Origin of the sequence: Arcicella sp. LKC2W, assembly GCF_034931005.1 — a bacterium.
Classification (GTDB): Bacteria; Bacteroidota; Bacteroidia; order Cytophagales; family Spirosomataceae; genus Arcicella.
In genome coordinates, this window is record NZ_JAYGIN010000007.1 from 173014 (window position 1) to 230684 (window position 57671).

Annotated in this window: 47 protein-coding genes and 1 other RNA gene (1 of these 48 running past the window's edge); 23 read left to right on the plus strand and 25 right to left on the minus strand. The window is 33.1% G+C overall.

Annotated features, from left to right (window positions below; translation table 11 throughout):
- The 3 genes from VB796_RS07900 to VB796_RS07910 all read right to left on the minus strand — a co-directional run.
- On the minus strand, nucleotides 1-155 hold the 5' portion of the coding sequence (locus VB796_RS07900) for a VapE domain-containing protein (RefSeq protein ID WP_323345980.1). It extends 1111 nt beyond the left edge of the window; 155 of the gene's 1266 nt are visible here — the first part of the coding sequence; the start codon lies at nucleotides 153-155; the stop codon falls past the left edge of the window.
- Between the two features lie 67 nt (nucleotides 156-222).
- Nucleotides 223-1443 (minus strand): site-specific integrase, encoded by a 1221-nt coding sequence (locus VB796_RS07905; RefSeq protein ID WP_323345981.1) that lies wholly within the window; start codon nucleotides 1441-1443, stop codon nucleotides 223-225.
- A gap of 92 nt (nucleotides 1444-1535) precedes the next feature.
- Nucleotides 1536-1748, minus strand: a complete 213-nt coding sequence (locus VB796_RS07910; protein WP_323345982.1) for a hypothetical protein — start codon at nucleotides 1746-1748, stop codon at nucleotides 1536-1538.
- 162 nt (nucleotides 1749-1910) lie between these two features.
- Between VB796_RS07910 and VB796_RS07915 the strand changes: the two genes are divergently transcribed.
- From VB796_RS07915 to VB796_RS07930, 4 genes are all read left to right on the plus strand, one after another.
- Nucleotides 1911-2405 (plus strand): helix-turn-helix transcriptional regulator, encoded by a 495-nt coding sequence (locus tag VB796_RS07915; protein WP_323345983.1) that lies wholly within the window; start codon nucleotides 1911-1913, stop codon nucleotides 2403-2405.
- A gap of 24 nt (nucleotides 2406-2429) precedes the next feature.
- On the plus strand, nucleotides 2430-3668 hold the full coding sequence (gene dcm / locus VB796_RS07920; protein ID WP_323345984.1) for a DNA (cytosine-5-)-methyltransferase: 1239 nt from the start codon (nucleotides 2430-2432) through the stop codon (nucleotides 3666-3668).
- A complete protein-coding gene (locus VB796_RS07925; protein WP_323345985.1) occupies nucleotides 3631-4938 on the plus strand; it encodes an MvaI/BcnI family restriction endonuclease in 1308 nt (435 codons plus the stop codon). The genes dcm and VB796_RS07925 overlap by 38 nt, the downstream gene beginning before the upstream one ends.
- A 112-nt stretch (nucleotides 4939-5050) precedes the next feature.
- A complete protein-coding gene (locus VB796_RS07930) occupies nucleotides 5051-5278 on the plus strand; it encodes a hypothetical protein (protein ID WP_323345986.1) in 228 nt (75 codons plus the stop codon).
- A gap of 360 nt (nucleotides 5279-5638) precedes the next feature.
- Here VB796_RS07930 and VB796_RS07935 read toward each other — a convergent pair whose 3' ends face one another.
- Nucleotides 5639-6388: a lysophospholipid acyltransferase family protein gene (locus VB796_RS07935; RefSeq protein WP_323345987.1), complete on the minus strand. Its 750-nt coding sequence runs from the start codon at nucleotides 6386-6388 to the stop codon at nucleotides 5639-5641.
- 225 nt (nucleotides 6389-6613) lie between these two features.
- Between VB796_RS07935 and VB796_RS07940 the strand changes: the two genes are divergently transcribed.
- The 12 genes from VB796_RS07940 to VB796_RS07995 all read left to right on the plus strand — a co-directional run bounded on the left by VB796_RS07940 (nucleotide 6614) and on the right by VB796_RS07995 (nucleotide 20854).
- The gene (locus VB796_RS07940) at nucleotides 6614-8284 is read left to right on the plus strand and encodes a capsule assembly Wzi family protein (RefSeq protein WP_323345988.1); all 1671 of its coding nucleotides are present in this window, start codon (nucleotides 6614-6616) and stop codon (nucleotides 8282-8284) included.
- A gap of 121 nt (nucleotides 8285-8405) precedes the next feature.
- Complete coding sequence (locus VB796_RS07945) at nucleotides 8406-9230, plus strand: polysaccharide biosynthesis/export family protein (RefSeq protein WP_323345989.1); 825 nt, start codon at nucleotides 8406-8408, stop codon at nucleotides 9228-9230.
- 106 nt (nucleotides 9231-9336) lie between these two features.
- Nucleotides 9337-11643, plus strand: a complete 2307-nt coding sequence (locus tag VB796_RS07950) for a GumC family protein (protein ID WP_323345990.1) — start codon at nucleotides 9337-9339, stop codon at nucleotides 11641-11643.
- Nucleotides 11644-11693: 50 nt separating this feature from the next.
- Nucleotides 11694-12989, plus strand: coding sequence for an oligosaccharide flippase family protein (locus VB796_RS07955; RefSeq protein WP_323345991.1), 1296 nt, complete (start codon nucleotides 11694-11696; stop codon nucleotides 12987-12989).
- A 38-nt stretch (nucleotides 12990-13027) separates the two neighbouring features.
- Nucleotides 13028-13930 (plus strand): FkbM family methyltransferase, encoded by a 903-nt coding sequence (locus tag VB796_RS07960; protein ID WP_323345992.1) that lies wholly within the window; start codon nucleotides 13028-13030, stop codon nucleotides 13928-13930.
- An 8-nt stretch (nucleotides 13931-13938) separates the two neighbouring features.
- Complete coding sequence (locus tag VB796_RS07965; protein WP_323345993.1) at nucleotides 13939-15111, plus strand: O-antigen ligase family protein; 1173 nt, start codon at nucleotides 13939-13941, stop codon at nucleotides 15109-15111.
- 32 nt (nucleotides 15112-15143) lie between these two features.
- Nucleotides 15144-15848, plus strand: a complete 705-nt coding sequence (locus tag VB796_RS07970; protein WP_323345994.1) for a class I SAM-dependent methyltransferase — start codon at nucleotides 15144-15146, stop codon at nucleotides 15846-15848.
- An 8-nt stretch (nucleotides 15849-15856) separates the two neighbouring features.
- Nucleotides 15857-16807 carry a nucleotide-diphospho-sugar transferase gene (locus VB796_RS07975; RefSeq protein WP_323345995.1) on the plus strand — a complete coding sequence of 317 codons (951 nt, stop codon included), beginning with the start codon at nucleotides 15857-15859 and terminating at the stop codon, nucleotides 16805-16807.
- 122 nt (nucleotides 16808-16929) lie between these two features.
- Complete coding sequence (locus tag VB796_RS07980; protein ID WP_323345996.1) at nucleotides 16930-17952, plus strand: acyltransferase; 1023 nt, start codon at nucleotides 16930-16932, stop codon at nucleotides 17950-17952.
- Nucleotides 17949-19106, plus strand: coding sequence for a glycosyltransferase family 4 protein (locus VB796_RS07985; RefSeq protein WP_323345997.1), 1158 nt, complete (start codon nucleotides 17949-17951; stop codon nucleotides 19104-19106). Before VB796_RS07980 ends, VB796_RS07985 begins: the two co-directional genes overlap by 4 nt.
- The gene (locus VB796_RS07990; protein ID WP_323345998.1) at nucleotides 19088-19831 is read left to right on the plus strand and encodes a WecB/TagA/CpsF family glycosyltransferase; all 744 of its coding nucleotides are present in this window, start codon (nucleotides 19088-19090) and stop codon (nucleotides 19829-19831) included. Before VB796_RS07985 ends, VB796_RS07990 begins: the two co-directional genes overlap by 19 nt.
- Nucleotides 19832-20122: 291 nt before the next feature.
- Nucleotides 20123-20854, plus strand: a complete 732-nt coding sequence (locus tag VB796_RS07995) for a tyrosine-protein phosphatase (RefSeq protein WP_323345999.1) — start codon at nucleotides 20123-20125, stop codon at nucleotides 20852-20854.
- A 114-nt stretch (nucleotides 20855-20968) separates the two neighbouring features.
- Here the strand turns inward: VB796_RS07995 and VB796_RS08000 are convergent, their stop codons facing one another.
- From VB796_RS08000 to VB796_RS08010, 3 genes are all read right to left on the minus strand, one after another.
- Entirely contained in the window at nucleotides 20969-22351 is a 1383-nt protein-coding gene (locus VB796_RS08000; protein WP_323346000.1) for an undecaprenyl-phosphate glucose phosphotransferase, read from the minus strand.
- 399 nt (nucleotides 22352-22750) lie between these two features.
- Complete coding sequence (locus tag VB796_RS08005) at nucleotides 22751-24328, minus strand: hypothetical protein (protein ID WP_323346001.1); 1578 nt, start codon at nucleotides 24326-24328, stop codon at nucleotides 22751-22753.
- Between the two features lie 31 nt (nucleotides 24329-24359).
- Nucleotides 24360-25058 (minus strand): hypothetical protein, encoded by a 699-nt coding sequence (locus VB796_RS08010; RefSeq protein ID WP_323346002.1) that lies wholly within the window; start codon nucleotides 25056-25058, stop codon nucleotides 24360-24362.
- Nucleotides 25059-25600: 542 nt separating this feature from the next.
- On the opposite strand from VB796_RS08010, the gene VB796_RS08015 reads away from it, so the two are divergent.
- Nucleotides 25601-26338, plus strand: coding sequence for a geranylgeranylglyceryl/heptaprenylglyceryl phosphate synthase (locus VB796_RS08015; protein ID WP_323346003.1), 738 nt, complete (start codon nucleotides 25601-25603; stop codon nucleotides 26336-26338).
- A gap of 202 nt (nucleotides 26339-26540) precedes the next feature.
- Here the strand turns inward: VB796_RS08015 and VB796_RS08020 are convergent, their stop codons facing one another.
- The 3 genes from VB796_RS08020 to VB796_RS08030 all read right to left on the minus strand — a co-directional run bounded on the left by VB796_RS08020 (nucleotide 26541) and on the right by VB796_RS08030 (nucleotide 30447).
- Entirely contained in the window at nucleotides 26541-28184 is a 1644-nt protein-coding gene (locus VB796_RS08020; protein ID WP_323346004.1) for a tetratricopeptide repeat protein, read from the minus strand.
- A gap of 282 nt (nucleotides 28185-28466) precedes the next feature.
- The gene (locus VB796_RS08025; RefSeq protein ID WP_323346005.1) at nucleotides 28467-29765 is read right to left on the minus strand and encodes a serine hydrolase domain-containing protein; all 1299 of its coding nucleotides are present in this window, start codon (nucleotides 29763-29765) and stop codon (nucleotides 28467-28469) included.
- 115 nt (nucleotides 29766-29880) lie between these two features.
- The gene (locus VB796_RS08030; RefSeq protein WP_323346006.1) at nucleotides 29881-30447 is read right to left on the minus strand and encodes a DUF4082 domain-containing protein; all 567 of its coding nucleotides are present in this window, start codon (nucleotides 30445-30447) and stop codon (nucleotides 29881-29883) included.
- Between the two features lie 460 nt (nucleotides 30448-30907).
- On the opposite strand from VB796_RS08030, the gene VB796_RS08035 reads away from it, so the two are divergent.
- Nucleotides 30908-31192, plus strand: a complete 285-nt coding sequence (locus VB796_RS08035) for a hypothetical protein (RefSeq protein ID WP_323346007.1) — start codon at nucleotides 30908-30910, stop codon at nucleotides 31190-31192.
- A 154-nt stretch (nucleotides 31193-31346) separates the two neighbouring features.
- Here the strand turns inward: VB796_RS08035 and VB796_RS08040 are convergent, their stop codons facing one another.
- The 5 genes from VB796_RS08040 to VB796_RS08060 form a co-directional block, all read right to left on the minus strand.
- Complete coding sequence (locus VB796_RS08040) at nucleotides 31347-33833, minus strand: outer membrane beta-barrel protein (RefSeq protein ID WP_323346008.1); 2487 nt, start codon at nucleotides 33831-33833, stop codon at nucleotides 31347-31349.
- A 369-nt stretch (nucleotides 33834-34202) separates the two neighbouring features.
- Nucleotides 34203-34964: a type III pantothenate kinase gene (locus tag VB796_RS08045; protein ID WP_323346009.1), complete on the minus strand. Its 762-nt coding sequence runs from the start codon at nucleotides 34962-34964 to the stop codon at nucleotides 34203-34205.
- 71 nt (nucleotides 34965-35035) lie between these two features.
- Nucleotides 35036-35665: an HAD family phosphatase gene (locus tag VB796_RS08050; RefSeq protein WP_323346010.1), complete on the minus strand. Its 630-nt coding sequence runs from the start codon at nucleotides 35663-35665 to the stop codon at nucleotides 35036-35038.
- 259 nt (nucleotides 35666-35924) lie between these two features.
- Nucleotides 35925-37937: an NAD(+) synthase gene (nadE, locus tag VB796_RS08055; RefSeq protein WP_323346011.1), complete on the minus strand. Its 2013-nt coding sequence runs from the start codon at nucleotides 37935-37937 to the stop codon at nucleotides 35925-35927.
- Between the two features lie 138 nt (nucleotides 37938-38075).
- The gene (locus tag VB796_RS08060) at nucleotides 38076-38915 is read right to left on the minus strand and encodes an AraC family transcriptional regulator (RefSeq protein WP_323346012.1); all 840 of its coding nucleotides are present in this window, start codon (nucleotides 38913-38915) and stop codon (nucleotides 38076-38078) included.
- Nucleotides 38916-39106: 191 nt separating this feature from the next.
- Between VB796_RS08060 and VB796_RS08065 the strand changes: the two genes are divergently transcribed.
- On the plus strand, nucleotides 39107-40087 hold the full coding sequence (locus VB796_RS08065) for a phytanoyl-CoA dioxygenase family protein (protein WP_323346013.1): 981 nt from the start codon (nucleotides 39107-39109) through the stop codon (nucleotides 40085-40087).
- Between the two features lie 51 nt (nucleotides 40088-40138).
- Here the strand turns inward: VB796_RS08065 and VB796_RS08070 are convergent, their stop codons facing one another.
- The 4 genes from VB796_RS08070 to VB796_RS08085 form a co-directional block, all read right to left on the minus strand.
- The gene (locus tag VB796_RS08070) at nucleotides 40139-40888 is read right to left on the minus strand and encodes a molybdopterin-dependent oxidoreductase (protein WP_323346014.1); all 750 of its coding nucleotides are present in this window, start codon (nucleotides 40886-40888) and stop codon (nucleotides 40139-40141) included.
- 99 nt (nucleotides 40889-40987) lie between these two features.
- A complete protein-coding gene (locus tag VB796_RS08075) occupies nucleotides 40988-41638 on the minus strand; it encodes a cytochrome b/b6 domain-containing protein (RefSeq protein WP_323346015.1) in 651 nt (216 codons plus the stop codon).
- A 150-nt stretch (nucleotides 41639-41788) separates the two neighbouring features.
- Nucleotides 41789-41947 (minus strand): hypothetical protein, encoded by a 159-nt coding sequence (locus VB796_RS08080; RefSeq protein ID WP_323346016.1) that lies wholly within the window; start codon nucleotides 41945-41947, stop codon nucleotides 41789-41791.
- A gap of 557 nt (nucleotides 41948-42504) precedes the next feature.
- A complete protein-coding gene (locus tag VB796_RS08085; RefSeq protein ID WP_323346017.1) occupies nucleotides 42505-43827 on the minus strand; it encodes a vanadium-dependent haloperoxidase in 1323 nt (440 codons plus the stop codon).
- Nucleotides 43828-43997: 170 nt separating this feature from the next.
- Here VB796_RS08085 and VB796_RS08090 point away from each other — a divergent pair, with 170 nt between their 5' ends.
- From VB796_RS08090 to VB796_RS08100, 3 genes are all read left to right on the plus strand, one after another.
- Nucleotides 43998-45545, plus strand: coding sequence for a S8/S53 family peptidase (locus VB796_RS08090; RefSeq protein WP_323346018.1), 1548 nt, complete (start codon nucleotides 43998-44000; stop codon nucleotides 45543-45545).
- A 758-nt stretch (nucleotides 45546-46303) separates the two neighbouring features.
- Nucleotides 46304-48571, plus strand: a complete 2268-nt coding sequence (locus tag VB796_RS08095; protein ID WP_323346019.1) for a DNA/RNA non-specific endonuclease — start codon at nucleotides 46304-46306, stop codon at nucleotides 48569-48571.
- 240 nt (nucleotides 48572-48811) lie between these two features.
- Nucleotides 48812-49672 (plus strand): alpha/beta hydrolase, encoded by an 861-nt coding sequence (locus VB796_RS08100; RefSeq protein WP_323346020.1) that lies wholly within the window; start codon nucleotides 48812-48814, stop codon nucleotides 49670-49672.
- A gap of 115 nt (nucleotides 49673-49787) precedes the next feature.
- Here the strand turns inward: VB796_RS08100 and VB796_RS08105 are convergent, their stop codons facing one another.
- From VB796_RS08105 to VB796_RS08130, 6 genes are all read right to left on the minus strand, one after another.
- On the minus strand, nucleotides 49788-50873 hold the full coding sequence (locus VB796_RS08105; RefSeq protein ID WP_323346021.1) for a family 10 glycosylhydrolase: 1086 nt from the start codon (nucleotides 50871-50873) through the stop codon (nucleotides 49788-49790).
- A gap of 36 nt (nucleotides 50874-50909) precedes the next feature.
- Entirely contained in the window at nucleotides 50910-51974 is a 1065-nt protein-coding gene (locus tag VB796_RS08110) for a carbohydrate-binding family 9-like protein (RefSeq protein ID WP_323346022.1), read from the minus strand.
- 325 nt (nucleotides 51975-52299) lie between these two features.
- Nucleotides 52300-52698: a transfer-messenger RNA gene (ssrA, locus tag VB796_RS08115) on the minus strand.
- 227 nt (nucleotides 52699-52925) lie between these two features.
- Complete coding sequence (locus VB796_RS08120; RefSeq protein WP_323346023.1) at nucleotides 52926-54962, minus strand: TonB-dependent receptor; 2037 nt, start codon at nucleotides 54960-54962, stop codon at nucleotides 52926-52928.
- A gap of 434 nt (nucleotides 54963-55396) precedes the next feature.
- Nucleotides 55397-55543, minus strand: coding sequence for a hypothetical protein (locus tag VB796_RS08125; RefSeq protein ID WP_323346024.1), 147 nt, complete (start codon nucleotides 55541-55543; stop codon nucleotides 55397-55399).
- Between the two features lie 521 nt (nucleotides 55544-56064).
- Nucleotides 56065-56946: a DNA-3-methyladenine glycosylase family protein gene (locus VB796_RS08130; protein ID WP_323346025.1), complete on the minus strand. Its 882-nt coding sequence runs from the start codon at nucleotides 56944-56946 to the stop codon at nucleotides 56065-56067.
- A gap of 113 nt (nucleotides 56947-57059) precedes the next feature.
- On the opposite strand from VB796_RS08130, the gene VB796_RS08135 reads away from it, so the two are divergent.
- The gene (locus VB796_RS08135; RefSeq protein WP_323346026.1) at nucleotides 57060-57572 is read left to right on the plus strand and encodes a methylated-DNA--[protein]-cysteine S-methyltransferase; all 513 of its coding nucleotides are present in this window, start codon (nucleotides 57060-57062) and stop codon (nucleotides 57570-57572) included.
- Nucleotides 57573-57671 lie beyond the last annotated feature (99 nt).

The following is a 57671-nucleotide window of genomic DNA, read 5'->3' on the forward strand; positions in this document are numbered from 1 at the left end:
TTGAGTCTTAGGTCGTATTTATCAAAAATATACTTTTCAATTTTCATAATTAAAGGAACATTTCCTTTTACTATCTCTTTTTTAACTGCTTGATTATCAGTATTATTTAAAGTAATTGCTTTGTTTTCTTGCTTATTTATTGTATTTTTGTTCATCTTATTACCGATTAAAAATTATTGATTTGTCCCCTTGTTTCTGAGAAAAGCAAGGGGATTTTTATTGTTATTTATTAAAGAATTGAGAAAATGAATCAATGATAGGTTTCTCATTGATTTTGCCGTAATGGTTTAGCGTGGTGCTAATATTTGAGTGTCCTAAAACTCTTTGAACGATTGCAACGGGTACGCCTTCGTCTATTAACCAAGTAGCACAAGTTTTACGTGATATATGGAATGTTGGAAGGATAGATAAATCTGCAATTTCAGCAAGTTCTTTTAAGGTGCGGTTCATACATTGATTTGTAGGAACACAAAAAAGTTTATCTTGATTTTCTACAAAATGATACTTTTCAATGAGTTGTAATGGTTTTTCAAGTAGTGGAATGATAGATAATACCGTAGTTTTGAGTCGTGGAATTTCAAGATATTTTACTCCATTAATATCTGTTTTGATATGTTGGAATGATACATTTTTTAAATCCATATAACTAAGTCCTGTATAACAAGAAAATAGAAATAAGTCTCTTACTCTTTCATAGGTGCTATTTTTGGATAGTTTCAAATTCTCAAATTTGCTAATATCCTCTTTTGTCAGATACTTAATTTCTACCTTTTCATGTTTGGGTTTAAAGTTTAAAAATGGATTTTTTAAAATCCAATCATTACCGATAGCAAAATCATAAAAGCGTTTCATCCATTGTACGTGCATGGTTGCGTGGTTGTGTCCTGCCTGTCTATGATGTTTCATAAACTTGATAATTTCGTTATCGTGGATAGGTTTTATTTCTGTTAAGTCTATTCCCTCACGTTTGAAAAAATCCTTTGCAAATTGCTTTAAATGGTTTCCATAACGTTGATTTTTCACTTTGGTAATTTCAGAAAATTCGTTTCCTGCATCGAGGTAAATTGCTTTGATATATTTATCAATGGCATCAAATAGTTTTGGTGTTTCTTCAAAAATAGAATCTCCAAATATTGTTGATGCAATGCGTTGTAAATCAATAGTTTGTCCCTTTTCACGGAGTTTCATATATGATTTGTATAGGTTATTTTCATAACTTTTCAATAGAGTAATAATCTCATTATTACCTTTAATTTTACCGTTTTTAAATTCTGATGGTGAGCATTTGATTTCGGTAAATTTATCTACTTTTTCTCCCTTGTATGATAGCCTTAGATAAAGAGAAATGGTTGTGTTGTTTGGTCTTCCACGAAGCGATACGCTAAACGAAGAAGCCTTTTGCTTTTCCGTTTGAATAGAAGTTTGTATTTTTGAATTTAGCATTTTAGCGAATGTTTAGAGAATCATTAGAGCCGTATCTACTCCCAATAGATACGGCTATTTTTATGACTCAAGTTTGAAAATATTAAGTGCTACTACATTAATTCTGTAAATGGTACTTTCAGCATTTTAGAGAGGTTATTTGTTTCTTCAGTTAGTGGTTTTTTTGTACCTCTCACTAATTGCCAAAACCGTTTCTTGTTAATGCCTACTGATTCATAAAATCGTCTTGACGGCTTAAATAGTAGCATTGTGTTAAGTTCATAGTCTTGAATATGAATTTCTAAGGGTGTTTTTTGTGTTTCCATGTTGAAATCTAAATTTTAGTTTAAAATGTATAATTATTCATTAATTAGATTATCGAAATTATGTATATTATTTTAAATATCAAAATTTTGATTTATCTAAATTTTAGATTTCATTCTTAAAATGAAATAAATTAAATTTGTATTAAACAAATAATCTAAAAAATGAATACAGTATATTCTAAGATTAAAGCGATAAGAATAGAAAAAAAGCTAAGTCAACAGGAAGTAGGAAAGTTGATTGGTACAAATCAAAGTAACTATAATAGAATTGAGTCGGGATTAACTCAGCTAACCATTGAAAGAATGGAGCAAATAGCGAAGGCATTTGGAATGACTGTAAGTGAGTTAATGAATTATGAAGGTGGTGAGATTGGACATAGTGAGATTGAGGAGTATATAAAAACAATTAAGACATTAGAAAAGAAAAATCAATCTCTTCAAGAACAAATAGATTCAGAATCAGAGGAAGATTCATATCATTGGGCAAAGCAGAGAGATGAAATAGAAAGATTAAAAACAGAAATAAAAACGTTGAAAAATATCATTAAAGAGAAGGACGATAGATTGAAAGAGAAGGACGATAGATTGAAAGATAAAGACTTAGTCATTGATACATTTAAAATGCTTATGAACTCGAAAGGGAATGGCAATAATTAAACAGAATTAACAATATTGCATACTATGAGCAAAAAATATTCAGAGATAAAAGATAAATTAAAAATTGAGGTAACTAATAAGACGATTGAAAACGACTTAGCATATTTAACCCATTTTTTCCAAAATCATAAGAACGGAGTTTCACGATTTTTTAGACCAAAAGCGACAAGCTATCTAACTGACTTACACAATATTTTAAAAATACCTGAACAAGCAGATTTTAAAGATTACTTACCAATCCAATGGGATATTCCATTTCCTCCCCAAATCAAGCCTAAATTTAAGTTTATTGATTTATTTGCAGGTATTGGAGGTATAAGACTTGCATTTCAAAATCTTGGCGGTAAGTGTGTTTTTACAAGTGAATGGGATACATACTCAAAGAAAACTTATGAAGCTAATTTTGGCGAAGTTCCATTTGGAGATATAACCAAAATTTCAGAAAAAGATATTCCTGACCATGATATTTTACTTGGAGGTTTTCCATGTCAGCCGTTTTCTATTGCAGGTGTTTCAAAGAAAAATTCTTTAGGTAGGGTTCATGGATTTTTAGATGAAACACAAGGGACACTTTTCTTTGATGTTGCAAGAATTATTGGACATAAAATGCCGTCAGCTTTTTTGTTAGAAAATGTCAAAAATCTTGTTTCACACGATAAAGGAAAAACCTTTAAAGTGATTAAAGAAACTTTAAAAGAATTAGGTTATACTGTTCATGCTAAGGTGTTAGATGGTAAGCATTTTGTTCCACAACATCGGGAGCGTATAATTATTGTAGGGTTTAAAAAATCAATATTCAAAGAGCAAGAAGCTTTTGTTTTTCCTGATATGAGTGAGACAAAGTTTGCAATTAGGGATATTTTAGAAAGTGAGGTTGACCCTAAATATACACTTTCAGATAAATTATGGAATTACTTACAAGGATATGCAAAAAAGCATAAAGAAAAAGGAAATGGCTTTGGCTTTGGAATGACTGATTTAGATGGTGTTTCGAGAACAATGAGTGCGAGATATTATAAAGATGGTGCTGAAATTCTGATACCACAAGAAGACAAAAACCCAAGACGTTTAACTCCAAGAGAATGTGCAAGGTTACAAGGGTTTCCCGACTCTTTTATTATTCCTGTATCAGATAATCAAGCATATAAGCAATTTGGAAATTCAGTTGTAACACCTCTAATACAAGCAGTTGGCGAAAATATTGTAAAGGAAATCCTAAAAATCAATGAATCTAAAAAATCTAAAATCTCTATTCATAAATAACGGTTGTAATAAAATTTATATCAAGAAACTTGCACCTAATGATAACTCAAAAAATCAAGTTTATTTTGGTGGGAGTTTTGATATTTTGAATATTTTACCAATTTCTGAGATTAAAACAGAAGAAGCAGGTGATTGGAAAAAAGAACGTTTTAAGGCTTCCATGAACTTTTCTTGGATTGGAGAAAATGGTAATTTATACCCTGCACCAAACACACAGTTGATATTATACCCTAAATATCCAGAGGTTAGATTTTCGGGATTTCTTTTAAGGTGTGAAAGACCTCCCTCTGAACTTATGACACAACGTCTTGCAGACAGATTGTTATTCTTTTCAGTCGCAAAAGATGGAACAGTTTTAGGTTATGTAGCACACCCAGATAGTGAACTTGCAGCGGAATTTAGAAATGAAGAATCTGTTTCTGAACATGGTGTTTTTAAAGTTATAGAACTTTCATTCACTACTACAAATAGAATTAAGCTACTTGATGAATTATTACGTATCCATGAGTTAGGGTGGATTAAATCGAAAAGACTTGATAGAGATGGAAATATTTTAGCTTGCGAAGCTCCAAATTGTGGTGGTTATACTTTAGAAGCTGAATTGGGAATAACCCCCAATGGATATTCAGAACCTGACTTTTTAGGCTGGGAGGTTAAACAGTTTGGTGTAACTAACTTTACAAAAATCAATTCAGCAGTAATAACATTAATGACACCCGAACCAACGGATGGAATCTATAAATTAGAGGGTGCAGAAAGTTTTATTAGAAAATATGGTTATGCCGATAAAACAGGACGTGAAGACAGAATGAATTTTGGAGGTATTCATAAAACAGGAATAAGACACCAATCTACAAACTTAGAATTGCAATTAATCGGTTTTGATATAGAAAGCGGAAAGATAAGAAGTACAAATGGGCGTATCGCTTTAGTGGATATTGATGGAAATGAAACGGCATCTTGGAGTTTTGCGTCTATGCTTTTGCATTGGAATAGAAAACATAATCAAGCGTGTTATGTTCCTTCGTTGTCTGAGACGGAATACGAAAGACAGTACAAGTATGGAAATAATATTATTTTGGGTACAGGTACAGATTTTCAATTATTCCTTTCTCAAATGGCAATTGGAAATATTTACTATGACCCTGGTATCAAGATGGAAAATATTTCCACAAAACCACTAATAAAAAAAAGAAGTCAGTTTCGTATAAAATCTCAACATTTACCACTTTTGTATAAGTTGAATGAAATAGTTGATATTACGAAGTAAAAAATGTAAAAATTTACGTATTAGTATTTTTTGTCAATTCATAAAATGTATTTTCAAAGAACTTAAATATTTCAGAAATTGTTATTCTCATAAATTTTAAAATCAAAATAATATGGAAACGAATTCTGTAAATATCAGTTTAAAACATCAAACAGAAAACTTATCTGATAACAATGGTGTCGAGAACCTAATTAATAATTCTCAAGAGGTCAATTTGGATGAGATAGATGAAATAGATAATGGCTCTGAAGCTATATTTGATAATTTTCGACCAGATTTAGCTTATGCACTCATGGTAGAAGAAAGAAGAAAAAAATTACTTTCTCTTAGTATAAAATAAATTAGGAGACTTGTTGGGGTACAAAAAAGATTGTACCCCAACAACTAAAAAATAACTCAAAAAAGGCTCTTAGATATGATTTTAAGGCTACTATTGATATTACAAGTGTTTTTTAAAGATTAAAGATAAGTGAAGGAAAATAAAGTTTTCATTTACTAAAAAGGGGACGTAATAGGGTACAATTTCACGGCTCTATTTTGCAAATCATTGAAAATTAGCATAATTAAGTGGTCAAATAATAGACGATTCAGCCACGATAGAAGGCTCAATTACACTTCAAACATGGCGTTTGAAGTGTTTTTTGTTTTAAGGGCTTTACGAAATTACCAATCGACGGATAAATTATTTATCAAAATTATATTATTGGATAGTGTTTGCTTCTGCAAGTAGTGCATTTTGTATTACATCAAAAGTCATTTTTTTTAGTTTTTCCAAATCATTAATGGTCATGCCTTTTGTTTCAATAGGTGGATGTAGAATTGCTCTAAATGGATAGCGATGTAAACGAAAAGGGTTCTTTTCAGGAAGAATCAGATGATTTGATAAGTTTGAAATTGGTAGTATAGGTACCTGAAAACGAATAGCCAGAATAAATGCACCATCTTGAAAGGGCTGATGAATTTTAGGTGGCTCAAAAGACCGTATTCCTCCTTCAGGAGCGAAACCAATACTTATCCCTTTTTTAAGCAATTTCGCAGCTGAAAACATTCCTTTATTTTTGCTTGCTTGATTCTTTCGGTCAATACAAATGTGCATTTTTCTAAATAAATACCCAAAAAGAGGAAGTTCTCCTATTTTAGCATCTCCGATTATGGCAAGTCTATTCTTTACGCATAAATGAAATGTAAAATTGTCAAGTGTTGAAAAATGATTGGAACAATAAATGTATGGCTGCTTGAAATCTTCTTTAAAACGAATATCTGCTTCGTTTTTAATCCCTACCAAATAAAAAAAGGCTTTACACCAAAGTGTATTAACTCGTAGATAATATACTCGCCACTCCTCCCTTTGTACAAAAAGAAACATCAATGGAAAAAGTAATAAGAAAAGTGTAAAAACACAAAAGGCAGACCAAACCGTGTAGCAAAGTGTAAAAGTATTTTTCATCATCAGTAAACAAGGGAATTTAAACTATATTTTGAAAAAAAACTGTCTTTTAATACAAGCTATAATGTTAATTATAATTTTCTTCAAAACAAAGTTTGAAAATCCATAGACTTAATTCGACTTTAATATTTTTAATTCCTCACCGTTTAATAAAAAAATAAATTTAGCAGAAATAATCTTGTATTTTTTATCTACTTTTATTATGAATAAGACTCAAATGGAGATTTCATGGAAAAAAAAATACTTAAAACTACTTTAATACTCTTCATCTTATTTGCAAATTTCAGAGGGTATTCTCAAGTTGTTTATGAACCTGAGTATCAATCAGTTTATGCCTATTTGTCAAGAGTTGCTCAACGAGGGATTATTGAATATGACGATATTGTCAAACCAATCTCAAGAAATTATATTCTACAAAAATTAGAAGAATTAATAAATGTCAGTTCAATATTAACACCTTTAGAGCGTAATGAATTAGTGTTCTATTTAAAAGAATATAAATTAGAAAGAATGCTCGTTGATGGTAACTGTATAACTTCCGAGAAAACTTATATACTGAAACAATCAGAGAATGATAGGCTTCGCTTTTTGGCATTTCAAAACAAAAACTTCACTATTAATGCCCAGCCTATTGCAGGATACTCGGTTGAAAGTAATGGTCAAGATTTGACTACTCACTATTGGAATGGGGCAAAGCTTTATGGATATGTAGGTAAGAATATTGGTTTTAGTTTTGATTTTCGAGATAATTCTGAAACAGGTAATAGTATTGATAAGATTAAAGGTTTTTCTCCTCAAACTGGAATAATTGCCGTAGGAGTAAATAAAAATAGTATCAATTATAGTGACCACCAAGCCATAATTTCTTATGCTTGGAAATGGGGGAGTTTTTCGGCAGGGAAAAACGCTTTTTCGTGGGGTTATGGAGAAGGTGGAAAAATTGTATTATCTAATAAAGCTCCTTCATTTCCATTAATTCGGATGGATATACAACCAACCAAATGGCTCAAATTAAATTATGCACACTGTTGGCTCAATTCGGGATTAATAGACTCTACAAAAATATTTTATACAGGTATCGGAACACCTCCACAAATTTCTTTCAGACAAAAATTTTTAGTCACCCACTCTCTAATCATTGTCCCAACAAAAGGAATATCGTTAGCATTAGGAGAATCAGTTATTTATAATGACGAAGTTAAATTTGTGTATCTTGTACCTATATTATTCTATCGAGCAATTGACCATTATTTAGGAGGAATTACTGCAACAAATTCTATCAGTAATTCTCAGTTTTTTTTACAATTTAGCTCACGAAATCACCTCATTAAAAATACACATTTTTACTTTTCATGGTTTATTGACGAGTTTAGTTTTAAAGGAACTCTTCTGCCAGGGGATAGAGTTCGTAATCAAACCGCATATACTGCTGGTTTATCGGTGACTAATTTTCCATTTAAAAATGTATCATTTTTGACAGAATACACAAAAGTTAGACCTTTGGCTTATACCAATTATGTACCTGCCCAAACGTATCAAAGTAATGATTACAATTTAGGGCATTGGATTGGTTCTAATGCTGACCAATGGTATAACAAATTGACCTACCGTATCAAAAGAGGGTTGGAGTTTAATGCCCAAGTGCAATTTGTTAGAAAAGGAAGAGAAGGAACAGGCTTGGAACAACAAAATGAAAATGGAACTCCTTTTTTAGATGGTGGCATCTTAAAAAAACTAACTGAACATAGCTATAATGTTAGATATGAAATTATCCATAATTTATTTCTGACTACTGAAATGAAGTTTTCAAACTTGGAGACTGTATCGGCTTTAAATAATCAAGACATGAAAAAGAATATAAATAATTCGTTTTCATGTAAGTTGAATTATGGTTTTTAATTTCTTTAGTAATGGAGGAAATTGTAAAAAAATGCCGTTTAATAACTTTATTATTGTTTTTTGGAAATAATTACTAATTTTAGATAATCTAAAACAGTTCAATCCGATTTATACATTAGCAATGCGAAAAAAAAACCGAAATAATTTTTCAACACTGTTGTTCAATTTTTTGATTTCATCTATAATTGCATCTTCTTTTTTTTTAAGCTCTTGTGTAAGCACCAAACAGATAAGCTATTTTCAAGGTGATACAACAAAAAATGTTCAATTAGCTTACACAACGCCTATTATTAGTAAAATTCAAACTGGCGATATCTTAGCCATTACCGTAAGTAGTCTAAATCAAGAGTCTAATGAAATTTTAAATTTCCCCAATGTCAATTCTCTAACAATGACCAATTTCCCAGGACAAATTAGTGGTCAACGAAATCAACCCTTAGGTGTTTTGGTAGATTCTACTGGTTGTGTTGTATTAGCATTTACTGGAAAAATTAAAATTGTAGATTTGAATCTTGAACAAGCAGCAGAAACTATTCGTATAGAAATGAATAAGTATTTAAAAGAACCTGCTGTCAATGTAAGATTCCTCAATCGAAAATTCTCTATTTTGGGAGAAGTGAATAAGCCCGCTGTTTATAATTTATTAGATGACAAAACGACTATTCTCGAAGCACTAAGTATGGCTGGTGATATAACCATTTATGGTCAAAAACAGAAAGTGATACTTATCAGAGAGAAAAATGGTAAGCGTGAAATGGCACATATAAACTTACTATCACGTGAAGTTTTTAGTTCCCCTTATTACTACATCCAAACAGGGGATTTAATATATGTTGAGCCATCAAATGCCAAAGCGACTTATAACGACAGAACAATTCAATTAATACCAGTTATCACAGGTATTACTACTACATTAATATTATTATTGACTTTCTTTAAAAAATAGTTTTTAGTAACTTAAAATAGCACTATTTTATCCCTTTTGCTTTTTATTCCAAGCGTAATCTAATTGCTTAATTTATTCTATTACCATCAGACCGCTCACTGAAACAATGAATAATATTGACTTTTTCAAAGAATCAGAAGATAACTTCGATTTAAAAATTGTTTTACTTAAGTACCTTAGGTATTGGTATTGGTTTTTCATAGCATTAGCAATTGCTTTTGTTGGGGCATTTCTATATCTGCAATATTCGACACCAATCTTTAGAGTATCTTCAGTATTACTTATAAAAGATGAAAAGAAAGGTGGAATGGGCGGAGCCAGCGAAATGCTTAAAGAATTGGATATCGCAGGGTCAAACAAGATTGTAGAGAATGAAATGGAAGTGCTAAAATCAAGAACTTTGTTTGAAAAAGTAGTTGATGAACTTAATCTAACAGTTTCATATTATACAGAAAGTCGCTTTAAAGATATTGAATTGTTCAACAATTCACCTTTGTCTATTCAATATACTTTTCTTGTTGATGAGGCATATAAGTATCCAATATTTATTACAACTATTGACCAACAGCATTATGAATTGCTTGATAATGAAAAAAAGTCACTTGGTAAATTTCGCTACTCTCAAGCAGTTAATTGTTCTTATGGGAAATTTAGAGTTTATCCTAATTTGAAAAACTTGGTGGTAGTAGGTCAAACAATAAAAGTAAAATTTTCAAGTAAAGATAGCTATATTGAATCGTTTTCGAAGAACTTACAAGTAGAATTGCTCAATTTGAAAAGTACTGTTGTACAACTAAACATGGAAAGTGGTGTTCCAGAAAAGGGGAAAGCTATTTTAGGAAAACTATTAGAGGCATATACATATAATGCTTTAGAAGATAAAAACCTTGAATCCACCAATACCTTACGTTTTATAGAAGATAGACTTCATTTAATTAGTAAAGAATTAGTGGATGTTGAGGGAGATGTAGAAAGCTATAAAAGACAAAAAGGAATTACTGATTTAAGTGAAGAAGCTAATTTAGTTTTGGAAAAAGTTAAAGAGAATGACTCTAAATTAAATGATGTAGATATACAATTAAAGGTATTGGAAGGCGTTGAGCGATACCTCCAAAGTAGTCAAAGGGGAGTTGCACCGTCCAATCTAATGGTCTCTGACCCAATATTGATTGGATTATTGGAAAAATTGAATGAATTAGAATTAGAACAAGAAAAAACAGGCAGAACAACACAGGCACAGAATCCTTTTCTACAAACTATTAATGCTCAAGTTAAGAATGTTAAACAGGCAATTCTTGAAAATGTGGCCAATCAAAAAAAAGGATTAACAATTACTAAATCAAGTTTTCAATCTTTGAATAATCGTTTTGAGACTTCTATACGCTCAATTCCTAAAAAAGAAAGAGAGTTTGTTAGTATAAAACGTCAACAAGGCATAAAAGAGAGTTTGTATCTCTTACTCTTACAAAAGAGAGAAGAAACAGCATTATCCTATGCTTCAACTGTTACTGACAGTAGGGTTGTTGATGCTCCGTATTCATCTCCTAAACCAATTAAACCTAATCCCCCAATTATTTATTTGATAGCTTTATTAATAGGTGTATTAGTACCTGCTGCATCAATCAATATAAAAGAGTTACTAAATGATAAGGTACAATCCCGAAAAGATATAGAAACGGCAACCAATTTGCCAATTTTTGGAGAAATAGGTTTAAAACCTAAAAATATGCCTGCAGCAGTTATTGATTTAAAGAGTAGAAGTTTTTTGGCAGAGCAATTTAGAATACTTCGTACAAATCTCCAATACATTAACGTTGATAATAATCAAGTTAAAGGAAAAGTTTTCATATTTACCTCTTCTACAAGTGGTGAAGGTAAGAGCTTTATCAGTATTAATCTAGCTGCAAGTATTGCCTCTCTTGGGAAAAAAGTGGTTTTATTAGAATTAGATTTACGAAAACCTAAAATATCAACATATTTAGAAATGCCAAGAGAAAAAGGGATCTCTAATTATTTAGTTGGACAATTAACAGTTAAAGAAATCCTCCAATCAACTAAATATGACAATCTATTTCTTTTATCAAGTGGACCAATTCCTCCTAATCCTGCAGAACTATTATCTAATGGTAAAATTGAACAACTAATAGCTAATTTAAGAGAGTCATTTGATTATGTAGTGATAGATTCTCCACCAGTAGGTTTAGTTACTGACTCGTTAATATTAGGAGAATTTGCAGATGCTTGTTTCTACTTAGTAAGGCACGAGGTTACTCCTAAACAAAATTTAGCAATTTTAAGTAATTTGAAAAAATTTGAGAAATTTAAGTCTTTAAATATTATTTTCAATGGGGTGAATTACAAGAATAGCCAAGAATATGGTTATGGTTATGGTTATGACTATGGGTATTATTAATGTATAAAATTTCTGAACTTTATTAAAAAGACAAACCTATAAATTAGATAATGATTAATAAAATACTCAAAAAAAATATTAGTCCAGAAAATCTAAATTCATTTGGTGCAATAATAGAAAAGGGATTTAAGTTCTCAAACCTTTTAGTATTTATTGTACTATCCAAATATATTGGTTTAAATAATTTTGCAAATTTTAGCTTTGTTTTCAATTTGCTTTTTTTCTTTTCATTAATTTTTGAGTCTGGATTGAAACAAGTTTTTATACGGGATTATCTATTATCTTCTAAAAATAGGGACAAAATTATATCTAATACATTAGGAACACTTGTCATTATTTCTATTTTTTTTTTCACAGTAGTAGCATTATATTATTTATTTGAACAAAATCATCTTATAAAAAACCTTCTTCTTATACTTTCACTTGGATATGTGCTCAAGCCTTTCTTAGTTTATAAGTATATTATTGAGGCAGAATTAAATTTATTAAAGTTCAATAGTAGATATTTTATAGTATTTATAGTTGGGTTATTTATTAAACTTATCATAGTATTGGTATATAAAGCAGAGGTTGATACATTAATGTATCTAATTTGTTTTATAATTAGTTTAGAGAATATATTTGAATGTATTCTTTTGAAGATATATTTCTCCAATTCCAATTTTTTTTTAGGTGAAATATCATTTGAAATTATCAAGAATATGTTAAGGGAGTCGTGGCCAATATTGTTTTCTGCTATAATGATTGGGTTGTATGCACGAATTGACCAAATTATCATGCGATTTATTACATCTCCTACTGAATTAGGGATTTATGCTTTTGTTGTACGAATTGTTGAAATTGGATATACCATTATAAGTTCTTTATTAATATCCGAATACCCGTCAGTAATTAAAGCCAAAGATAATTACGATGATTTGGAACAAACAATAGTTCATATAATATTGAAGAACCTGAAAATTACCTTTATTATATCCATAGTATTGTTGATTATTTCAATAGGAATAACTTTTACTATATATGGAAATACAAATATTAGCTTTAAGATTATTGTTTTGACAATCTCTCTTATGGTAACAAATATTTTTGTTGTTACAGGTACAATTTTAAATTATTATCTTTTGGTGAAAGAACTCAATCGGATTAGAGTTTATTCAACATTTATTGGAGTTGCTTTGAATGTTATGACCATTTTTATATTAGTACCTACTTATGGAGCTTATGGTGCGGTATTGGCATCATTAATAAGTTATGCAGTTGCTGGATTAGGGTATATTTATTTTTTTAACCAAACCAAGAAATTAAAAGGAGAAATTATACGTGCATTTATTACAAAATCTTTTTAAACTCTCACAAGTAATTAGGATTATTATAAGATAGATATATGGGAAATTTTAATTTTTTTAAAACAATACAGATTATTATAAAGAGCCCACAAAGTGGAAATATTAAAATAAAAGGGGTTCTGAAACATTTTATTTGGCAACTCAATAAAATGTTCAAAAAATTTCCACTAATTCTTAAATATTCAAGTTCGTATCTAAGAATCAATAATTCAAAAATAGGCTCAGGGGCATTAATAAATGCTTTGGAATTATATGATTATAATAATATGAGTCTGATTAAAGATTTAATAAAAGGCAATGGTGTTTTTTTTGATGTAGGAGCAAACATTGGTGTTTATTCAATATTAGTATCAGAACAAAGGTCAATTATGGTCCATTCATTTGAACCACATCCTATTACCTGTTCTTATCTACATGAAAACATAGAATTGAATTCAAGAGAAAATATTATATGTAATAATTTGGCTTTAACAAATAGCCCAAATACTACCATAAAATTTACTAATTACGATTCTAATTCGATTAACCATATTGTATTAAACAGCTCTGTTTCAACAGATTTAATAGAAGTCAAAGCTTTATCTGGATATGAATATTGCACTCAACATAATGTTACTCCAGATTTTATTAAGATTGATGTCGAGGGATTTGAGTTAGATGTTCTCATGAGTTTTGGAAAAATGATTGAAAAAACTAAAGTTTTATTTATTGAAACGAAAGGAGAGGTTACTCAAAACTTTCTAAATCGGACAAGTTCTATTACTCAATATTTAAGCGATTCGTTTGAATTTGAAGGTCCATTTAGATTAGATTTTAAGGCAAAAACTTTTTTTAAAGTTGAGCCTGACAACGATATTATTGAAGAAGATAGTATTTTTATTTCAAAAGCAATGATTGAACAAAAAGCGAATCCTTTATCAAATTATAAATTTGTTTATTAATTCAAATAATGCCACTTTTTTTTCGATTCATCTCTGATTTTTTTTGGAACTATAAAAGTATTTCTATGGTCGTAAATGTATATGCAATTTACTATCTGGTACTGTCTATAGCAAAGCAGAAAAGTATTACCAACAGTCGAATGCCTAAGTATATTTCCATTGTCATTATACTTTTTTATATATTTTTATTAAATGCTTACCTTATTAAAACGGATGAACAGTCAACTAAAATTTTTGCTAAAATATCTATCTCCTTATTACTATTTTTTATTGGAGTATTAAACACATCAATTATTAAGGATTCTCAGAAAATAGCAAAATTGTGTTCCTATTTTTTGGTGTTAGAACTGGCGTTTGCCCTAACAAATAATGGTTTTCAATTTTGGGGAGACGTAAAAACATTTTCTGGATATTTTTTTTTTAAAACAGATTTAGCTTTAGCTACCGTAATTTCTTTAGTATATATAATTTATTTTAGTCAATTTAAGACATATTTACTTTATTTTTTTATTTCAATCTCGCTGTTTCTAATTTATATAGCAAACTCTCGAATACATTTATTAACTTTTTTTTTAATAGTAGCAATATATTTTTCAAGAAAAACTTTGCTCAATAGATTAAGATTTTACCTTCTATTTTTATTTCCTTTAATTTTAATTCTATTTTATTTATTTAATTTAATCATCAGTAATTTCCAAGATTCGAGTCATAATAATAATTACCTGACGTTAAATTTTAGCAATTTTTACTCTGCTGAAAATTTACAAGGACGTGATCAGATTTGGAATATTTTGATGGAAAAATTTAAAATTGCTGATGTAAAAGATAAATTTTTAGGATTAGGACTTTCTGCCGATATAAAACTAAATGATAGGTTTTCTGAAAATACGGATTCGAATAATGCCCATAATAATTATCTGTTTTTGCTTATTTCAATGGGATATTTAGGCTCATTTTTCTTTTATCTATTTTCAATTATAAGTTTAAAAAAGTTCTTTAAAAATGCTCAGGTATATTCTGATGAAAAGAGAAGAGTTTTATTATTAGTTTTTATTTCACATATTATTTTATTTTTCACGTCAAGTTTCTCAAGCTCAACTCTAATTTTTCAACAAGAAACATGGTTTTATATGTTTTTTTCTGGGATGCTTTATAATAAGTGCTATTTTCCAAAAGTATAATAAATTACAATATAAAAATACATTAATCAATCATGGATAACATCGTTTTTTATAAGGAAAAGGACAGTTTATACTTCCAGAATAACCCTACTTGGCACGTTGAGGACTCTCCATGGAAGGCTACTCAAATATTGAAAATATTAAAACGCAATAACATTGATAGAAAAAAAATTGCAGAAGTTGGTTGTGGTGTAGGTGAAATACTTAATCAACTTCATCTACAATTAAACTCTCAATGCAAATTTTATGGATATGAAATATCTCCTGATGCTTTTTCTATTGCTCAAACAAGAACAAAGGAAAGACTTTCTTTTTATGAAAAAGATATTTTTGAAGAAAAACTTTTTTTCGATATTCTATTGGTAATAGATATTTTTGAACATGTAGAGAACTATATTGATTTTATAAGAAAAACTAAAGATGTAGCCGAATATAAGATTTTTCATATTCCTTTAGACATGAATGTTTCCAACATTTTAAGAGGAACTCCTATTACAATTGTCAGAAATAAAGTAGGGCATTTACACTATTTTAGCAAAGATACAGCTTTAGCTACATTGAATGATTGTGGACATGAAGTAATAGATTTTTTCTATACACCTGGTATGATGGAAACAGAAGGGAAAAGTTTGAAAACGAAACTGTTAAACCCTATAAGAAGGGTATTGTTTTTCATAAACCCTAATTTCGCCGTAAGGTTACTGGGAGGGTATTCATTAATGGTATTAACTAAATAATAAAATCAATGAGTTACAATACGCCAATTCTTTTTGTTGTTTTTAAACGAGTGGATACGACTCTACAGGTTTTTAATGCTATAAGAAAGATTCGACCTAAGAAATTATATATTGCAGCTGATGGTCATAGAGAATCAATAAAAGGAGAAAAACAATGTTGCGATGACGTTAAAAATATTGTTCAAAATGTGGATTGGGATTGTGACGTAAAATATTTATTTCAACCTAATAATTTAGGATCAGCTCTTAATGTTACTCAAGCTATAAGTTGGGTATTTGAACAGGAAGAAAGATGTATAATATTAGAAGATGACACGTTGCCAAACTCGTCATTCTGGAAATTTATGGAGGAGATGCTTGAAAAGTATAAATTTGAAAAAAGGGTTATGCAAGTAAATGGACTTTGCCCATATAGAAATATTAGCAATTACGAATATAGCTATACATTTTCAAGATGCTTATTTCATTGTTGGGGTTGGGGTACATGGAAAGAATCATGGGAGAAATTTGATTTCTCAATGGAAAAATTTAATAAATCATTGGAAATGGGAGAAATGAAAATTATAGTCAATCCTATTTATCGTTTTTTGTATTTGAGAAATATTTTTAAGCATCGAATTTATTTTCCCAAATCATGGGATGGACGTTGGGTAACATCATGTTTAGCAGAATCGGGTTTAGCAATTTTGCCTTCTAAGAATATGGTGGTTAATCTTGGGTTAAATCATCAATTTGCTTCTCATACTATTGAAGGAGAACATTCTTTTGAAAATTTAACACTTGAGGAAATATCATTTCCACTCAAGCATCCTTCAAAAATACACATTGATGAGGCATTGGAGAACAATGGATTGAAGGCTTTCTTTAACATTTCTCTTATAAAAATGTTAAAAATATTTTTCAAGAAACCTGTAAATGAAATAAGTTTCCTCTATAACCATTTTTTAGGTAGAACATAAGTTTTTATGAATATTGGTTAGAAATTAGTTTTTGATTGTTGTAAGTTGTTGATTGATAGAATGGTATCGCCATGTTATCGTAAATAAATATTACCCGTTATCTTAATCTAATCTACTTCAAAATGAATGGTAAAATAGAATTGCTGCAAGTCTATAGAGGTTTCGCTGCATTACTTGTTGTCTTACATCATATAGCTTCCTCTTGTGAGTTTTATTTGAAATTTATGCCATTCAATGATTTTTTTAAGATTGGTTGGAGTGGCGTCGATTTTTTTTTCGTACTCAGTGGTTTTATTATCACTTTTAAACATTATCAAGATATTGGTCATCCAGAAAGCCTTCTTGGTTATTTTAAAAAGAGATTTTATAGAATATACCCTACATACTGGGTAGTGTCTTCGTTTGCATTGTTTTTAATGTTAATAAGCGGAATGAAAATAGTACATGAAGAATTATTAACAATTCCATTTATTCTAAAGTCATATCTATTGATTCCTACCACCTATCCATTCTTGGGAGTTGCTTGGTCTTTATGTTATGAAGTATTTTTTTATGTTATTTTTGGTTTTTTAGTCTATTATGGAAATAAATTAATTCTTCCACTTATTGCTTTTTATGTTATTTTTTTATTTACAGTTTTATTTTTAAACATTAATAATGAAGTCATACTTTTTTTAGGTAGCCCATATCATATTGAGTTTTTATTTGGATGTACTATTGCATATATAAATATAAAGTATAAACCTTCTTATAATAAACTCTTCTTTCTCTTTGGATTATTGCTTTTCTCATTAGGTTATTTCCTTTGTTTCAAAGAGATAATATTAAAGACTTCAATTTTTGCAAGATTTTTTTTTGGAATATCTTCCAGCCTGATTATTGACCAATCTTTAAAAATAAAGACTATTTATAGTTTTAAAAAACTACTTTCTTTAGGTAATGCGTCTTTTAGTTTATACTTAATACACCCAATTATAATACCTATCTTTTTTAAATCAGTTGCTAAACTGGATTTGATTTACTCTAACTTTTATATTTATACTATCATTGTTTTATGCATTACATCATGTTATTTTATTTCTTTAAAATATTATGAATATATAGAAGAGCCATTAGTAAAATCTCTGCAAACAAATAGGATATGAATATTTTACAAATACATAATTTTTATATTTTTAAGGGCGGAGAGGACGAGGTTGTTTTGGCAGAGAAACAAATGCTTGAACAAAAAGGACATAATGTAATTTCTCTTACCATTCATAATGAGGTTATGAATTCTTATTTTTCAAAAAAAAAAGAATTTTATGAGGTTCTAATGAACATCATAGTAAGTCAAAAAATTGACGTTGCACATATTCACAATGTCTATCACATTATCGGTAATAATATCTATAAAACTTTAGCAACATACAATATTCCCATTGTTCAGACTTTACACAACTTTCGATTCTTGTGTCCATCGGGTTTATTTTTAGACAACCAAAATAATGTTTGTGAAAGATGTATTAATGGGAATGTCACATCTTGTGTCCTAAAAAAATGTTATCAAAAAAGTTATATTAAATCACTTGGAATGGCATTGCTTGCTAATAAAGGACGAAAAGTGGTAAACAATTATGTTGATGAATTTATTGCCCTAAATTCGTTTTCAAAAAATAAATTTGTTGAAAGTGGTTTTAAAGAGGAGAATATATCTGTAAAGAGTAATTTCCTGAAAATTGAAAAAAAAGAATTTGTAAATACCTATTCCTATTTTTTATATGTCGGTAGACTTTCCCCTGAAAAAGGCATTGAAACACTTATTAAAGCTTTTGCACAAAGTAATTTACCATTGAAAATTGCAGGTTCGGGTACGGAAATTTATGTTGAGGAATTAAAAAAACTTGCAAAAAATAATAAGAATATAGAATTTATTGGCTTTGTAAGTGGTCAAGCAAAGGAAAAAATATTTCAAAATGCAATTTCATTAATAATTCCATCCAATTGTTATGAAAACTTCCCTATTTCTATCCTTGAGGCTTATGGTTTAAGGAAACCTGTCATTTGTTCTAATATCGGAGGATTACCTTCTATCGTTAAAAATGGTGTTACAGGGCTTCTGTTTGAATCTGGAAGTAGTGACAGTTTACTCCAAGCAGTAAACGCTATCACTGAAAATAATCAATTTGAAGTATTTGGACAAAATGGTTATGACTATTTTTTGAACAATTTTACCGAAGAATATAATTATCAGCAATTGATGGCAATTTATAACTCTGCTATCGAAAATAGAGAAAAAAAATGCAAAAACACTTTCTGATAAGTATCAATATCTCTAAAGGTTTATATCAGGATTTTATAAATGAAATTTTAAATCTTTCAGCTAAACGTCAATCCTCTTATGTATGTGTTGCCAATGTTCATATGTGTATAGAGGCTTATCATAATTCATCTTTTGCTGACGTTGTTAATAACGCTGATATAGTCACCCCTGATGGTAAACCTTTAGTTTTTGGAATAAAATGGCTTGATGGCATTGAACAAGCCCGTGTTGCTGGGCCAGATTTGATGCCATCGCTATTGGCGGAGGCTCAACAAAAAGAACTTAAAGTATTCTTCTATGGAGCAACTCCCGATGTATTAAATTTATTAGTTACCTTTTGCAAGCAAAAATACCCTGATTTATCTATCGCAGGGGCAATATCTCCACCGTTTAGGACACTAACTTGTGAGGAAGAAAACGAACATATTAATAGGATAAATTCATCAGAAGCTAATCTTGTTTTTGTGGCACTGGGTTGTCCCAAACAGGAAATCTGGATGCATAGAATGAAGGGGAAAATTAATGCCGTGATGCTTGGAGTAGGAGGGGCTTTCCCGATGCTGGTAGGAGTTGAAAAGAGGGCTCCGTTATGGATGCAAAAGAATGGTCTTGAATGGTTTTATCGTTTAATGCAAGACCCTAAACGCTTATTTAAAAGATATTTTGTGACCAATTCTTGGTTTGTATATCTTTTATTTAAAGAAAAGATTTTGGGTAAATAAGTCAATATTACTGTCTGTGTTTCAAATTTTGCTTCAAATATTAATGTTTATTGATAAGTATCAGGACTCTTAATTAACCGTAAAATAAGTTATTTTGCTTCATGATGAGATAAGTCTTATCTTGTAGTAAATTACACTTGTTAGTCAATCATCCAATGAAATAGGCACTTATCCCTGTGTTGCGTATACATAACAATTAATTAGATAGAAAAATACTATATTCCTAAGGCTATTAATGCTTATACTTTGTAATCAAGTTATAACCAGTGGTATAAATTAAACCTTAAAGCTATGTTTTCTTTCTTCAAAAAGAGAATAGATAAAAATCTTCCTCTATTTTCTAATATTCATACTGATTTTCACTCCCACTTGATTCCTGGAGTTGATGATGGTTCGCCAGATATCGAGTCCAGCATTTTTTATATTAAGGAGTTAGTGAAATTAGGATTTAAAAAAATTATTACGACTCCTCACGTCATGTCGGATTTTTATCCAAATACGTCAGAAAAACTATTGGAAGGGTATTATCTTTTGAAGAAACACTTGGAAGAACAAAGCGTAGAAGTAGAGTTTGGGTTGGGAGCAGAGTATTTTTTAGATGAAAACTTTGACAATATTCTATCACAAAATCAAATTTTATCCTTTGGTAACAATCATGTTCTAATAGAAATGTCTTTCATAGAACCATATAGGGAACTGCATCAAGTTGTTTTTAATCTTATCTCAAAAGGCTATACCCCAATTCTTGCTCATCCCGAACGTTATCCATACTTTGCTAATAAGCTAAAAAAGCTAAATGAAATAAAAGATATGGGATGCTTATTTCAGGTTAATACTTTATCGCTAACAAATTATTATGGGACTACCGTACAGAAGTTAGCGTTACAATTATTTGCCAATAACATGGTAGAATTTATTAGTACAGATTTGCATCATAAACGCCATCTTGAAGCATTACAAAATTTTCCAGTAGATAAACAAAAACTTATTGAAAAGTCAAATCTTCTTAATAATACCTTATAGATTTCAGTTTTGAAATCTATAAGGTATTTACTTTTGATGTGGTTTATTGAACAGCTCATCGTGTCAATATTGAAAGTGAGCAAACATATTTACGAACTGAAGTGATATTACACTTCAATATGCCATTAAATCGCCTTTTACCATACTGTAAATCGTCATTCCAACAATTTTAGCATCGAGCCACGGTGTCCAGTTTTCGATGTACCAAATATCGAAATCGACCCTTCTTTTCATCAAAGAAATATCTTTGGTTTCACCTCTATATCCATTAGCTTGAGCCCATCCCGTGATGCCAGGTTTTACCCAATGACGAATCAAATAGCCATCAATGAAATCTTTGGTTTCGAGATTATGCTTTACCGCATGAGGTCTTGGACCTACAACAGACATATCACCAAGCAAAACATTGAAAAATTGAGGTAATTCATCAAAATTTGTTTTTCTGAGTAATGCCCCAATTCGTGTAACTCTGGGGTCGTTCTTGGTGGTTTGTTGAAATTTGTCGTCTGCTTGCTCATTCTGTACATACATTGTTCTGAACTTAAAACATTTAAAACTTTTATTCCCTTTGCCCCATCTATCTTGAATAAAAAAGACAGAGCCTTTTGAGTCTAATTTGATTAGTAAAGCGATAAGCGGGAATAACCATGAAAAAACCAATATTACGGCTAATAAACTAAATAGAATATCCATAACTCTTTTTGAAAGAAAAGAGTCGAGTTCTTCTAAGGGTTCGCTTCTTACCGTGATGAGCGGATAGTCCCCAAATATTTCCATTTTAAAACGCTTTGTGTTAAATTGAAAGTAGTTTGGGATGATTCTCGCCCTTACTGCACATTTATCTGTAATGACTATTAATCGTTTTATTTCTTCCGTCGTATAATCATGTGCGGTTACTATAACTTCGTCTATTTTCTGACCATTCAACACCGATAATAAATTATTGATATTACCTAAATAATGCCCGTTTAGTGTTTTGGGATTTAGTTTATCAACAAAGCCAACCACACTATAACCAAACTGAGAATTGTTTTCAATCATATCTCTAAAGTTAAGGGCAATATCTCCAGTTCCTACAATCAGTATTTTCTTTATGTTTCTACCATTTTTTCTCAGATATATAAATAATTTCTTGAATAAATACTTTTTCACTGAGAGAATAAGCAATAATAAAAAAGGGTAAAAAATAGAAAATGTGCGTTGAAAACGGTGTTCATTCAAAGAGAATTGAATCATTACTGTCAGAACATATTGAGAAAATATGTTGGGCAATAATAATAGAAATTCATCTATGAAGCGTAAAGTCCTAAACTCGTCGTATAGATTACTTATTTTACTTGAAAAATACCATACAACTATGAGTATAAACACTAAGTAAAAATCATACTTATTGATACCTCTGCGACTCCATTGTGCTGCCACGAAAAAGCAGGTAATAATCACAATTAAATCAGAGATAGTACGAAAAATTATCGCTTTTTGACTCGAATATTTCATAAAAGGGTAGTCGTGTTTATTTGATAACCATTTTGTCAAACAGTTATCGGTGGCGGAGGTAATGTTGTTTCTAAGCAGTTTAATAATGTGTTATACATTTTAATTTTAAAATGTATGTCTTGCATCCTTTTATCTGTCATCAACTAAAAAGTGATGGACAGCGTTGACTATTTACGCTAATGGGAAGTTGTACGATAAATAAATTGATAGTTGTAATTAAAATTTATTGGCGGATAAAAAATGTACAACTCATTTGTGTATGACAAGCAACCGAACTGAATTTTTCAGTGACCTAAAAAATGTGAAACTGGCTATATCTTTACCTTTATACAAGCAAAGGTTAACAAGAAAATTACTTGAATAATTAATTATTTCATAGGCAAGATTTCTTTGGAAAAATTATTTGCAATATTGCTCTCCGTTTAGTTTTATTAAATAATGTGATTGTAGAATGGTAGTATCTTTTTGCAGAAAAGGCCAACCCTGAGCAGGATTTGTGGTTGACCGTAAAATATATCTTTTTCCCAACTGTAATTTGTTGGTAGTAAGTTTTCTATTATTACGAGTCAATTTGAATAAATCCTTCCAACTGTTTAGAGCTGAGTTGCTTAGTCTATATTGTGAGTACATTTCTGCTGGAAAATCTGCTTCATTCAATAGTTTGCCATCAGGACAGTTTACTACTAATTCAAGTGTAATAGGTTGTGGTTGAGGAATCGTAATATTTACATTAATCTGCTGTTCTGTGCATAAATCAAAAGGGGCAGATTGATATATTGGTTTGGCTAAATCTCCCCCATATTCAGAATTATAATCAAATATTTGTAAATAAACATGATTGGGTCTTCTGCCAGCTAATGAGGTCTTAGCACCATTATTGATATTCAAATAAAAGGCACCAACTTCTGTTCGTTTAGTAGCTTCTATCAATTTTGCAAAATAATAAATATCAGCATTTGAGAATTGACTATTAATGACAATCGTTGGGGCTTTCTCACATACTTGGTACATTTCACCAAAAGTATAATAGCCAGATTTGGAAATTTTTACTGATACCTCCAGCTTGCCTCTATTGTTTAGTTTTAAGACATATTCCCCTAATTGCGTCCAGACTCCACCAATGTATCCCCAAAACATTATTTTGTCTCCTACTTTTAACTTTTCCCCAGAGGTATGAATGTTGTTGCCATTAATTTCAACGGTAATATCTATTGGTTCTGAAAACGAATCTACTTTTTGATATTGCTCATTAAAAAGCTCTGTTTGGAAAAAACAAAAGTTATGAAAATCAAATGGTTTTAATGTTTTTCCATTCAAATCAATAGCATTATAAACGGTGTATGCGTTTGGTACGTAGCTCTTGGCATTTCCTTCAAAATACGTGAGAATCGTTGTTATTTTTCCTGTAACGGGTTGATTAAACTCGTCTTTTAAATTTACCCCCTCTTGTATCGCCAATGAAAGGTTTTCACTCTTTCCTTTCAAATTAACTGAGAAAGCCGAAATATTACCATTGCTTGTTGTATTGCTTTGATTTTCAGTGCTTTCTAAGCCATTTGGCAAGTTGTTAGTTTTAAATAAGGGCATATTTATATCATAATTTCTTTGGTCTATAATATAAAAACTTTTGATACTCTCTATGTATCCTTCTGCCTCAACTACAACTGAAAATTTAAGAGGTCTGGTCAAATAATCGGGTGAAATTGCGATGCCCAAAATACCTTCTTTGCTACACGTAATTTTTTTTCCTCCCACCGAATTAACCACTTTGTCTGCATCTGTGCCTACGATTGAAACTTTTAAATCTTTAGGAATCCGTTCAGGGTCTGTAACATTAGCATTATAGTAATGAATTTTTATAGCAGATGTTGCCAAAGCATCTTTTGTTTTAATGACAACACCCTCAAGAGGATTTTGACAAGCATAAGCTATTGTAATAACGAAAACAATGCTTAATAATAAAGATATAGCTTTCATACAATTGAATTTGGTTTAGCGATATTGCTATTCATTTAAAATTATAATATATCTGTATTTTTAAGTAAGGCAAAAAGGAGTAGCCTCTCATATTGTTTTCTATTTGTGGTATTACTTCATCAATGTTTGTTAAATCCAATACTCCTGTATAGTCGAGTAATATCTTTGGACTTCCGATATAATAACTTCCTAATTCAAAATTCCCTGCGATTCGCTTCTTTTCAGAAATTGTTTTTCCCAATCCTAAACCTAAAAAGGGAGCTAATTTATTCCATTTCAATTCAAAATTTATTTTCCCAAAATCTTCAGCAGATAAGACTAAATCTTTCGTGTCAAAGCCTGTGTCTGAGTCAGTTAAGGCTGCAAACTTTGAATCAAAAAAATAGCTAATGCCTCCCGTCACAAAAAACGATTTTCTCTTAAATGGCATATAGTCAACACCTAAATAGCTTTGTCCCATTCTGATATCAGGAGCTATTCTAATAACCGTTTTAGCGTTATAATTATAGTTGTATAGTTTGCCATATCCGACGTACGTAGCCCCAAACTTGAATACAAAATTTGATGCTTTATTTATTTTACCAGCAAAACTTAGACCTCCTCCCAATGTGCCAATATGAATTCCAACAGCTTTATTGAAAGCCAAAGAATCAGATAGTTGTTTCCCAAAAGAATGTCCGCCTAACAAGAGAATTGAAAAACAAAGAATATTGACTTTCAAATAATTCATCTGGTATCAATTAAAAATAGTTTCTAATGATTTTCAAAATCTACTAAACAAAAGTAACGATATGGTATATACGATTAAGGTCAAGCAATATAAAACTGCCTGATAATTAATGGAGTTATTAAAACAGAAATGAATGATGGAGCAAGAATAAATAATTATAAAAACATCTTTAAAAGTATAGACATACCTTTACTTTCAGACAAGGCAAAGGAATGATAAATTCCATTACAAAATCTAAAATAAATTTTACTAACACTTAGGATATTTGACTTCAACAAAATCATCTCATTGAAATGATTATTTAAATTTACTCTATTTAAATAATTATCATACATTTTTTTTATTAAATGGTATGATTTAAGGGTGTTTTGATGAAAATTATCTATTTTTGGATAATTTAGGCTTTAAATGAAGCATTTTGGGTGTTTTTTGAAAAGGTAATTTCGTCAAAATAGTAGTAAAACATTTTTTATATTGTAAATTTATATGATACTATATAACTATTTTCGAAGTAAATTTCACTTTACACTTTACTAAGCTACATGATTTATTCTACCATTTTGCAATTCAAAAAAGAGAGGAAGAAAGGATTTGCAGTTTTGATTGACCCTGATAAAGTAAATTGGGATACGCTATCAATGCTTATTCAAAATAGTATTCATGCCAAAGTCTCTTTCTTTTTTATAGGAGGAAGTTTGGTGTCCAATTATATTTTAGAACAATTGATAGATTATATCAAGAAAACCTGCTCTATTCCAGTAGTGCTTTTTCCTGGTAATAATTTACATATTACCTCTAATGCTGACGCTATTCTTTTTCTGTCGTTAATTTCTGGACGTAATCCAGATTTCTTGATAGGACACCATGTGATTGCTGCTCCAATTTTGAAACAGAGTAAAATAGAAATCATTCCGACTTCTTATTTATTAATTGATGGGGACAAAAAAACGTCGGTTTCGTATATTTCTAATACAACGCCTATTCCTGCCGACCAAATAAATATTGCGAAGTGTACCGCAATGGCAGGTGAAATGTTGGGACATCAATTGATTTTTATGGATGCAGGAAGTGGAGCTAACAATCATGTTCCTGTAAAGATGGTTTTTGAAGTAAAAAAAGAACTTAATAATCCCCTCATTATCGGCGGAGGAATTAATAATGCCAATAAAGCAAAATTGATTTTGGAAGCTGGTGCTGATATGATTGTAGTGGGGAATGGAATTGAAAAAAATATTGGACTCATTCAAGAAATTGGCGAAGTTGTGAATTCATTTAATTAAATTAAAAGTTTAAACAGGTTTAATCCACTATTTAATAAGTTTTCTGAATAATTTTCATCCTAAAATGTTTGATTGGAGAACTTCCCGAAAGTTTTAGAACTTTCGGGAAGTTGAAATAACTTATTAAACAGCGTATTTAATGTAATGAATTGTAAATAAGCACTTTACCAGTTTGCCAATCGCCAATGCTTAACCATAATACTCATTGGTTACTCATCTCTCTTAATGCCGATTTGGCACGAATGTCAATAGCGTTTTTATTTTCATTTTTCTTATAAGAAATAGCTTTCTTGAAAAAAAATCTTGCCTGCTCTATATTTCTTAATTCTTGATAGATATAGCCACATTGTAAGGCAGAACTTGCTCCAAATCCCCACGCTTGATTTTCACTTAAATGAATAGACTGATTATAAAAGTCAATTGCTTGTTCTGTTTTTTTGATTTTATGATAAATTCTACCTTTTCTATAAAAATATTCTGCCAATTCTTTAGTATTCAAATTGTGTAAATCTTTTACATGGTCAAGAAGATGAAGTGATTTATCATAAAATCCACCATCAAAGGCAAAACGAGCCTTAATCAATACCTTATGAGGTAATTCTTTATGCTTTGTAAAGTTTTCGTAAAACCTTTGGGCTGTTTTATCGGCATCAACAAGTGTATTGCCAACCTTCGAAATCCTTTTTAGTTGTACAAGAGATTTTTCTTCTTCATTATTGAGCCAATACGCATAAAATGTTTTGAGTGAAATATCCTTTAAAAAAATATCACTTTTGGTACTTTTTGCAAAAGCGTCATAAAATTTGATAGCTTGAGAATAGTCTTCTTTCTGTAATGAAATATCACCTTGCAAATAGTTGAAAATGGGCATTTGTAGGTATATGGAGCCTGTTGGGCGTTTTTGGATAAGTTGTGAGGCTTGAAAATTGTTATTATTTCTTAGAAAAATGGTTGTTGCCAAGAAATAGAAAGAAAGGTATTCTTGATGAGTATTGACAAATTTCAATAATTGTTCACTCTTGATTTCATCAAAATTTAATAAATATGATTGAACATAATAGTGATAAAATTGAGCTTCTGTCCCGAAGATGGAATCTTTAAGAGCCATACCAATTTCAGTTTGTCCTTTTTTTACATTTCCATGTAATCCAATCAGTTTAGTTACCCAAGTGTAGCTTTCAGGAATGGAGCCAATAATGATATGAATTAAGCCGAGTGATTTTTTTTGAGGAAGAAAATTGGGAAATAACTTAGTGTTTTCTTCCAATAATTTATTTGCTTGAAGGAAATTCCATGCTGCTTTTGTTTCATTTCCAAATCGAAATTTAATCGCTACCCAGTGAAGTTTTATTTCAGCTCTGATAAATTTATGATAGGGAGAGTTTTTGTCTAAATTTTCAATTAAATCTAATCTTTCTGACTCATTTTTCAGTAATCTTTCATAGTCATCTTGACTACCATTATTCAAAAGATAAATCATATCGACATAATCATCAAGTAGAATTTTAATACCATTTTCAGGATTTTCCTTGTCTAAATTTGCCTTTGCTGTGGCAAGTTTAAACTGAAGAATCTCTCTATATATATATTGTAAATTTGGCGTAAACTCAAAATCTTTATTGGAAATTTGGGTAGATGCTATCTTATTATTTGGCTTGATATTTTCAGCGAATATTGTTTGTGTTGAAAATATAAACATAATAAGAGCAAGTTTCAATGCTCCATTATAGTACAATTGGTTAGTCAATTGTGGGAATTTATGGTTGTACTTATCCATAATATATAAATCCGAATTATGAAAATGAACTTGTTTGAACTTCCTGATTTGTGGAGCAATTAGATTCATTGTAAATCTGACATTTCAATATTTGTATCAGTAATTAGTTGCAGTTACCATAAAAAATCGGAATTATCTACTATTTGTCGCAAGACAAAATTAGACCACGGATAAAACAGATAAAACAGATTTACACTGATTTATCTTTAAATTTATCCGTGTAAATCCGTTGAATCAGTACAATCTGTGGTCTAATTTTATTCTGCGACAAATTGTAAATAGTTCCATAAAAAATTCCCTCCAAAATCAATCCGAAGGGAATTTTTAGCTTGAAGCTGTTTAAACAACTTCTTAATCATCAATTGACTGATAAATGATTTGTCGGAAAAGATTGTTTAGATTATCACCTTTTGTTTGCTGAGTTTGTTTCATGATAACACCAATGATTTTTTCTTTGGGGTCACCAAAATAATTGGTATTGAAATACCCACCCCATGTAAATGAACCTTCACTGCCAATTCCGCCTTTGTCTTCGCCACTGGCTTTGAGTACACTGTATGCTAAACCAAAAAAGTTATCCCCATTTTCACCGCTAAAAAGTATCCCCGTTTGGTTTGAAAGTATGGCATCTATCGTTGTTCTACTCAAAAATCTCTTGCCACCTAATTCACCTCCGTTGAGATACATTTGTAAGAAAGTTGCATAGTCTTTTGCCGTACTCGAAAGTCCTGCCCCGCCAGAGAAGAATGTTTTAGCTCCTTTTATTGGGTATTCTGGGTCGTAGAAAGTGGTTGGAAATTTCTCCCAATTTCCGTCTTTATCGGGTCTTTGGATTGATACCAAACGACTTGCTTTTGAATCTGGTAAGTAAAAATAGGTATCGTTCATGCTCAATGGGTCTAAGATTCTTTTTCTCAAAAACTCATCGAATGGCATTCCAGAAATGACTTCCACGAAATAGCCTAATACGTCCAATCCTTCGCAGTAAGTGTATTTTTCACCTGGATTATGGTGCAATGGTAATTTGGCTAATTTCTTGACGCTTTCACCAATTTTTATAGATTCTGTTGTAAATAAATCGGTAACGCCTGCCTTTTTGTACATCGCCTTGAAACGCTCGTCTGAATCAATTGCTCCGTAACCTAAACCCGAAGTATGGCTCAATAAATGACGAATGGTGATTTCCTTTTTGGCTGGTTCAGTGGTAAAACTGGTATCTTTAAAGGTAAAAGATTTTAATAAAGTCGGATTTTTAAATTCTGGAATGTATTTAGAAATGGGGTCATCTAATAGGAACTTTCCTTCTTCCCAAAGCATCATAACTGCGGTAGAGGTGATGGCTTTGCTCATGGAGGCAATTCTGAAAATGTCATCACGTTTTAACGCTCTATTGCTCTGATTATCAGCCATTCCGAAGGCTTTATGATAAACAATTTTACCGTTTTTGACAACAATTGCTGCTACGCCTGGTACTTCTTTATTGTTAACCGCATTTTGGAAAACATTGTCCATACGAGCAATCCGCTCGCTTGATAAACCTACACTTTCAGGTGTTGCCTCTATAATAGGAGGGGAGTTTTTGGCTGATTTGGTTTGTGAAAAACCAGCGATAGAAATGAGCAGAAAGAGGACGGTTAGTCTATTTTTCATGTTTTTGGTTTTGAAATAATATTAAAAAAATGAAATTAAACGTTTCGTGATAGAAAACAAAAATGCCAGCCAATTAAAATTGACTGACATTTTCTAAAATACTTGATTGTTAGGTTCAATCAGGTAAAAAAGTAAAATCTACAAAACCCGCAATATAGGTTTTGTCCTCTGTTGCTGGATACTTTGGCAAAGCTCCACTTGTGCTACTTGAATAAGCATAAGATAGCAAAACTACATTTCCTTTTACAATTGGATATGAAAACGTTGCTCCAGTTTTAGGATTAAAAGTATTCCAATTATTAGAAAGGTAAGAAATGAAATACTGTTTGTTGGCTACTAATGCTAAGGGTGTAATGTCTCCCCAAACTTGAATATTGGAGGTAGTTTGTTCAACCGTTTTTTGACCAATAACAGTTTTGGTATCAACATCCCAAATCACAACACGGTATGTTCCTGGAGTTGGCGTGCGAACCCCTAATTTTGTGATTTTTCCAGCTTTTGAGACTTGGAATCGTTGTCCAAACTCATAAAAAGTGCTGTTTGTGAATTTTGTTCCAGTTTTAACGGTACTATCTGCAAAAAAACTTGCTAACGGCGTTTCTGCTGGTGTGACGGCGTCCTCTTTTTTACAAGCACTTGCTAATAAAATGAGGGCGAAAAAGAAAATTGATAAGTTTTTCATGGTAAGTTAATTGTTAAATGATAATTAATTGAGAGTTCAATTACTCGCTTGTCTTAGAAGCTGTTTAGGTTAATTTATTCGAGTTAAAAAAAGTAATTTTTAGGCTACAAATCATTCATAAAATTGAAACGTAACGCTGTTATGCTTAAATTTTATGAATGATTTTCACTCAAAAACTTATCATTTTCACGTTCAAAAAATTAACCTAAACAGCTTCTTAATAATTTGCCTTAAGATTTCTGTGACAAAATTGTGATATACTATTCAAAAACAGAGCGATTATTGAGTTAGTGGTACGACTTCTGAGTAAGCGGTATTTTTTTGCTGTTTTATCGAAGAAATCTAAGTAGAGAAGGTAAATACTAATATTTTAAAGTAAAAAAACGTTTAGGAAAGTAAGGAGAAATTTACCTCGAAAAATATTTCCATTACCTTTGTTAAAAATAAAAAATCCCAATCAATGAAATTGAAATCGTTTTTATGCTGTGTTTTGCTGATAATTGGAAGCCAAATTTTGACAGGTTGTATTTGGGCAAGACGTTGCCCCGAAAAAACGTGTAGAGTGTCTTCAGAACATAAACATGAAAATGGCGTTTTTCGCCCAAGAGCCACATTTTCATGGGTTACAACGAAAAAACATTGGCCTTGGAGTCGCTTGGGCGGAGGGAAGAAATTTAACGGAAAGAAAGATAAAAAATCAGGAAAGACGAAGTTTAAATATTTACTTCCTGGTGAAAAGTTGTAATTGGTTATTGGTTACTGGTTGATTGGTAATTGGTTGACTGGTTAAGATTGAAAATTTAAAAAGCCCAGTTTGGAACTAACAATTCCAAACTGGGCTTTTTAACACCTAACACCTAACACCTAACACCTAACACCTAACACCTAACACCTAACACCTAATTTCCTCCATTTTTAACACGTCCTTTTTCAGTTTCTAATCCTGTTTGGCGTTGGCGAGCTGCTTGAACTTTGTTATTCCCGAAACGATAAGTGAATGTTAAACGAGCCACACGACTTTCCCATTTGTTAGAAATTTGAACGTCAATGTCATTGAAGGCAAAACTTCCACGGAAATTATTTGTCCAAAACACGTCATTCACATTCAATTTTAAGGTTGCTTTATCTTTCAAGAATTTCTTTTGAACTCCGAAAGAAACTGCTCCCATTGGCTTTCCGATTAATTGAGCCTCAACAAATGGCGATTGATACCAACCACTCAATTCAATTGAAAATTTCTTTGGCAAAGTAAACTGATGCGTCATATTTGCTTGGTACGTCGTTGCTCTGGCATCCAAAGGTTGTAAAATTGTTGTTGCTACGCCGTCTGCTCCAATTGTCGTTTTGGGAATATCTCCCACGTAATGATTATTGTACAAATTGAAATAAGTATTGCTAAACCACCATTTTGTAATCGGAATTGGCACTGAGAATGAAATCCCAAAATTATCTACATAACCAATGTTAAATTTTGTAACATTCGTCAATTTAAGAGCGTTGTTTTGTTCTAAAATCTGCGTCATTACGCCATTGGTGCGACTATAATTGATGGTCGTTGTGATGGCATCCATGAAAGTATGCGACATTTCGATGGCATCTGTGTATTGTGGTTGCAATAATTCGTTCCCTTTTTCAAAAGTATATGGGTCGAGGAAGAATAAAAATGGGTTCAAATCTTCATAACTCGGACGGTCAATTCTACGACTATACGATAAACCTAACTGATGTTTTGCGGATAATTTTTCACGTAAATAAATGCTTGGAAAGACATTTGTATATTGGCGGTTGAGTAATTCTTTGCCTTGCAATGTGCCTTGTCCGTTGGTATTTTCAACTCTCAATCCTAACTGCACGCTCAATTTTTTGAATTGTTGCGAATAATTTACGTAACCTGCATTGATATTTTCTTTGTACAAAAATCCACGAGTACGAGTTGGGTCAACTACACGATTATTGTTATCTCCAATTAAAAACTCAAACTGCATATCATTATTTGAATTTACGTAGCTTGACTTCATTCCAATTTCAAATTTTGAGGTTTTATTGATTGGATATACTAAATCGGCTTTGATAGAATAAATGTCAATTTTTGAAGCTGTCAAACCATCTTCGTTACGTGTTTGGCGGAGGATATTATTAATGTCATATTTAGAAGTACGATATTTCATATTATTGTCAGAATCATAGCGAGCATAATCGGCATCCATTGTCCATTCTTTACCCGTTGAATCAATAACGTGCTTGAAATTGATGTTAGTAGAATAATTACCCCAATTATTGTTAATATCTCCTTTGGTGATGGAAGTCGAATCCATAAGTCCTAAAGCGTTTTTGATAATGGCTTGATTATCAAGCAATTCTTTCCAAATTCCATTCATTCCGTTGAATAAAACTCCAATAGTGTTTTTTGAGTCGATAAAATAATCTGCTCCAACTTTGTACGAAAATGAGCTATTTTGACGGTCGGAGTTAGCTATTTGGTCGAAACCCGAAAGTGTTTTGCCATTTTCTACAAACTTGCGTTTAATGTCGTTGATTTGGAAGCTTTTACGATTATTGCCAGAAAAATTACCAAATAAATTTACTTTTCCTTGACGATAATTTAAGTTCAAATTGGCATTTTCTTTTGGTAAAGATTGGTAAAATCCATAGCCTAAACCAACTGTCGCCGAACCATTCAAGCCCATATTCTGGTTCTTTTTCATCTTAATATTTATCACGCCAGCGTTACCTGCGGCATCATATTTGGCAGGTGGGTTGGTCATTAATTCGATTTTATCCACTTGACTCGATTGCATATTTCTGAGCAAATTTGCTAAGTCCGATGCCGACATATACGTTGGCTTTCCGTCCATCATTACCATGACATTTTGCTTGCCCTTCAAGGAAATATTACCATCTTTATCAACCGTTACTCCTGGCGATTTTTCTAAAACTTCCAATGCCGTGCTTCCTGCCGAAACGATAGAGTTTTCAACGTTTACAACCGTTTTATCAATTTGTTGTTCGATGAAAGGTTTTTTTGCAACAACTTGAACCTCAGATAGTTGTTTGGAATCTTCTTGCATGACAAGGTTTGATAATTTTACTGTGTTATTTTCTGAATTTAGCGTAAACTTAGGCGTGTAAAGTTTCTTGTAACCAACCTGCGAAATATTTACGATGTAATCCCCGTAAGTTATTTTTTCAAACTCAAATGAGCCATTTTGGTCTGATAATGCCCCTTTTACCAGTGTTGAGTCCTTCGCTTTTAGCAAAGTAACATTGGCAAATTCCACGATTTTGTTTTTGTCATCAATGATTTGTCCACTGATTTTTCCCTGTGCGTTAGTTTTAAAACTATTTAGGCTTATGAGGGCGATTAGAAAGTAAAATAAAGTTTTCATAAAGAGTTTGTATTAATAAATGAACTGATGATAGATTGAGAGAATATCTTCAATAATGTTGAATCAAAATTATTATTTAACCTACTACCTTGCATAACAAACTACCTGATTGGCTTCCTCAAAGGATGAATGGTTGAGAATTCCCATAAAGTATTTTGTTTAGTTTTGGAAGAGTGGATTTTGTAGATGAGATGCAGTTAGCAATAAAAAGGTTGCAGAAGGGCATAAAAAAACTGTCATTTTTTGAAATGACAGTTTTGAATAAGTAGTGGCGTATAGCATACGCCAACGATATGAAAGGCGTATGCTATACGCCAACGATATGAAAGGCGTATGCTATACGCCACTACTTAATAAATGACTATAATTCTACACCAATCCCGCTATAATTCTCAAACCATTCAAGGTTAATAATTTATCAACTTCGTCAAAATCATCTCGTAGAGGTGTGAGAATAGATGAAAGTCCGCCTGTGGCTAAAACTAAACAATCTTGCCCTACTTCGTTTTTGATTTGTTTTATCATTTCACGAACCATGCCTACATAACCCCACAAAACACCCGCTTGGATAGCATGAACGGTATTTTTGCCAATGGCAGAATCAGGCATGACCAACGGTACTTCGGGTAATTGAGCCGTATTTGAAAATAAAGATTTTACGGCAGTTTTTAAACCTGGAGCAATGGAAACGCCTATGATTTTTCCTTCTCCCGAAATTACGGTAAAGGTCAAAGCCGTTCCAAAATCCACAATCATACAAGTGCGTTTGTGCGTATAAAAGGCATAAGTGGCATTGCAGACCAAATCCGTCCCGATTTCGTAAGGACTCAAAATCTCCATCTTGAGTTTGTCGTACATTTCTACGCCAACCATAATTGGGTCAAGTGCAAACATTTCTTGCACCATTTCCTTTAAAACAATTTTTTGGTCAGGAACAACGCAACTGATGATGGCTTTGTCAATATCGCTGATTTTGAGGTTGTTCTCTAAAAATCTCATTCTCAATTGAGCTTCATAATCGCTTGCTCTATTAGAATAAGCTGACGAAATACGAAATTGATGAATCCAAGATTGAGAATCATGAATCCCAAAAACGATGTCAGTATTGCCGATGTCAATGGCTAAAAGCATTTCTATAAGGTTTTAGGAGATAGGGTTTAGGTTTTAGTAATATGTGTCTTTTGTTTTCTGACACCTAAAAACTAAAACCTAACACCTGAATTCGTTAACTCTTCCGCCAATTGTTCAGGCGTTTGAAAATGGATTGCTTTTAGTCCAACGGCTTCTGAGCCAACCACATTTTTATAATTATCATCAATGAAAATCGCTTTACTTCTGTCAATGTCGTAGCGACTCAAAATGGCTTCGTAAATTTCGGGTTGAGGTTTCAATAAAAACTCTTCTCCTGATACCAAAATACCTTCAAACCAATGCAAAAATTGAAAACGTTCTATTGACTTTGCTATTGGAAATGTCTCTGCTGACCAATTGGTAAGAGCATATACTCTATAATCAGGCGAATCAATCAGGCTTTTTAGAATTTTAACAGTGCCATGATTCGCATCTCCCAGCATTTCTACCCAACGCCCATAATACGCTCGAATTTCTTTTTCCCATGCTGGAAATACAGCAACTTTATCTTCGGTAGCTTGTGCTAAAGACGTTCCTGCATCTTGTTGTTCGTTCCAGTGCATAGTACAAATATGCTCAAAAAAGTATTGACGTTGTTCTTCATCGGGAATTAAATCGTTGAAAACATAAAGTGGATTCCAGTCAATTAATACGCCGCCTAAGTCAAAAATTATAGTATTGATTTGGATTTGGTTAGTCATTTATTTGAAAGTTTATTTAGTAATGGAACAGAATGAAACACTATTTTGAAATCCCGCAAATCATTGATAATCAAGCTTATAATAATCTAAATACACTGTTTGATAAGTTATTTTCAACTTCCCGAAAGTTCTAAAACTTTCGGGAAGTTCTCCAATCGAACATTTTAGGATGAAAATTATTCAGAAAACTTATTAAACAGTGTACTAAATTCGTTATTATAATTATTGGTATGGATTCGTAATTATAATTGGGAGGGTACTAAAAACCAATTTTCCCTTTCCTTTTTCCCTTTCCAGAACTCTCTGCATATTCTTTCATTTCGGTTAATTCCTTCTCGAATCCACCCGAAAGAATTGGGAATCTTAACCAACTTCTTGGGTCGAGATTGCGGTCATCAACGTGGAAACTTGGAGCATAACGTTCTCTTTTCCATTGATTTCTGGCAAATAATTTGAAGAATCTTTCGATTGATAAAACGAGTTTTTCACGCTGATAAATCCCTTCAAATTCCATTTCCATTAATTCTAAACAATCTTTTGGTGATTTTTTATCACGAATTGCGGCAGTTTCAATGGCGTTTAGTAAATCGTATGGCATTAAATCTTCTTCGTCAATTTGCTTGGCTTCCAACGGACGGAGTTCGGCGGTTGGTTGTAAATTATTCATGGCGTTTAACCCTGCAATTTTCACCTCTTTACCCACGCCAACGTTTTCTAACCAACGTAACCAATGACGTAACCAATGTTTATCAATACCCGCAATTGGTGAAATTGAACCTGAAGTATCGCCGTCCATTGTGGCATAACCAACCGATGATTCTGAGCGATTTGACGTTGAAAGTAAAAGCGAATTACTCAAATTTGCCAATAACCAAGCACTTGGGCTACGCACCCTCGCTTGAATATTTTGGAGGGCAATGTCATCAGTTTCCCAAGATAAATCTCTACCAATTGCTCCTTGAATGAGTCCTTTGTAGGTTTCTACCAAACCGTTGATGTCAATATCGTAAAAAGTCGTGTTCAAGTCTTTTGCCAAAGAAGTAGCCGAATGACGAGTTGCCGTTGAACTATTTTGCGTTCCTTGATAAACATTGATAATCAAAGCCGCTGATAATTCTTTGACATTTTGGCAATCTTGAATTTTCTTGATGTATGGAAATTTCTTTTTGAAACCGTCTAATCCTAATTCAGCAACGCACATATCGATTGCCAAATAACACAAAGCCGTAATTGCCGAAGAATCTGCTCCCCCCGAAAGCGAAATTACCCAACCATTTGAGCGTGATTTGCGGAGGTAATCAAGCAAAGCCAAAGCAATGGCACGAGCAAATTCTTCCTCTTTTTGATGTCCGTTGGCTTCCCAATGTTCTAAAGCATAGATATTTTTAACGAGAGCAATTTCTGGAAAATCGAATAAAACTTGTACTGGATTTGAAGCCTTAAAAGTCAAACGATTTTGCAATTGTTCCAATCTGATTTTGTCAATGTCAATAACTGCCGTAGTCAAATAATGGTCTTTGTATGAAAATCTCGTTCCCGAAACTAACATTTCGCCTGCTTGTGCAATCATCGCATCACCGTCAAAAATGGCTCTACCTGATTCATTTCCCAGTAAATTGGCGTAAATATAAGCTACGCCAAAAGCACGAGAACCGTCTTGAACAAGTCGTTCACGAGTTTGAGTTTTGAAGAAAGAGAAATGTGAAGCCGTCGGATTCATGATGACATCACAACCCAAAGCGTATAAATCTCTGCCTGGTCGATTGGCAATCCAGGCATCTTCACAGATTTCAAAGCCAACTTTTACGCCTCCAACATCAAATATTAAATCTCCGACGGGATACGTAAATTCGCCAATTCTCATTTCTGTACGTTCACCCACAGTCCAAGCTTGAAACCAACGAGTTTCGTAGTGAATGCCATTATTTGCCAAATTTTTCTTCAAAGCAAAACCTCTGATTTGCTTATTGACAATCAGACAAGCAGCATTATAAACGTGGTTCGAAACTCGAATTGGTAAACCCACACAAACGGCAATACTTGAAGTATGGGTTACAATATCATCCAATATTTCGAGGGCGGTATCACAAGTTGATTGGGCAAAATACATATCTTCGCAACCATAACCCGTAATACATAATTCGGGCAAACACAAAAGGCTAATGTCTTGATTTTTAGCTTCTTCTATGCAGTCGATGATGTTCTTTTTATTGGTATTCCAAGCCAACGGCGTTTGATTAACTACTCCTGCGGCAACTTTTATTAGGTTCATTTATTATTGAGTAATTTGTGAATGAGTGATTTTGGACTCATTTTACTTTAATTTCTTTTCGTTTTCTTCCTTAAATAAGGTAACAAAATATGGATTAAATATGTGCAAAATACGCTATTTTTTATCAAACCACGAAAACTATCTGAATCGCTTTTTGAAGCCCAAAGGGTTTTCGCCCGTGAGTTTTTTGAAGGTTCTGTTAAAATAAGAAATGCTTTCAAAACCGCAATCGAAGCAGGTTTCGGTAATGTTTTTATCGAGTAATAATAAGTTTTTTGCTTGATTTATCCGATAATGATTCAAAAATTCTACAAAGGTAAGTTTGGTCATTTTCTTGAAATATCGGCAAAAAGCGGCTTCGCTCAAATTACTTAATTCGGCTACTTCTTGTAAATCTATTTTTCGTTGATAATGTTCGTCAATAAACTGATATAAACGCTTTATTCGCTCTTGGTCTTTTTTATTGTACTGATTCTCAACGGGTTTGTCGTGGAGTAATTCATAATCTTGCGTATTTGCCAAGTGCTGAAAAATACTCATAATTTCTAAAAACTGCTCAAAATTTGATTTCTGACCAACATTTTTCAATTTTTCTCCAATGAATTGCTTTATTTCCGTGCCAAAAGCAATGCCGTATTGTGATAATTGAAACAAACGAAAAATGGCAGAAAGTTCGGGCGTATTCGCAAATGCTTCTTTCAAAAAATCGTGTCGGACTTGTAAAACTACTTTTTTGTAGTCGGTTTTAACCATATAATCGAAATTGAGATGAGGAATATTTGAACCGATGAAAACCAAATCACTGTACTCAAAACGAGAAATATGCTCGCCCACATGACGAGTGCCATCTGTCCCTTCGATATAAACTAACTCAAATTCGGGGTGAAAGTGCCAATAAAAAACCTGACTCAAACGAGGTTCAAAAATTCTAAAAGAACTTTCAGAGTCGATAGTAAATTCTTCTAAAACTGTCTTCATGGTATATTTTATCTTGAAAATCAATATCCTTGTTCAAAATTGTACTTTCTTTGTTAAATATAAATATTTGTTAGTTATTAAAGTCAAAATTGTTCAAAAAATGGCAATTTTTGGATAAATATATTGCATTTTCAAGCTCTAAATTTGTATCATAATTTTGATAATAAATATTGATTTTAAAGCAAACAGCTATGCAAACTCAAACGATGATGCCAACTATGATGGCAAATAAAAATCATACTGATAAACCTGGAAATCCTTCAACGGCTACAAGTAGCCAAGTTAAGCTACGTACAAGTATTACTGAAGGAGAAAAACTCAAAGTATTAAGTGAGGAAGATTGGGCTTTTTGGATTCATAATGGTTATGTAATTATTAAAAATGCCGTGCCAAGAGAGCAGGCTTTGGCAACGGCTCAATTTCTGTGGGAATTTGAAGAAAAAGACCCTAACAATCCAGAAACTTGGTACACGGCTCCACGTGCTGAAATGCAGATGAAAGAATTGGCGGGAACGGGTATGGTGGAAGTTTATAATAATCAACACCTTTGGAATAACCGTCAAATGCAACGTGTACACGAAGCTTTTGCGGATATTTGGGGAACGGAAAAATTATGGGTAACCATCGACCGTGCGAACTTAAATTTCCCTTTGCGTGAGGGTTTTCAATATAAAGCATTTATTCACTGGGATTATGACCCAGAAACGAAACCGCAAAATGTGCAAGGTGTCTTGGCTTTAGCTGACCAAACTGATGAAAATATGGGTGGTTTTCAGTGTATTCCAGAATTATTTAGAACTTATGACACTTGGAAATTGACGCAACCAGAGGACAGAAATCGTTTCCAACCTGACACCACAGGTTTTGAAAAAGATTTTCATAAAGTGAAAATGGAAGCTGGCGATTTATTGATTTTTAACAGCTCACAACCGCATGGAATTCGTGCTAATAACTCAAAAGATAAAGTTAGAATGGCCCAATATATTTCCATGATGCCCGCCGAAGAAGATAACGATGATTTGAAAGATTGGCGTGTGAATTCTTGGGAAAATCGTATTGCTCCCGAAGGTTATGCTTTTCCAGGTGACCCACGAAATTGGGAGCAAACTAAATACGAAGCTGCCGAATTAAATGAGTTGGGTAAAAAACTTTTAGGTTTAGAAAAATGGTAAGTAACACGAAAATCCTTCCCGTGAATAAATGACACAGGAAAGATTCCTGTATTACAAGCCTGCAAAATAATCGTAGCCTAATGAAGCCCAATAGTCTTTCGGTCGTTCATCTGAAAACTTGATTACGCCAATTCGTTTTAAACTTTTGTAGCCGTATTTTACAGGAATTATTAATCTTAATGGAGAGCCATGTTTTTTCAATAATGGCTTTCCATTCATTTCATACGCCAAAATCGTTTGTGGATGCACTACACTTGGTGTATCAATGCCTACAAAATATAAACCATCGGGTGTTTCCATGCCAACGTATTTAAACAAATTCTCTGCATCTTTCTGCCCAATTTTATAATGATTCATCATATCAATGAATCGTACGCCTGCCCAATGTTGTATTTGTGACCAGCCTTCAATACACTTAAATTCAAAAATAATATCTTGTTTGGGTAAAGCCTTGAGGTCATTTATCGTTACTTCAAATTTATTCTCGCCTGACTCTACCTTGATTTTATAATCTTCTTCAAGTGGAGATTGCAAACCAACTGCACCATTAAATCTGACTTTGCGTTCTGCTTGAGATTTTTGAAAAATAGGGGCTAAATGACTGTTTGATAATAATTTGGAAGTTAATTTCTCATTAAATTCTAAGGTTTTTCTTAAAGGTGCAGATAAATAATCTAATTTATCACTTGACTTTATCCACTTCCAAAAACTAAAAGGGATAAGACTTGCTACACCAAAACCAATAAAAGCCTTGATAGTTTTTCTTCTAATTTGTTGTTCGGAAGTAAGTTCTTCTTTCATATTTTCGTAGGACAGGACTCTTTCCTGTCACTTTTTTTTAGTTTCGTAGGATAGGAGTGCTTCCTGTCAAGAGAGTAATTGACAGGAAGGATTCCTGTCTTACTTTTTGGTTTCAAAACCTGTAATCATGCTTTGGAAATTCTTCCAACCTGCTTTGATAACTTGAATGATATGGACTAAAAAGAATAAACAGAATCCGATTGTTAACACAAAATGCTCTATTCTTGCGGCTTTATAGCCCCCAAAAATTGTGGTTAGCCATGAAATTTGTATAGGTCTGAAAATTGCCCAACCCGTTAAGATTGAGCCAAAACCCATGATGATGACCAAAGTATAGACAATTTTTTGGGCGGCATTATATTTATCTTGTGGAGGCGTTAATTTACTCAGTCCAAAATCAAATAAAACCACTTGCCAAGCCTCTTTAAATGAGTTTTTAGTCGGTAAAATCAAACGCCATTCTCCCGAAATCATGGTATAAAGTACGTATAAAATACCGTTTATTGTAAACAGCCACATCGTTGCAAAATGCCAAGCCATTCCTTTCGCTAATTGCCCCGATAAACCTAAAAAATCATAAAATCCTTTTGGGAAAAACTTAAAAATGAGTGTTTCGCCGATTTCAATTTTATAAATACCGTTTGCCCAATAAATCAATAATCCTGACCAAATCATCACGAAAAGCAAGGGAAAATTAATCCAATGAAACCAACGGATTGCTAAAGAATGTTTATGAATGATTTTTTGCATGATGAGCTTTTTGTTTCTGATACAAATTGATAAACTAATTGTTTCCAATTTGTCGGGATACTTTCAAATTTACGATAATTACCGATAAAAAGTTTGAGAAACAAAAAAGCCCCATCGTAATGATGAGGCTCGTTTACATGATATAGATTGCTATCTTGTGGCAATGTTGATGTTGTTGGGTGTTAAGAACTCGAAAAAGCGTTCTAACCAACCTTTAGAAGATTCCTGATTTTCAGCAATCTGCATTTCGTCTATGCGGTTTTGTGAACTTTTCACAATTAATTCCGCCAATAAAAAATCGTACTTCATAAGCTTAATATTTCAGTACTGAGTATTTAGCAATTATTGGTAATGAGCAAAACTTTATAATAGTTTCAAATTTATAAAAATGGAATCCAAATACTCAAATACGATGGACTCATTACCAATTTTTTAATCTTGACGCAATTTACGAAAGAAACTTTTAATCTTGTATGAAAATATAATTATTCCAATGTAAGTTCTTTTTATTGTGCAATTTTGTTTGATTATTCCGTGAAAGTTAAACTTTTGAAGTATTCTTAAATAAATAATTCATCTTCAAAATCCAACTGCTGACGGGGTTATAGCACAAACTAAAATTGCCAACTTTCCAAAAGTTGGCAATTCTTACTTAATACACTGTTTAATAAGTTATTTAAACTTCCCGAAAGTTCTAAAACTTTCGGGAAGTTCTCCAATCAAACATTTTAGGGTGAAAATTATTCAGAAAACTTATTAAACACTGTACTTAAAATGATATTTTATTGAAAAATCTGTAAAATATGTGTTGTTTACATCTGCGTCATCTGCGTTTCATCTGATAGCTGAATGACGGTTTCATCTACTTATTTTCTGGTTTTTATTTTACTAACAACCCAAGCACCAACTCTTTCACCTTGTGCAAAGCCATTATCCAAAGCGGGACGGAAGTGAATTCCTCCGTACAAACGGCTGATTGATGCTTCTAAGGCCGCTTGTTTAAATGAGGTGAATTTTCTTACAGGTAAGCCGTAAGGAATTTCTGTTGAATCATTGAAGGCAATATTATCTCCTAATGTTTTATTCAATGCGGTATAAGCTGCTGCCGAAATTACCGAGTGTCCAGACGTATATTCTGGGAACGGTGGCGTTTGCAAAACGGGTTGCCAATCTTTATCAATGTTGGTATTGATGATACTTTCGGGGCGAATTCTTACGGTTTTATATTTTTCTGTCCAACAAGAAATAAAGCCATCAAAAATAGCCATTGAAGTCATCAAATAAGCTTCTGCTGTTTGGGCAACATCGGTTTTTAATTGGCGAGATACTTGTGTTGTAATGCCCATCCAGTGTCCACCTGGAGAAACTTTTTTGGTAGCAAACATCGCATGACCTGTAATATTCATTTTGAAAGGATTGCAATCCCAAAAATTGGCAATATTACGTTGTTCGTCCGTCAGGTTTTTCCCTGTGTTGTAACAATCCATGACTTCTTGGTAATACGGACTACCTTTAGTTAAATCAAATTTAGAAGGTGCAACTGGTGGAAATTGTGCAGATGTATCTAAAGTCAAAGGTCTAATTTTAGTCCAATTTGGTTCTACCGCATCCATATACGCAGGAGGCGTAGGAATCCAAGTGCCAGGTTTATTGGTAACTGTATAACGGAAACCACGAGTTTGTTTGTAGTTATCCTTTTTAGAATAATTCATAATTGAAGCCGCTACTGAATCTCCAAAAGCGATAGAATTTTCAAAAATGTCATCTGGAATCCCCGTTGCTTTGTATTCTTCCCACATTTTTTTCTCAAAATCTACATATACTTCTTGAGCGAATGTTAAGTTTTTACCAACTGTCAAAAATGCCTGTGTTGCGGCTAAACCATTACAGATTTTCTTGTTAGTATCTAATTGGTACACCGTTTGAAAACCTTTTAATTGACCTACCATCGACTGATATTTTGGATTGCCTGCAATGGCTGCTTCATACGCTGCCAATGAGGAATACATATAAATACGACTCGAAACAGGAGGTGCAAAAATGTCATGAATAATTGATTCTGTTACTTGGAGTTGTGTTCGACGTAAAAATTCTGGGCTTTCAGCCGCTTTTTTCCAGTCTCCATTGTCTTTCTTACAACTAAATATCAAAGAGATACTTGTTAAAAGAATAAAAAGATTACGTTTCATTGGTTAGCATTTAAAATGGAGTTTAAAATTACATAAAAGCTATCTAAATACCTGCTAATGGTTTGATTAGATGAAGCATAAGTAGATAGTCGCAGAAAATTATATGTTAAAATTTACTTATTTCAATAATTTGCATAATTTTACCGTAAATATTTAAAACTTAACAACTTATGAAAAAAATTACTTCTTTATTATTTATCGCTATTTCATTTTGTGCTTGTACGGTTGAAAATTCACCAAATGAAGCATTATCGCCCAATCCAAGTTCGCCTGTATCCAAAACAGAACTTGACCAGACTATTTTTAAAAGTTTGCAAGACAATGGCAAATTTGAGTGGTCGAGTGCGTCGGATATGATGGTTTGGAGTGCGTTGAATCAATCTGATAAAGTGCTTTCAGTAGGCTATAAGCCTGAAAGTGAAGGGAATATAGATTCCAAAATTCATTTGATTAATATTAATGAGACTGCTTGGAAAATGGCTCGTGAAGAGGTTTTGGATATTATTTTTGAAGAAGAAAGTAAAACTAATTCATCTTTGAAAAGAAGTGAATTAGAAGTTTTTGAAGAAAATATTCTTCCTGTTATTGATGTAAAAGTAAGTAATTTAAGTACAATAGAAAGATTAAGAGCCTCAAAATTAGTTCGTTATGCCGAGCCGATGGGGTATTCTCCAAATGTTGAGACGGGGAAAAGTGATGCCAAGTCTAAAATTAATTCTGATAGCGGATGTGATTCAAATACACCTGAAACGGGTTTGTCTTCTACTGACTTCACAACGGTTTCTCCTAATGCTAAAGCTTCTTGGAATTATGCTTATCATAGTGTAACCCAAGCTTGGGCAAAAAGTACGGGTGCAGGTGCAAAAATGGTAATTATTGATACAGGTTGTAGTAGCACACAAGAAAATTTAGGGTCAACTTTTAATCAAGGTTCATCTTCTGGCAGAACCATTGAAAAGTTGGTAACTCTCCCAAGAGATAAATTTTTGGGAATAAATATCGGGCCTGTTGAAACGCCCAATGACGCTTGTGGACATGGAACTTCTATGCAAGGTGCGGCAGTTGCTCCACGTGGTACAGACGGAAATACCGCAGGAATTGCTTATAATGCCAATTTAATTAGTATTCGTGCTGCGGCAGATGTATTTTTGAATGAAAGTCGTGAGTCGAAAGGGGTTGCTGATGCTTTTACATTGGCAGGAAATAGAACCGATGTAAAAGTGATTTCTATGTCGATGGGAAATATTATTTCGAGTAGCCAAGTGGCTGATGGCGTGCGTTATGCGTATGGAAAAGGTAAATTGATTTTCTGTGCGGCGGGTACATCTTTTGGTTGGACTGCTGGCTGGGCAGGTGTAATTTTTCCTGCAAGTATGCCTGAAGCTGTGGCAGTTACAGGGATTAAAGACAATTTAACACAACGTTGCGAAGCTTGTCACGAAGGTTCTGATGTCGATTTTGTGGTAGTGATGGAAAAAGCATCTGGCGGAAGAAAACCATTGAGTTTGGCAATGTCTGGAGATGTTCCTTCAACTGTTGGAGGGTCTTCAGTAGCAACGGCTTCAACGGCTGCAATGGCAACTTTAGTTTTTTCAAAATATCCAACATGGACGAGAACGCAAGTTTTTGACCGTCTTAAACAAAATGCCAGCTATTACCCAAGTAGAAATGGCAATTTTGGTTGGGGACGAATCAACATTAATAATGCTTTAAACTAATCACCTGCATAGAATTTGGGTTTGATAGCCATATAAAGATTACAAAATCTGTCTGCAATAAGTCAGTATTTATGGTTTTGACATGGCTTCATTTTCCCGATTCTCCTATGTGGTTACTTAGGATTAAGTGGTTTTATTAAAAAAGCTATCTCAGTTTGAGGTAGCTTTTATTTTTCAAAAACCATTGTGATAAAGTCAAATAGAATTTTGCCCGATTTCAAAAGTTGTGCTTGCCCAAATAGGATGAATGTCATCTTTTACGGTGATATTTTAGGCAGTCTTAGCTTTTTAAATTAATTTATAATTTCTTAATACATTTTCATCAACATAAAACTATTCCAATCGTAGGTTTACATGATTTATTCAACCACCGAATTTGAATCTGTAACACCACCCAACAGCATATTTTATCTACTTCATCAATAATCTACCTTCAAATAAATCATCAGTATCTACCTTCTAAAAATACACCCATCAGGTTTTATCTGTTTTCTACCTTCATTTGCTTGTACCTATAATTCAACATTTTAGGCTCTACTCTTTTTGTCATTCTTAAAAATTGCACAATTTCTTATGCAGTCGAATAGTCATGTCCGTCAGCTTGGAAATTTGGGCTTTTCTACGCCTTTCTGAAAATATCTCAACAAACAAAATTATCCTAAGTTATTATGTATCAAGCTCATACCCTTTTGAGAGTATCATCGAATACTCATGTCAAATTTTTCAAATTTAAAACGTTCCTTTTTTTCCTTTTTCTCATGAATAGTTTAAGCTCTTTTGGGCAAACCTACTATGATATGTCATTGGGGAATTATACCGAAAATTTTACAAGCTGGACTACTCCTTCAACAAATTCTTGGTCATCAGTAGCGGTAAGTGCAGGCACAATTCCTTCGGCAACTGCCACAACGGTTGCTTCTGCCACATTTTCATCGGGAACGTCTGGTGGTGTACAAAATGGAGCTACCAATATTCAATTTTTATCAACGGGAACGACTGACAATTCAAGTGCAGTTGCTTTAGACCTTAACCTGAATTTTACCAATAGAAATGCAGGAACGCTTACTTTTGATGCAGCAACTGTGGCGAACAGTACAGGTAATAGAGCAGGAAGTTTGAGAGTTTATTACGCAACTAATGGCACAAGTTGGACGGAATTATCAGGGACGAATTTGCCATTTACAGCCAATAATAACGTGGCAAAATCAGCCAATATTAGCATAGCGTTACCGTCTGCGTTGAATAATCAGGCTACGGTAAAATTGCGTTTTTACTATCATAATGGTGGTTCTGCTCTTACTTCTCCATCGGGTAGCCGACCAAAGATTTCTATTGATAATCTGACGGTTACGGGTGTTAGCACAGGCCCTAATATTAATGTAAATCCAAATACATTAACGAATCTTAACTATTTTACAGGAAATGGCCCTTCAAATGCAGGTACCTATAATGTAACAGGTTCATCTTTGACGGGAGATGTTTCTTTATCGGTTACAGGAAATTTTGAAATTTCAACATCTTCATCATCAGGCTTTACGACTTCCTTGACATTAACGCCCAATGCTGGCTCATTGAATACACTTATTTATGTACGCTTAATGAGTGGATTATCTCCTGCTCAATATGAAGGAAATGTTACTCATAGCGGAGGCGATGCTCCAACAAGTCCAGTGGTGAATCTTTCGGGAACGGTTGCGGATATTGTTTTGCCTACTACCTTAGCTTTTGCCAGTATTACGCCCACGTCACCAACACCCAATATTGGTTTTTCGGTAAATATTCAGTCGCAAGATGCAGACCAAAATGCTCAAAATGTTACCAGTCCCACGACTGTTACATTGACTTTACAAACAGGTTCTGGAACACTTGGCGGAACATTAACGGGTGTAATTCCCGCAGGTGAAAATAGCGTTAACATTAGTGGAATTACTTATAATAAGGAAGAATTAGGCGTTATCCTAAGGGCAACAGTTACGGCTGGAGATGCTTTAACTGCCACAAATAGCCCTTCTATTAGTATTATTGACAATACGCCTTCCGTAATAATCAGGTCGGTGAAAAGTGGAAGTTGGAATGACCCAACCAGTTGGACTTGTAATTGTATTCCTGCTTTGAATGATACCGTAAGAGTTCGAAACTCACATATTATTACCGTAATGAGTGCAACATCAGACCAAGGTTGTGCCAAATTAATTGTTGATACAGGCGGAACGCTTAATATCCAGACTGCCGATTTTAAAGTTAATTTCCCTGTCATTCCTGTACAATCAAATAATATTAATTTGGCAATGGGAAATCCTTCTAATGCTACCAATTCGGTTATTAATGAAAATAATTATTTATTGGAAAAACCGCAATATGTGATGAGTTATAGTAGAGCAAAGGCAACATCAAATTGGGTAAGTTGGTATTTGAACAGTGCGTCCATTGGTTCAACATCTCGTCAAAATGATTTTAGAAATGATACTTCTTTGCCAAGTGGTTGGTATCAAGTAACCAATACTGATTATTCGGGAAGTGGTTTTGACCGTGGACACATGACTCCATCGGGAGATAGAACGAGTAGTGTTGAAAACAATTCAGCTACTTTTTTCATGACTAATATGATTCCGCAAGCACCCGATAATAATCAAGGCCCTTGGGAGGGTTTGGAAAGTTACTTACGTGGACAATTGGGTAACAATCAGGAAATATACATTATTGCGGGGTCGTATGGTGTAGGAGGGACTGGCTCGGCAGGAAGTGCCAATACAATTGCAGGTGGAAAAATTACTGTACCTGCTCAGACGTATAAAATTGCAGTTATTTTACCAACTGGAGATGATGATGTGAATCGAGTAAGCAATTCTACCCGTGTCATCGCTATTATTATGCCCAATGTTCAAGGTATCAGAACCAACGATTGGCGAACGTATCGTACAACGGTAGATGCCATTGAAGCTGCTACGGGGTATAATTTCTTGTCGAATGTGCCAACTGCTATTCAGAATGTTATTGAAGCTCAAGTAGATACGGTTTCTAATTAAGTGACAGAAGAAGCATTTTGAGTTTCTTCAAAAAAGCCAAGTTTCGATATGAGACTTGGTTTTTTTATGAAATGATGCTTAACTTAAGCCAAGAATAAATTATTTAATAATATTGATTTCGTTCATTTGGTAGTGGCGTATAGCATACGCCAATGTCATGACGATGTTGGCGTATGCTATACGCCACTACTAAACGTCAAATAATTTATTCCAAATGCTTACACTCATAAAACTAATATCATGAAACACTCACTTTCATTAATTCTCTTCTTTTTTTGTCTCATCAAAATTCAAGCACAAGAGGATGTCGAAATCACCAAAAACCTTGTTTATGCAGAAGTAGAAAATAAAAAACTCACACTTGATATTTATAAACCCAAAGGCAAAAAAGACCCCTATTTGATTGTTTGGGTACATGGAGGAGCATGGCATTCGGGCAATAAAGAAAATCCTCCTTTGGGATTATTGCCATTTGGATACGCTTTAGCAAGTGTTGATTTTCAGGCAAGTACCGAAAAACCTTTTCCTGCAAACGTGCATGATATAAAAGCGTCTATTCGTTTTTTGCGAGCGAACGCCCATAAATATGGTTATCAATCGGATAAAATAATTATTTGGGGAAGTTCCTCAGGCGGACATTTAGCGGCATTAGTGGCTACGACTAACAATAATTTGGTATTGGAAGGAAATCTTGGAAATTATACCAATACGTCGTCGTCAGTACAGGCTTGTATTGATTTTTATGGGCCAACTAATTTCTTGACAATTCTAAATCAATCAACGCCACATGGTTTGAATGTACGTTTGCCCGCTTTGGCAATACTCTTAGGAAAACCTTTAGACCAAGCAACTGAATTAGCAAAATTAGCCAGTCCCGTTCATCAAGTTGATACTTCCGACCCACCGATTTTCATTGTACACGGCGAACAAGATAGTCAAGTTCCTGTTAATCAATCCATAGAATTATGGAGTGCGTATAAAAGTAAAAACCTGAAAACTCAAATAGAATTTATTCCCAATGCAGGACATTCTGACCCTGCTTACAGTAAGAAAGAATTGATGGAGAAAATTGGTAGTTTCTTAAAGGAATCGGGTTTTTAGGAGAATGTGAAGGATAAATTTATCCCTACAAAATTAAATTAGGCATATTGGTAACCCTTCCAAGCGTTTAAAATGCTTGGAAGGGTTTGTTTTAACTTCTCAGAAGTACACTATTTTATGAATTAACACCTTTTACCAACGCTTTCAGTACGTCGTCATTGACATTGCCGAATAGTGAAACTCCTGCTGCTCCATTTTTCAAAGCCAATTTAATTCCCTGCGTAATCTCATCGTTACTGTCAAAATCGGGTAAATAAAGTCCTGCGTATAACGGAAATTTTCCGTGTAATGCCTTTACGCCTTCTTCTACGGCATCGCCAATCCAACTGACATCTTCTTTGTAAAATTTATGGTAAATCATCGGACAAACTAAGTTTAAATTCCAATTTACCCAATCCTGACGAACAATTCTTTTGGCAACTTCTGGCGTTGGAAATACGGCTGCACTGATGGGCTTTTTGAAACTTTTGGTCGTTTCAGCAAGATGATTTACCAAGCGAGTTACGTTGTTATAACGGAATTTTCGCCACGATAAATTTTGGTCTGGATTCTCGACTTTGGTAATATCAATACCTTTTTCCTCTTTAAATTTCTGCTGACAAACTTTGCAATAACAAAAGTCATATTCTGGCAATTCTTGATTTTGTTTGATTCCATAAACTTGCCAAAGATTAACTGCCAAAATAACATCGCAATAACGGACATAATCCAAATGAATACCGTCCACATAAGGCTTACTAAGTTCTGTTTTGACCACATTTTCAAGATAATCACACACTTCTGGACGAGAAGGACAAAGCCAACGATAATACCCAACATAAGGCGGTTTGTCGGCACAAGATTCACCTTTTCTATTAATGGCATACCATTCTGGATGAGCTTTCAAAAGACTTTCTTCTCCACGATTGAGCGTCCAAATCCAGCGGTGCGTGGTTAAACCTTGTTTTTTAGCAATGGTAAAATGCTTTTCGTCGTCAGCTTCAAAGAAAATACCCGTAATGCCATGAGCCTTATATTTTTTGTATCGTTCCGTCAAAACTTCCGCCGATTCTTTATGGTCGGGATTAATCCAAACCCAATTTTTGAGTGTTTTTGCTGATTTTTGCGGAGGTAAAACAGGCTTTGCATTAATCAATTGTGAAGATTCAACGGCTGCAAAGGCAGTTAAACCAACTTGTTTTAAAAAAGTACGTTTGTTCATGTTATTGATTTTATGATGAGTAAAATTAGGGAAATATCAAGGCTTTTTTATGACATTTAAAACGCTATCTTGATTGAGCGTAATGAACGTTTTTTTAGCTTTATCCGAAACATAAATGATAAAAGTTTGGCTCGTTGCTTCTATCAAAATTTCGTAGTCGTTATTGTCAAATGAAAGTTCTATTAAATTACTCGCATGGCGTTGATTTTTAGCGAAATACGTTTTTTGTTTGTCATAAATTTGCCAAGCAATTTGTTTTAATTTTTCGCTTTCTGGAAGAGTGAAATTGATAGGCGTTGCTCCGACATTTTGAGTAGAAAAAACAAGATAACCCCAACGCTCAGGCAAGTGCATATTGATTGCTCCTTGTGGCGACCATACCCAATTGTATTCTGGTAAAACGCCTTCGTTATTTTCCTTTTTCTTGCGGGTGTATTTTCTGTCTTCCAAAGAAAAATCCCATTCAACTCGTGAAAAATTAATTCGCCAAAATGATAAATCTTGCGGAAGATGATTTTTATCGTCCATATTGAGCGAAGAAATTGGAATAGCAATTTCCACCGTCCAAACTTTATCAATATCCTTCGATTTGTTTAAAGTTCCATCGATATGAACAGCAGTTTTGAGGTTTTTTATGTCCCAATTAATCAGGGCATTTCCGCCGTTTCGATAAGGTTTTGGCAAGAAAAGGTCAAACGTATTATTGGCTGCATTTACTTCCAATTCAAAGTAATTTTGAGTGTCGCCATCGGGGTCAATAAATACTTCAAAGTCATTTTCTAAGTAAACAATTTGGTCTTTTGTGGTTTGATACGCCCAAATATTTGTCTCTTCCAATTCCGCCGCAATGTATAAATATTGGTCGTCCCAAAGCATTTTTGCTTTTGTAGCTTGCGTTGGCAAAGGTTTTTTATCACCTTCAATATCAACAAATAAGTTTGTCCATTGAGCTTTTTGCCAAGAAGGTTCATTTAATTTTCCATCAATTTTCAAAGGTTTCTCAGCTCTGAAACAAGTATAATGGAGAGGATTGGGAATTGCTTGCGAAAAACCAAAACACAGTTTTAAGCAAACTATTCCAGAAAGAAATAGTTTTTTCATGTTTTAAGTACAGTCGTTTTGAGGTAAAATCACGACTTTTGTTGATGAAATAATCTGATTAGTATTGACACTTTGAGTGTATTCCTAATCAATCAATTGCTAAAATAGACTTTTGTAGGAGAATTCAAATCCTGACTTGAAGTGCTTTGTCGGAATTATTTAGAAGGATTTAAGAAGTTGTTAGAAAAGTATTGTTTTATCTAAAAATAGGGATATAAGGCTATTGAGATTTATAGATAAATATGATTTTTACTGCCACTTTATTGACACAAAATAATTTTAAAAACAAAAAACCCGCTTTAAATTGCTTTAAAGCGGGTTTTTGTTGTGGAGACGGAGAGATTCGAACTCTCGTCCAGACAAGGAACTCGATAACTTTCTACACGTTTAGTCTTGATTATTTTTTCGAGACGGTCAAGGTTCAAGCCTGACCTAATTCCATCCTTATCCTCTCTGTACTAAATGTTTGCTTAGAGAAATCACAACATTCGACTTTGCGAAGCGTCCCCCCAAATCTCCACGGCAAAGTTTAGCGGAGTGGGAGGTGGCGAATAGTCGCAATCTAATTGGGACTATCCAAAACGAAATTCAATTAAGAATTAAGCTGCCATGGCATACTGAGTATTGCCGATTATTGTTTGGACTGATTAGTTACGGGAGGTCAAGACCAACTCCCGACGTGCTTACTACCGACCTGCACAAGCTGTCAATACCGGTCGTCCCCATTTTGTAATTGGGATTGCAAAGGTAATATATTTTTTAATTTTACAAGCGAATAATTTGAATTGTCAATTTTATTTCGAAACAATAAAGGGTTTGTCTCAAGACAAACGATAGACCACTGATGAGACGGATTATACTGATTCTCGCTGATTTTTCTTTATTTTATCTGACTAATCGCCCCAGTGTAAATCTGTAAAATCAGTTCAATCTGTGGTCTAATCGGTTATACTATTTTCCAATGCTCAACGTCAAACCTCCAAAAATAAAACTTCCCGAAGCAGGCTCAAAATAACGATTGGCAGTAGCATTAATCAGGACATTGGCATTGTATATTTCATTCAACAAATTATTTATGCCAATAAATGGTTCAAGCTGAAAATTGCCAATATTTTTCTTATAACCTGCTCTTAAATTTATAGTCATGTAAGCATTATTCGTTACCGTATTGGCATCGTCTGCATAGATTTTACTAATGCTTCGTACTTGTGCAATGGCATAAATTCCGATGTTGGGAAAATACCTGATTTCTCCATAAATATTGTGTTTTGGGATTCCTGTAAGCATATTTCCATCAAATTTTCCAGCCGTAGTTTGGTATGTTTTGTACCTAAAATCGGAGAAAGTATAGTTAAAATAAGTGGTCAATCCTGCTCTGATTTTATAGGTTAATCCCAGTTCAATTCCCTTTCTTTCTGATAATCCTGCATTTCTGAAGTAAGTTCTTGTAGCTTGATTGGGCAATTGATACGGTACAATTTCATCCTCAACTTCAATATAAAAAAAGGATAAGTCAACTCTGAATTTCTTACTCAAAATACCTTTATAACTCACTTCAAAATTCCTTGATTTTTGTGGATTTAGGTTCGGATTAAACCCACCTACTCCACTCGGATTATTCGATAATTCATTTAAAGAAGGTGTTTCAAAATTGGTAGAAAAATTAATAAAAATGGATTGTGATGGAGTAGGAGCGTATGAAAAACCTAACATTGGATTAATTTTCTGGAAAGATTGCGTAGCAGATTGGTCGCCATCTGAAAGAAATTTATCTGAAATCTGTAATCGAACATCGTCAAAACGAGTATTTAAAGACATTCTGAATTTATCATTAAATGAAAATTCTTGTAAAATAAATACACCGATATTGCTAAATTCTTCTATTTGGTCGAGTCGTAAAGTGCCTTTTTCTCCTGATAAATTATCAAATCTTTTACGATTATCCTGTTGATTTTCAAGGTCTAATCCTGTTTTTAGTCGATATTTCTTGGTAGAAAATTGATAATTAAATCCGCCTCCTGCAAAATCTCGGTTAAAAGCAATTTGCCCACTTGCTTGAAATGCTTGTTGGTTGGCAAAATCCCGATTCAAATAAAATATTCGAGCATTAATTTGATGTTTTTTGTTAAAATTATGGTCATAAATAAAAGCAATTCTTCCTTGTTTGAAGGTTTCATAAGCGTTAAAAGTCAGATTTGCTTGTCGTGCTTGTTGGCGATTTTTGTCAATTTCGGTTTGTGTCAAAGCTCCAGCGTCTTCTGCTTTTGGACTATTGATATAATTGGCTAAAAATGTTAATTTATTTTTATCTGTAAATTGATAAATCACTTTTCCATTCACAAAATTGCGTTCCAAACGGCTATGTTCCCGATAACCAGTGCTTTGCAAACGAGACGCTGATACGAAATACATTAATTTGCCAAGGGTTTGCCCTGTTTTGAACTGGTATCTTTGTAAGCCATAAGCTCCAATATTAGCTTGAAATTCAGCAAAATTTTTCGTAGCATTTTCCGAAAACATACTGATAACCCCGCCAGACGCATTTCCGTACAGTCCAGAGGCAGGGCCTTTGATAACTTCCATGCGTTCCATCATGCCTACGTCCAAATTTCCAACTTTTGCCGTGCCATCGGGGATTGATTCTGGAATGCCGTCCATCATAATTTTCAAACCTCTAATGCCAAAAGATGCTCTTGCCCCAAATCCACGAATAGAAATGCGTAAATCTTGAGCAAAATTTTCAGAATTCATCGCAAAAACCCCTGAGACTGCTCCTAAAGATTCGAAAAGAGAAATTTTTGATTGTCCAATTTGTAAACGAGATTGGTCGATTACGGTAACAGAAAGTGGTGTTTGAATGTCTTTTGCTATAATTCGTGAAGACGAAATAGTGACAGATTGCAGTTCTTTTGATAGTAAAGTTGTATCTGTTTGAGCAAAAATTGTTGCTGAAAATAAGAGAAAGGGAAGGAAATATAATTTATACATTTTGTGTTTTTTATTACACAAAGGTAGGGATTATTGGTGATTGGTTAATTGGTGATTGGTTAATTGGTGATTGGTTAATTGGTGATTGGTTAATTGGTGATTGGTGAATTGGATTATTGGTGAATTGGATTATTGGTGATTGGTGAATTGGATTATTGGTGAATTTGCGATTGTGAATTAGTAATAGCGTAGAAATTATCGAATGAATAATAATCACTCAATCACAATTCACTCAATCACAAATTATAATAATCACTCAATCACAAATAAAAAAACCCTGAAAAGTCGAGACTCAACAGGGCTATTATTATGGGTTGGATTATTAAATTTTTATATTAAGTAAGGATTATACATTGTCAAAGTACAAAGGTGTAGTGGAGAATCGACTCTCAAAGTCCGCCAACTTCTTAAATCAATTTACTCCACTTCCTCTGCTAATACGGATTTGGAATTGATCGTTCTGCAACATCCGTTTTGCGTCCGCCAACACATAGTAGCGTGCAAAACTTTCCTCCCCGTAAGGTCTTTCCCGAAGGTTGCCCTTTAAAAACGTCCGCCAACATTCTTAAATTGTTGCTCACTTCGGGGAAAATCTTGAAATCACATTTTGCATAAAAAATAAATATGTTTTATGTGATAAATCAGCTTTTAGAGAATAAAATAGCTGACTAAATTTTAACTCAAAAAAATGTAAAATACGGTGGTAAAAGGGGCAGAGAATTTCTGCGAGAAAGGAATTGTAATGAATTCCGCCACTGTTATTTTTCAAAGATTTGGTTTAGCTATATCGAGGCTTTTTGTTTGAATTCTCCTATTAAATTAGGAGAATTCAAACTCCTGAGCTTGACCCAAATTCTCTTCATGGCGGTAAAAAGATTGGATTTTTGTCAATTAAAATTAGAAATCTTCATTTAGACTTCTATCTTCTTTGGTTTCAATTACCGTGCCAAACTTTCTTGGCAGGCTACTACTTTTTTAGTTTTTGTCTTTCGACTCCTAACATTTGTGGCGGCATTGCTGGGATATTTATGTAATGACAAATGCCGTGCCAAACTTTTGTGAAATGAGAAAAATAGTAAAAAGAAATGTTTTTGTGCCTTAATTATGTAGGAATTGCTAAACTTCTCCATAAATAAAAAACCGTGTAAGCTTCCCAATTTTTAAAATTGATAAAAAACGATTCTAATTCTCCACGACTGGGCCGTTTTGGGAAGTTTTTTAGACCATGAAGGGCATTATATAACCCAACGTCACCGTAAGTAATACATTCCAAACGTTTCAACGATTTCATTAAGGCATAATTTGCCGTCCATTCTCCGATACCCCGCACTTGAATTAATTTTTTGAGAGCTTCCTCTGTACTCAATTCAGAAAGTTTTTCTTTGGAAATATTCCCATCTACAAATTGTTTGGCTATTTCTATTAAATACTCCGCCTTTCGATTTGAAAATTGCATTGGTAATAAATCTTCAACTTTTAACTTGGAAACAACTTCGCAAGAAGGAAAAGCATAGTATGCCGAATTTTCAAAACTTAATTTTGTTCCAAAAGCTTCCGTAAATCGCCGTTTGAGTTTATAGGCAAAACGCAAATTAATCTGCTGACCAATAATTGACCAACATAATGCTTCAAATAATTCTGGAATTCCCAAAAGTCGCAGACCATTATATTCAGAAACCATGTAATTGAGGTCAGAATCTTTACTTAAAAGTTGATAGAAATCAGTCAAGTCTCGCTGAATATCGAACCATTCTTTAACGAAATTGAGAATGGCTTTTTCATCCGAATTTCCCTGTAAAATACTGACGAAAAGGCTACCTTCTTTTTCTGAAATATCAATTAAAGTTGGTGTTCCTTGAAGCAAAAGTAACTTTCTGACTGACCTTTCTCTGACTTCATGCAGACAATCATCATAATTTCTATCTAAAAACCAAAGGCATTCTTGAAACGAAAAATTGGTGGGAATGGGAATTGTAAAATTCATAAGTCAGGAGGTCAAAACATTTGTTAAAATCAAAACGCAAGATACGGAATAGAAATATGTGAAAAAATCTGCAAATTGCGTAAAAGCACGACGGAATTTACCTCCGTAATTTTATGGAAGAAACAATTTTTACAAAATATATAGATTCTCCTTTGGGCGAATTAGAAATTTCAGCAACTGAAGATTATCTGACCTCTATTTTATTTGTGGATGCTCAAAAAAAGCCAAGTCCGAGAAAGGTAGAAACTGAGTACGTTCCGACAGTCATTACTGATTATGTCCGCCAAATTGCCGAATATTTTGAGGGAACTCGCAAAGATTTTGACTTGAAAATTCAGCATAAAGGCACAGATTTTCAGAAAACCGTTTGGGCAGAATTAGAAAATATACCTTTTGGAAAAACGATTTCTTACTTAGAACTTTCCCGCAGAATTGGCAACGAAAAAGCCATTCGAGCCGTTGGAACTACCAATGGGAGCAATAAATTTAACATTATCGTGCCTTGTCATCGAGTAATTGGGGCAAACGGTTCGTTAGTTGGTTACGGCGGAGATTTATGGCGAAAAAAGTGGCTTTTAGAACATGAAGCAAAAGTTTTGGGAAATTACCAAACGAGTTTGTTTTAGTAACACAGGCTTTAGCCTGTATTTGAAATTTACGTACAGACTGAAGTCTGGGTTACGGCTATCGGCATAATTTTTGCTCATATTTATTGATTGATTTTT

Excerpts from the sequence above, each read along its gene's own strand:
- VB796_RS08135 (WP_323346026.1), top strand. The coding sequence starts at position 57,060 with ATGGAAGAAACAATTTTTACAAAATATATAGATTCTCCTTTGGGCGAA.
- VB796_RS08010 (WP_323346002.1), bottom strand. The coding sequence starts at position 25,058 with ATGAATTATTTGAAAGTCAATATTCTTTGTTTTTCAATTCTCTTGTTA.
- VB796_RS08090 (WP_323346018.1), top strand. The coding sequence starts at position 43,998 with ATGAAAAAAATTACTTCTTTATTATTTATCGCTATTTCATTTTGTGCT.
- VB796_RS08085 (WP_323346017.1), bottom strand. The coding sequence starts at position 43,827 with ATGAAACGTAATCTTTTTATTCTTTTAACAAGTATCTCTTTGATATTT.
- VB796_RS07970 (WP_323345994.1), top strand. The coding sequence starts at position 15,144 with ATGGATAACATCGTTTTTTATAAGGAAAAGGACAGTTTATACTTCCAG.
- VB796_RS07965 (WP_323345993.1), top strand. The coding sequence starts at position 13,939 with ATGCCACTTTTTTTTCGATTCATCTCTGATTTTTTTTGGAACTATAAA.
- VB796_RS08045 (WP_323346009.1), bottom strand. The coding sequence starts at position 34,964 with ATGCTTTTAGCCATTGACATCGGCAATACTGACATCGTTTTTGGGATT.
- VB796_RS08060 (WP_323346012.1), bottom strand. The coding sequence starts at position 38,915 with ATGAAGACAGTTTTAGAAGAATTTACTATCGACTCTGAAAGTTCTTTT.
- VB796_RS08120 (WP_323346023.1), bottom strand. The coding sequence starts at position 54,962 with ATGTATAAATTATATTTCCTTCCCTTTCTCTTATTTTCAGCAACAATT.
- VB796_RS08095 (WP_323346019.1), top strand. The coding sequence starts at position 46,304 with ATGAATAGTTTAAGCTCTTTTGGGCAAACCTACTATGATATGTCATTG.
- VB796_RS07995 (WP_323345999.1), top strand. The coding sequence starts at position 20,123 with ATGTTTTCTTTCTTCAAAAAGAGAATAGATAAAAATCTTCCTCTATTT.
- VB796_RS07950 (WP_323345990.1), top strand. The coding sequence starts at position 9,337 with ATGAATAATATTGACTTTTTCAAAGAATCAGAAGATAACTTCGATTTA.
- VB796_RS07955 (WP_323345991.1), top strand. The coding sequence starts at position 11,694 with ATGATTAATAAAATACTCAAAAAAAATATTAGTCCAGAAAATCTAAAT.
- VB796_RS07985 (WP_323345997.1), top strand. The coding sequence starts at position 17,949 with ATGAATATTTTACAAATACATAATTTTTATATTTTTAAGGGCGGAGAG.
- dcm (WP_323345984.1), top strand. The coding sequence starts at position 2,430 with ATGAGCAAAAAATATTCAGAGATAAAAGATAAATTAAAAATTGAGGTA.
- VB796_RS08040 (WP_323346008.1), bottom strand. The coding sequence starts at position 33,833 with ATGAAAACTTTATTTTACTTTCTAATCGCCCTCATAAGCCTAAATAGT.
- VB796_RS08050 (WP_323346010.1), bottom strand. The coding sequence starts at position 35,665 with ATGACTAACCAAATCCAAATCAATACTATAATTTTTGACTTAGGCGGC.
- VB796_RS07915 (WP_323345983.1), top strand. The coding sequence starts at position 1,911 with ATGAATACAGTATATTCTAAGATTAAAGCGATAAGAATAGAAAAAAAG.
- VB796_RS07960 (WP_323345992.1), top strand. The coding sequence starts at position 13,028 with ATGGGAAATTTTAATTTTTTTAAAACAATACAGATTATTATAAAGAGC.
- VB796_RS08105 (WP_323346021.1), bottom strand. The coding sequence starts at position 50,873 with ATGAACAAACGTACTTTTTTAAAACAAGTTGGTTTAACTGCCTTTGCA.
- VB796_RS07945 (WP_323345989.1), top strand. The coding sequence starts at position 8,406 with ATGCGAAAAAAAAACCGAAATAATTTTTCAACACTGTTGTTCAATTTT.
- VB796_RS08075 (WP_323346015.1), bottom strand. The coding sequence starts at position 41,638 with ATGCAAAAAATCATTCATAAACATTCTTTAGCAATCCGTTGGTTTCAT.
- VB796_RS07940 (WP_323345988.1), top strand. The coding sequence starts at position 6,614 with ATGGAAAAAAAAATACTTAAAACTACTTTAATACTCTTCATCTTATTT.
- VB796_RS08070 (WP_323346014.1), bottom strand. The coding sequence starts at position 40,888 with ATGAAAGAAGAACTTACTTCCGAACAACAAATTAGAAGAAAAACTATC.
- VB796_RS07930 (WP_323345986.1), top strand. The coding sequence starts at position 5,051 with ATGGAAACGAATTCTGTAAATATCAGTTTAAAACATCAAACAGAAAAC.
- VB796_RS08065 (WP_323346013.1), top strand. The coding sequence starts at position 39,107 with ATGCAAACTCAAACGATGATGCCAACTATGATGGCAAATAAAAATCAT.
- VB796_RS08015 (WP_323346003.1), top strand. The coding sequence starts at position 25,601 with ATGATTTATTCTACCATTTTGCAATTCAAAAAAGAGAGGAAGAAAGGA.
- VB796_RS08100 (WP_323346020.1), top strand. The coding sequence starts at position 48,812 with ATGAAACACTCACTTTCATTAATTCTCTTCTTTTTTTGTCTCATCAAA.
- VB796_RS08030 (WP_323346006.1), bottom strand. The coding sequence starts at position 30,447 with ATGAAAAACTTATCAATTTTCTTTTTCGCCCTCATTTTATTAGCAAGT.
- VB796_RS07905 (WP_323345981.1), bottom strand. The coding sequence starts at position 1,443 with ATGCTAAATTCAAAAATACAAACTTCTATTCAAACGGAAAAGCAAAAG.
- VB796_RS08080 (WP_323346016.1), bottom strand. The coding sequence starts at position 41,947 with ATGAAGTACGATTTTTTATTGGCGGAATTAATTGTGAAAAGTTCACAA.
- VB796_RS08020 (WP_323346004.1), bottom strand. The coding sequence starts at position 28,184 with ATGAATCTAATTGCTCCACAAATCAGGAAGTTCAAACAAGTTCATTTT.
- VB796_RS07910 (WP_323345982.1), bottom strand. The coding sequence starts at position 1,748 with ATGGAAACACAAAAAACACCCTTAGAAATTCATATTCAAGACTATGAA.
- VB796_RS08005 (WP_323346001.1), bottom strand. The coding sequence starts at position 24,328 with ATGAAAGCTATATCTTTATTATTAAGCATTGTTTTCGTTATTACAATA.
- VB796_RS07935 (WP_323345987.1), bottom strand. The coding sequence starts at position 6,388 with ATGATGAAAAATACTTTTACACTTTGCTACACGGTTTGGTCTGCCTTT.
- VB796_RS08110 (WP_323346022.1), bottom strand. The coding sequence starts at position 51,974 with ATGAAAAAACTATTTCTTTCTGGAATAGTTTGCTTAAAACTGTGTTTT.
- VB796_RS08000 (WP_323346000.1), bottom strand. The coding sequence starts at position 22,351 with ATGAAATATTCGAGTCAAAAAGCGATAATTTTTCGTACTATCTCTGAT.
- VB796_RS08025 (WP_323346005.1), bottom strand. The coding sequence starts at position 29,765 with ATGAAAAATAGACTAACCGTCCTCTTTCTGCTCATTTCTATCGCTGGT.
- VB796_RS07980 (WP_323345996.1), top strand. The coding sequence starts at position 16,930 with ATGAATGGTAAAATAGAATTGCTGCAAGTCTATAGAGGTTTCGCTGCA.
- VB796_RS07975 (WP_323345995.1), top strand. The coding sequence starts at position 15,857 with ATGAGTTACAATACGCCAATTCTTTTTGTTGTTTTTAAACGAGTGGAT.
- VB796_RS07990 (WP_323345998.1), top strand. The coding sequence starts at position 19,088 with ATGCAAAAACACTTTCTGATAAGTATCAATATCTCTAAAGGTTTATAT.
- VB796_RS08035 (WP_323346007.1), top strand. The coding sequence starts at position 30,908 with ATGAAATTGAAATCGTTTTTATGCTGTGTTTTGCTGATAATTGGAAGC.
- VB796_RS08130 (WP_323346025.1), bottom strand. The coding sequence starts at position 56,946 with ATGAATTTTACAATTCCCATTCCCACCAATTTTTCGTTTCAAGAATGC.
- VB796_RS07925 (WP_323345985.1), top strand. The coding sequence starts at position 3,631 with ATGAATCTAAAAAATCTAAAATCTCTATTCATAAATAACGGTTGTAAT.
- nadE (WP_323346011.1), bottom strand. The coding sequence starts at position 37,937 with ATGAACCTAATAAAAGTTGCCGCAGGAGTAGTTAATCAAACGCCGTTG.